Origin of the sequence: Pseudomonas sp. NPDC089752 (assembly GCF_044748725.1) — a bacterium.
Taxonomy (GTDB): Bacteria; Pseudomonadota; Gammaproteobacteria; order Pseudomonadales; family Pseudomonadaceae; genus Aquipseudomonas.
Window position 1 is genome coordinate 1 of sequence record NZ_JBIVGP010000020.1, and the last position, 52,929, is coordinate 52,929.

Here is a 52,929-nt window from a genome sequence, read left to right on the forward strand (position 1 = left end):
TCTGAATCACTCCCACGAGATGAACGAGACCAAAGAGGGTACAGACCGCTGAACTCACCGCAATGAACTGAATCGTTCGCCCCGTACCCGCTAGGAAAAACGGCCCTATTAATCCCCGCGCCAGGTAGACGAGCGTTACCCCGACGAGCGTCGGACGCAGCAGCGGCAGCGGCCTGATTATCCCAGCACCGGAGACTGCATAGGCAGCCCAAGAGACGAGAACCAGTGCGATGCCCCCGTGATGAGAGGCGGATGAATTTTGCCTTTTTCGGCAGCGCGGACGAAACGCTCGCCGGCGCCAAACAGCCGATAACCCGAGGGTCCCATAATGATAGCGACCACATGCAGCGTTGCCGCCATGAGGCTCAGGACAGCCCCGAGGACCAGTACCCAGTTATATTCAGCAGCCATTGCTCTTCCCTTCTTCCATGATTATCTCCCAGGACCGCTATGAGCCCGTATGACCGTGGTGAGATTACAGGGGCAGTAAAGCTCAGTGGAACCTCAGAAAACCGTAGGTCTGCTAAGGGTAGATAGCGGACGTGAAACACGAACGGACTGACGGGGGTGAGCTGATTTGGAGGCCGTGCGCCGTACAGGTAGCGGAAGATCGTTTCCGCTTCCACTCTAATGTACGGCGATCACCGCTAAAGATCCGGCTGGGCCGGTGCCTGAGGCATCTGCGGACTGAAGCTTGGTATGACCATGCTCCCGTGCTTGTATTGCTGATAACTGGTGTAGGGCAGCACAACGGTATCAGCAATGCCAGACGCGGCCATGTCGATCAGGATTTCGTATGGATCTGGATGTACTCCCGTCCGTTCCGGTCCAGTCAGGTTGCAAAACTGATACGCAACACCGCTATACACCCGAGGTATTTCTGGACAGTACGAATTCCATTGCGCCAGGTCGCCCACAGCCTTTGATTCATCAGAGACGGTGCGTACCGTCCCGCACCCGCTCAGCGCTACTGCGAGCGCGCACCCTATCCATAACCTCATATCGACCTCCTGTCCCGCTGACCTATAAGCCCGTCACTATGCGGGCTGGAAAGTAGGCGTCAACGTCCTTCGCGAATGGAATCAATCAGTTTGTTGAGAATACCTTATTGGTACCGACGGTTGTAACAGCCTGGTTGATTTGCTGCAGTGTCATCGACGGCGATCTGATGAGAGCTGGTTGAACTCCCGTAAGTGCTGTTGGCGAAGTGGGAGCATCGGGTAAGCATGCAGGATGAGGGCTCATCAAAACTCGAGCTCACCCTGCTGGCTTGCGTTGTCAATCGGCGAGACAAGCGTCTCTCCCTCATTTTTGACATTGCCCACCGCCTTCGACACTGGATACCAGCGGAACTCGGATGCCGGCCTGCAACCGTATTCCATGATCGCGGTAGCCCGATCTGGTGAGGTAGCTGGATCGATCCATTCCCGTGCCAGCTCAGGGCGCAGCACCAAGGGCTTCCTGTCGTGGATATCGACCAGTCCCTGGTCGGCCGCCGCGGTGATGATCACGAATCCATCGCGCTCATCCCTCTCAACGCTTTGGTGGACCTCAGCCAGAGCTGCAAAGAAAAGCGGGCAGCCGTCTGCGCTGGTGATGTAGTAGGGCTGCTTTCGCTTCGGGTCCGCTGGATCGGGTAGCCACTCATACCATCCATTGGCGGGCGCCAAGGCTCTGCCGTTCGGCCATAGGCCCTTGAAGAACTTCCCACTCATTACTGTCTCGGCCCGTGCATTGATCGGGTCCGGACGCTTCCCCTTGGCCCAGAAAGGCGACCATCCCCACTTGACCCGATCCACGCTCAAGCCATCTCCAACCTGGTGAACGATTTCCACGCGAGTGGACGGTGCTACGTTGTAACGGTTGATCGGCTCACGGTCGTAGCCATTGATCACTACCAGGTCCAGCGATAGCTGTCGCAGGTAGTGATCCATCGACTCGTAGATCGAGTACCGTCCGCACATATCCCACCTCTCACCTGTCAGAAATATCACCGCCCAGGATTGACCGGACACCTGATGCCAGATCTACTGTATAAACATACAGTTTGCATTGGACCTTCCGTCATGACCATTACATTCTTGGGTTCGCCCTCCGGCGGCACCGAACCGCCACCGCTTTACTCGTTCCATGTCCCTGCCGGTTTTCCTTCGCCTGCGGCAGACCCTCTGGAAGGCCATATTTCCCTGGATGAGTTATTCGACCTTCGCGCGTCGAATGTGTATCCAGGGAAAGTTGAGGGCGACGAGCTCGTCATCTGGGGCGTTGTGCGTTACAGCGTTCGCGACCATGCGCAGTGACCAGGTGTTCGCGCTGATCGACTGCAACTCGTTCTACGCGAGTTGCGAGCGCGTGTTCCGGCCAGACCTGGCCAAGACCCCAATCGTTGTGCTGAGCAACAATGATGGCTGCGTGATTGCCAGGTCGTACGACGCCAAGCCCTACGTGAAGATGGGAGAGCCGTACTTCCAGGCAAAGGACAAGCTACGCCGGCATGGCATCATGGCCTTCAGCAGCAATTACGCGCTGTACGGCGACATGAGCGAGCGCGTGATGACGGTCATCGAGTCGATGGTGCCTGCGACCGAGGTCTATAGCATCGACGAATGTTTCGCGGATCTGACCGGTATCCAGGAAAATCTGACCCAGTTCGGCAGAAAGGTCCGATCGCGAATTTTCCAATGCACCGGCATCCCGGTGGGTGTCGGCATTGCCGGCACGAAGACCCTTGCCAAGCTTGCCAATCACACCGCTAAGCGCCTGCTCGCGCAAACGGGGGGAGTGGTCGATATCACTGATCCGTTCAAGCGTGACTGGGTTCTGCGCAATACCGAGGTGAAGGAGGTTTGGGGGGTTGGCCGCAGGATGACTGCACACCTTGAGGCGATGGGCATCCACACAGCAATGGACCTGGCCAAGGCCGATGCTTGGACGCTACGCCAGAAATTCAGTGTGGTGGTGGAGAAGACCGCCCGGGAGTTGGCTGGCACGCCGTGCCTGGAACTGGACGAAGCCGAGCCGCCGAAGCAGGAGATCTGCTGCAGCCGGATGTTCGGCAAACGACTGACCGAGTTGGCACCCATCAAACAGGCGGTTGCCACTTACGTGGGGCGTGCGGCGGAAAAGCTCCGGATCCAGGGCTCAGTCTGCAAGCGCATTCGGGTGAGCATTCGTACCGGGATGTTCAATCCTGATGAGGCGCACCACGCTCAGGGCGCTCTTGTTGAACTCCCATATCCCACGTGTGACACGCTGCTGATGGCTCGGCTTGCAACTGATGCTGTTGAGCGCATTTTCCGGCCCGGTTTCAGGTACAGCAAAGCTGAGGTCTTGCTGATGGATCTGCGACAACCTGGTGAGTTTTCAGAGGATTTGTTTGCGCTGAAGCAGTCAGCGACCTGTGATCGGCTGATGCAGGTAATGGACGTCATCAACGAGCGTTGGGGGAGGGGGACGATGCGGGCTGCCAGTGTGCCGGCGGCACCCGACTGGGGAATGAGGAGGGAGATGATGAGCCAATCCTATACGACACGGATCGATCAATTGTGGACGGTCAAATGTTGAGCGTGCCATCGGCGAGCGCCTATGAGATCGAGCGCCGCCCGCGCGGCGCATCGCGGATAAAATCCGCTCCTACGTTTGTTTTTGGCCAATTATAATTGCGTTGCTTGCTGTTGGACTGGCTACATCGAATCCTGGCCTCTGGATGCCAGGCTCCGTCCTGATGGCTGCCGACGTTGTGAAACGAGCACGCAGCTGAGCCCTTGCCAGTCGCGACGAGCATTGGGATAACCTCATTGCTTTCAGGTTCCGTCCCTGCATGACGCGTCACAAGCCATGCAGGCACAGATAACCTCAACCTTTCTGGCTCTGCACGTACTGTTCAGCCATGACCTTACCTTCGAGAATGGCTTCAGTCGAAGAAGAAAATGGTCTACTTACCCGCAGCGTGCGCGCCGTTGCGCCTGGCTTCCCTATCTCAACCAACATCCCGCTGGGAAACTCGACGCTCGACTCCCAGAATACGTAAATCGATGCCTGATAACCCAGGTAAGAATGCTCGTAAAGGTCATGACTGGTGGACTGAAGGCTCATCACTCTCTCCAACTGGGCGTCTCAATTGCGCCTCTGATGGAGATACGACTGGTACGTGCGCACGAGCGTTCCGTTTTCCCGGCATTGCTGTCTGTGAAGGCGCGAATCCAACAGCTGCGCTCGTTGGTCATCGGTCTGCAGGCCAGGTAGTCTCGCCGGGAGACTACCTGCCTGACACGCTAGAGCTTGTACTCAATGGTATAGGACGCATCAGTTCTCGGTTCTATCGTAATAGGAATGCCGAATAGTTTGCCCCGGCACTCACTGACGGTACAGCGGTGTATCGTCCCCTGCCGTAGTTGAGTCCACAAGCCTTCATCATGTATCGAGATACGCAACACGCGGTTGTTCGGATCCTCCATGACTTGAGCAACATGGTGGTCAAGGTCGCATCCAAAATCCGCAGGGGTAAGCTCTGGATCGTAGCCGATCTGCACCCCGTGCCGTTTCAGATCGTCCCTGATACGCTCAATTACGTCATCGGCTTCTTGTTTTAGCATGATCGTTATCTCGCGGTGTTTTAACTCATTGAAACTCTAGTTGACCCTGATGATTTTTGGTACGGCGTGCCGCTGGGGTGATGGGCGGCTCCGATAGCTGGCGCTTGGCTCTACCTCCCGGCGCGTTGCGATGGAGTGGCGGGATGGTTTGCCTTGGGCTATTGCTGAATCTGCAGCCAATGAAACACGAGGTGTCGAATGAAGCGCTTTCTGTTGGGGGCGGTGCTGTTGCCACTAGCCGCTACGGCTTACGCCGAGATGCCATTGGTTAACGCGACCTGCCCAGGTGAGATCGAGGTGCACGCAGACGAGGGTGGGCCGGTGTACATCGATGGCAAGGAAGCAAAACTGAAGAAATTCAGTGATACGTACTTTGAAGCCAAGGGCAGTGGTGTGACCGTATCGATTACCATCAACCCTGATGAGACGCTGGGTGTGTCGTACACCGGCAAGGGTGGTGCGAATGGCGTGTGTGAGCTCACGGAGCAAGACTGATTTAGTTGTGAGTTCTCATCCGTGCAGTTCGGGCGCGCGCTCTATCGCCAGTGCCAGTGCATCCGATTGGCCCCAGGCTATCTGCATCGCCCGCAGGCCGTGCAACAGCAACTGTCGGGTTTCTTCGTCCTCGATGCGTTCAAGCGCGCGTCGGCTGTCGCTATAGGCGAACATCAGGTAATGGGAGACATTCATCAGCACGTGTTCGATAGGTACGACACGCTCGCCGATGGCGCGGGAGAGCGTCTTCCCGGCTGGCAGTTCGAAAGTGTGGGGTGGATCAGGGACTATTTTTTTCATATCGAATACTCGTAGGTTGAACTGAACCTCTCCGATTCCACGCGGAAGGGTGGCAGTTGTACGCGGGGTGGAATCCAGGCTACGAGTAAACCCGGTAGGCTTTGCGGCCTCCCGCGCACAACTGCCATAGCGACAGCTACTCAGTAAATTGTCGGGATTCCACACCCGATCGCTGAACCATCAGCGACCTGGAGAGCCTAGAGGGCAGGGGTTCCCGGGACAATCAGATGAGCGTCGACAGACCGCGTAGGGTATTTCTTCAGACTTGAACTCACCAGTGCAAATTTGTGGGAAACATCTGAATTCTTCGTAGGGCAGTTTTCTTCTGCATGTTTTTTATAGCAAACAAGAATATTGGACCGAAACTCATGCAGCGTACTATGAGCACGTCATAAAACTAAAACATGGGCTCTTCTCAGTCTTGCAATGTTCTTGTAGGGGCAGCAGGAGCGTGTCGCGTGAAAAGTTCTATCTTCTTCCCAGGCTCTGTATTGGCAACAACTTTGGCTACAGCTTTGTTGTCAGGATGTGCACAAAATCCAGATGTGCGGGAGGGTCACGACTATACATCCGGCATCACCGAGAAAAGCCCGCCGGAGTATCTAAGTTGCGTTAAAGACGAGTTGCATGGCCGTGCAACGACTTACGAGGAGGGCACAGGTGACTCCGTCAAGCTCTACGTCGACAGTACCGACCCCAACAAAGCCAATGGCCTGGTGGAGATGCGCAATACTGGCAGCCATCACCAGTTCACGGCCTACCAACGCGATGCCTGGTATGACCATGGCCGGCTGCTCGATGCAGCACTCATGTGCTCAAAAGCTTGAGAACCCCCTGGAACAAAAAGCCCGCACCCAAGAGCGCGGGCTTTTTGTGATGGGTGCTGATCCTTCAGCGCGAAGTATTTTAAGTGAATTATTCTCATTTGAAATTCGACGGAAGTCTTGCGTCCTACCATTGGTGGATTAGTGCTTTGGCAAAACCATCGCTAGAATGCACGCTGTTCACTTGGGTCAATTGCAAATGCCTACCTTTCGTATTCTTTCCTGTGCCGCAGTGGCCGTCAGCCTGGTCGGTTGCGCCAACCCTGGCAAACCCACGGCCAGTAAGCTGACCAAGAAGTCCCCCGAGGCCTATGCCGCTTGCGTATTGCCCAAGTGGCAAGCCGTGGCGCCGCTTACCACGCAAAAGTCCATCAGCCACGGCTATCGGCTGACTGCACCCAGCGCCGTCACTTCCGATGAAGTACTTGAAGTCGTGGAGAACCGTGACGGTAGCCGGGCGACTTTCTACAAAGGCAGCTTCCTCGCAGGTGACAAACTACGTCAGGCGGCCAGAGAGTGCCTGGATTGAGCACTCGCTTACTGCTCATTGAGGTCGGCTGTTCATCATCCGCTTGTACTGTTTAACCCGGCGCAGCGTGCACCATTGCTCCAGCAACAAGGCGCGCAAGGGCGAGGCATGGGGGGCAGGCCTGTTGCCCGCTGCCAGCCGGCGCATCTGCAGTTTTACCAACGCCATGTAGGCCAGGGCCGCGAACGCCTTGCGCTTCCAGCGAATGGGTTGCAGCGCCGCGGTCGCTGTGGCCTCGCCGTTTTTCCAGCGCGCGGGCAGGGCGGGTTCGACTGCCAGGGCGGTGGCGATCCCGGCCATGGCCACGCCTTTGTCCAGTACCTGCTCGACCACTTGCAGGCGGCGAATCCCGCCAGTGACCATCACCGGCATTTTGGCGATGGCGGCGATGTCTTCGGCAAACTCCAGGAAATAAGCCTCGCGCGCCAAGGTGCGACCGTCACGGGCGTCGCCTTGCATGGCCGGCGCCTCGTAGCTGCCGCCTGACAACTCCACCAGGTCTACCGGCAGTTCGTTGAGCCACAACACGACCTGGCGGGCATCCGCCGGCTCGAAGCCACCACGCTGGAAGTCCGCCGAATTGAGTTTCACCGCCACGCTGAAACCAGGCGAGACTGCTGCCCGCACGGCCTTGACCACCTCCAGCAACAGCCGCGCACGGTTTTCCAGGTTGCCACCCCAGCGATCCTGGCGGTGGTTGCTCAGCGGCGACAGGAACTGGCTCAGCAGGTAGCCATGCGCGGCATGGATCTGCACGCCGCTGAAACCCGCCTCTTCGGCAAGCGCAGCGGTGCGGGCGAAGCGTTGGATCAGCGCAGCTATCTGCGCCTCATCCAGTGCCTTGGGCAGTGGGAACAGCTTCGACAAACCGCCCATATCCAGGGCAATCGCCGAAGGTGCCACGGTGGCTTGGCCGAGATTGGCCTGCATCTGCCGGCCGGGGTGGTTGATTTGCATCCAGAATTGCGCGCCTTGTGAGCGGCCGATATCGGCCCATTGGCGAAAACGCTCGAGCTGCTGGCTTTCATCCAGCATGACGCCACCAGGCCCGGTCATGGCGCTGGCATCGATCATTACGTTTCCGGTGAGCAGCAGCCCGGCACCTCCCTCTGCCCAGGCCTGGTACAAGCGCAGCAACTGGTCTGATGGCGTCTGGTCTGGATTGGCCAGATTTTCCTCCATGGCCGCTTTGGCGATGCGGTTGGGAATGATGCTGCCATTGGGCAGGAGCAGGGGCTTAAAGGGTTTCATGCTGACCTCAAGGTATCCGCACCTCTGCATCTTCAGATGCCAGGCGGTAGTGGGTTTCCTCGAAGGCTAAGGTTAAAGTGAACCTTAAGGTCAAGAGAGAAATCATCCATCATGAAAATTGGCGAGCTGGCACGACGCACCGGCCTCAGCGCATCGCGCATCCGTTTCTACGAAGCCAGCGGGTTGATCGAGGCCCGCCGCTTGGGTAATGGCTATCGCGACTATCCCGAGCAGGCGGTGAGGGCGTTGGAGATCATTACCTGCGGTCAGCAAACGGGGTTCAGCCTGGAGGAAATGCGCAAACTCACCCGCGCATCGATCGATGGGGAGGGCCGTCATGAACGTTTGCTGACCAGTCTCAAGGCTAAAGTCGCCGAGATCGAGGCACTACAGCAGCGCCTCGCACACAACCGCGCGCAATTGTTGGCGGTGATTGCGGGTATTGAAGCCAAGCCCCAGGGTATGGACTGCGACGAAAATGCACAGCGCTTGATCGCCGACTGGCAGCACGGCGAGGGGGCATCCAAGGCGTGACTAGCGCAAGCCCAGGTTCATCTGGCGGCATTGTACTTCTGCGACCAGCCTGTTCGGATAGCTGGGCTTGAGCCGTTCCTTCGCCTGATTGTCATAGATGTCATAGCCGCCGCACTCGGAGGCGGCAGGGTACCTGCCACCGAGGCGGAAGGACTCCTTTTCGATGGGCACAGCAGGGACGATAACGAATCGTGGTTGCATGGTGCATGCCTCCCCAGGCAGAGACTTAAGTATTAGTACTCCAGGGGATAACCAGCAAGGAAACGCATCACTTTATGGGTGACACGGTGTGGACGAAAAGAGACCCGCTGGTCGGATTGTGTAAGGGTTTTGTAAAAGTGACTGCAGCCTGGGCAGGCATGGGTATGCTTTGTACATAGTCCGAACCGAAGAAAGTCAAGATGAACACACTTCCGTCGCAGCAAAATGCTGAACGCGGGGCGTTCTCCAGTTTTGAGGCGTGTCGCAATACCCAGAAAGGCCCGGTGGTGATTCTTGCCTCAGGTGCCTCTGCCAAGCAGTTCCCCTTGCGTGACTTCGCACATCTTCCCGTTATCGCCATGAACGGCTCCGTGGCGCTCACCGCCGCCTGCGCTGTAAAGCCGTTTTTCTACGTGTGCACCGACAAGAGCTTTCGCGACCAGCAGCCCGAGCTGTTTGCCACCGCGTTGCGCGACAGCCAGCGCCTGGCGTTATGGCCCGAGCAGTTCGTCGGCGCCGATATTCCCGACGACACGGAATGCTATCCGTTGCACAAGGCCGACACTCCAGGCCTGATCGATGGCCTGCGCGGGCATGGCTCGAGCCATGTCTGCAGTCGTGCGTTGTGGAGCAAACGGGCACGCTCGATCGCCTTCAGCAAAGATCTGTCAACCGGCTACTACGACGCTCGCACGGTGGCGTACGTTGCCTTGCAGTTGGCTTACCACCTAGGTTTCGAACAGGTATTGATGGTCGGCGTGGACCTTGACCAGACCGTTGGCCGATTTTACGAGCGCGACGGAGGCGAGCATTCACCCTGCGGGCTCGATCAGCACTGGGACACACGGATCCTGCCTTCGCTGACCTTGATGGCCGAGCAGGTGGTCAACGAGCATTTTCAGGTTTACAACCTGTCTGCCGTTTCCCGTATTCCTCCAGAGATAATCCCCAAAATCGGTTTGCCAGAAGCACGGCGCATGGCCGTTTGAGGTTTACTTGCGCAAGAAAGCGGATGCACTGTGTTGGGTGCAGGGTTAGAGTGCGCGGACCTTGTCCCGCAGTGAGTACCCATCATGGCCAGTACATTCACCCTCATGCAATCCCCGGTCGGCACTTTGACGTTGGTGGCACGTGGTGAGTGCCTGGCGGCCGTGTTGTGGGAGGAGGAGCGGGAAAACCGAGTACGGCTGGGTGATCTGCAGCGGGACGATCGGCAACCCATCCTGCGCGAGGCTGCGCGCCAGTTAGGGGAGTACTTTGCCGGCCAGCGTCAGCGCTTCGAGCTGGCATTGGACTTTGCCGGTACCGAATTTCAGCGGCAAGTGTGGACGGCACTGCTGACCATCCCCTTTGGCGAGACCCGCAGCTACAGCGACATCGCCCGGCAGATCGGCAACCCCAGTGCGGTGCGCGCAGTGGGCGCGGCCAACGGTCGCAATCCGATCTCGATCATCGCCCCATGCCACCGAGTGATTGGAGCGTCCGGGAGCCTGACCGGTTTTGCCGGTGGGTTGCCGGCCAAGCAGTACCTGTTGGCACTGGAAGGGCGCCAGAGCCTGGTGCTGGATTTCTAGATTCAGCTAAACCAGAACGCGATCAGGCAGGCCACCACCGCCAACCCAGTCCCCGCGATCAGTGTGTATTGCCGGTGTGCCCGCCGTGCATGCGGCCGCACCTCCCGCAGATACTGCCCAGGCGCAGGCGCGTCAGGACGATGACGCAGCCCCTCGGCGATGTCGGCCAGTTGGCCCTGGATCAACAGCCCCACCAGGTAATAGGTGCTGGCAAAACTGGCCAATGTCAGCAATAGATATTTCATCCGACAGCTGAATCCAACGCCACGCCCATGGCGCTGGAGGTTTCGGTATCCAACATGATCATGCCTTCGTGTCGGTCGTCCAGTGCCGCCAGCAACGTACCCTGTCCATCCCAAGCCGCTGAGCCGCCAGCACCGACAAAGGTATCGGCCGGGCCTACGCAGTTGGCCATCAACACTGGAATGCCGAGTGTGCGCGCCACTTCAGGGTAATGTTCATTGCCTTCGCGGATACCCTTTGCAGTCTTGGCGACGCTCACCAGGTACAGTTGCGCGCCCAATGCGTGCGCCTGTTGGGCATGTTCGATGAACATCGACTCATAACAGATGGCAGGCGCCACCTGCAGGTGCCCGGACGCGAACACCAGCGGTTGCTCGCCCGCAACGAAGTACGCCAACTCGTCGCCATGCAAGCGTTGTTTGGCGTACGCCAGCGGCGGCTGGCCAGGGCGTAGAATTGGCATGCCGATCTGAACACCATCAGCGCAGCGCATCGGAAGGCCTAGGGCGACGCAGATGTTCAACCTGTCGCAGAGCGCCTGTAGCGGCTCTAGGCGTGGAGAGTTAGCGGGTAGAGCCAATTGCCGGGCCAGGGCGGGCTCATAACCGGTCAGTGACAGCTCGGGGAACACCACCAGCTCCGCGCCTAGCGCCGCAGCCTGCTCGATACACTGCAGGTGGCGGACCAGGTTGCCCTGCAGATCTGCTTTGCGGGATGCGAGCTGTACGGCGCAGAGTTTCATGGGTGGAGGTCCTTCCCTGGTGCGAGTCGATGGCCGAGCATACTACCGGCGCGCGCGGCTGTACCAGTGCAGGGTAGGTCAGGTAGCAGGATGCGCAGCGAAACGTTGGCGGAACCAATCATCGAGCATGGCCTTTTCCGCGTACAGCCGGTCACTGCTACTGGCGGCGCGGCCAGGTCGGCTGAGGTACATCTTGTCACTGACCCGTTCCTCGGCCTGTTGGGTGGGTTGCCCAGGCTGGCTCAAGGTATAGGTGAGGTCGATGCTTGGCCAGGTGATATCGCGCATGAAGCGTACGTCGTAGGCGCGACTGTGCCACGGCTCGAACCGTCCGGCGAGGTCGATGTCACGGATGTCGATGACCAGTTGCTGGCCTGGCTGCAAGTAGCGTTGACCCAGCTTCTGCAGGTACTGAGTAAGGGTTTTCATGACATAGTCGTCGGCACCGCGGTCATAGCCGGCGCTGTCGAGGCTGGCGTCGCGGAATTTTTCAGGATTGTCGTAATGCACCTCGACCTGCGCAGGTGTGGTGCCTTGTGCCATGCTGTGGGTTGAGAGCGCCATAAGCGCGGCACAGATGAGAGCGGTACGCATGATGCACCTCCGGGCGTGCTACGTGTTTGTCCATTTTACGCCTGCCAGGGGTGCGGCAGCAGAGGAAGATTGCAATGAGCCGGTTTCGGCGGGTAGCCGCCAACAGCCACGGGCGTGACCTGGCCGTTGGCGATATTCACGGGCATTTTCGGCGTCTTGTGCAGTGTCTGGACGCGGTGGGTTTCGACCCGAAGGTCGATCGGCTGTTCAGCGTCGGCGACCTGGTGGACCGCGGCCCGCACAGCGTCGAGGTGCTGGCGTGGCTGCAAAAGCCCTGGTTTCACGCCGTGCAGGGTAACCATGAATCGCTGGCCATTACCCACTTCAATGGCGGGCAGCTCGATCTGGAAATGTACCGCGCAGCCGGAGGAGGTTGGTTCATCGACCTGCCGAGGGACGAGCAGGCCCACTTTGTCGAGCAGTTCCTGCAGTTGCCGATTGCCTTGGAGTTGCAGACGGACGAAGGCTTGATTGGCCTGCTGCACGCCGATAGCCCGTTTCAGGACTGGGCCGTTTTGCGCGACAGCTTGTTGTTCGATGACGACGCGAGAGTACGCGAAATCTGTCAATGGTCGCGCCAGCGCTTGAAAGAGGGTGATACCCAAGTCGTCGAGGGGCTACGCGCATTGCTGGTCGGCCACACGCCGGTACTGCAGGCTAAACGCTTGGGCAACGTCTGGCACCTGGATACTGGCGGTTGGGCCGGCGGCTATTTCAGCTTGATGGACGTTGCCACCCTGCAGTTGCTTACCCCTGAACCAGGTGAACCAGCAACCCTGCGGCCAGCACCATCAGCATGACCCCCGAGGCCCGTTCCAGCCAGGGCAGGGCGTGGGAGAAGCGCCGCAGCAGGCGTCGATTGCCAATGGCCACGGCCACCAGCAGGTCCCAGAGCAAGACGATGATGAACATCCACGTACCATAAGCGTACTTCCAGCCTGCGCTGCTGCTGGCGACCATGCTGGCGAGACTGGCATAGAACAGCGCGTTCTTCGGATTGAGGATGCCGGACACAAAGCCCATCCCCAGCCCTCGCCACCAACCGCGAGTGGGGCCACGCGTGCCCACCGCCGCAAGACTGGTTTTTCCGGCATGGCGCAGAAACAGCACGCCGACATACATCAGATAACCCGCCCCGGCCAGTTGCAGGGCGATGAACAGCGCGCTGCCTTCGCGCAGTACCGCCAGGCCGGCGAACGCCACCCCGATGAATACACCATTGGCCAAGGCAATCCCCAGGCAGGCACCGCTGGCCACTCGCCAACCGGCACTGATCGATGTTCTGGCAACCAGAAAGAAGTCGGGCCCAGGCGAGAGCAAGGCAAGGAAGTGGGCGAGGACGATGATCAGGAACTGCTCCATGGGGCGGGCTTTCTCGGAAGGAAAGCCGCAGTGTGGCGGCAGCTTTGCGAGCGGTATTGAAGAATATTGCAACTTGGCTGTGGCTTACCGGTACTGCCCAGGCGTCACCCCGACATGCGCCTTGAACACGCGCTGGAAATGGCTCTGGTCGGCAAAGCCCAAGCGATAGGCCACCTCGGCCAGCGCCAGGCCGTCACGCAGAAGCTGCCGCCCACGGTTGATCCGGGCGTTGAGCAGGTAGGCATGGGGCGTTAACCCAGTGGCAGCACGGAAGGCGCGTATCAGCTGGTACCGGCCTAGGCCGGCTTGCCGGGCCAATGTCTCCAGGCTCAACGTTGCCGGGTCATCGGCTTCGATGCGCTCTAACAAGCCGCGCAGCGCTGGCATCGCCAATGTGGGCGCAGGCGCTGCCGTCAGCGGCGGGTGTTCGGAAAAATCATGGTCGCCCATGAAGGCGATCAGCGCGGCCTCCTTGTCGACCGTATTCGCGGCAGAGAACAACAATTCATTCAATGAGCAGAACTGGCGGTATAGCGCGGGCAGCCGGCTGATACGTGCTGGCGCCCCTGTCTTGGCCGCTGCCAGCCCCGACTCCAGACGCAGTTGTGCCAGCCATTCGGCTTGCACGTGCAGCATCTGGTAGCTCCACGCCTGGCCTGGCTCTGGGTTGCAGGCATGCACCCGCTGCGCTGGCACCATCACCAGCGTGCCCGGTGTCAGGCGCTGCTGCCCTTCGCCTGCGCCAGTGAAGTAGCTGCAACCTGCGTCCACGGCACCAATGGAGAACGTGGGATGGCTGTGAGCCTTGTAGCAAGCACGGCTGTGGCAGGCTCGGCGGCTTTCCACCCAGGGCAAGGACGGGTCACGCCAGAGCGAGGAGCGGGTACGGGGCATGCGAGAATCCTCGGTCAGCCCGGCAGCTTAGCAGTGCGCTGCACACGGCCGTACAGTTTTTGCCAATGGCTGTACCTTGACCTGGTGGCGTCTGGGCATCGACAGTAGCGACAGACTTCGTGGAGAACACAATGGACCTGTCGAGCCTGCTGCTATTCATCCCTGCCTGCTTCGCCCTTAACATGGCACCTGGGCCGAATAACCTGCTGTCGTTGCACAATGCCAGCCGCTATGGCCTGCGCACTGCTTGCGTGGCGGGTGGCGGGCGTATCCTGGCATTCAGCGGCATGATTGCGCTGGCAGCCATGGGCCTGGCGGTGGTGCTGCACACCAGCGAATACTTGTTTCTGGTGATCAAGGTGGTGGGCGCCGCGTATCTGTTCTACATCGCCTGGCAGCTGTGGCGTGCGCCGGTGAGCGAGGCCCAGATGGCAAGCGATCAGCCAAGCGGCAGCTGGCGCCTGGCACGCCAGGAGTTCTGGGTGGCGGCGGGTAATCCAAAGGCGATTCTGATCTTCACCGCCTTCCTGCCGCAGTTCGTGTCGGTGGGCAGCGCCACCCCGGTGAGCGAACAGTTCCTCTGGCTGGGCGTGCTGTTCCTGCTGCTGGAATGGGCGGCGATTGCCATCTATGCGGGCCTGGGCGCCTACCTGCAGCGCTGGTTCAGCCAGCCGAGGCCGCGTCGGATGTTCAACCGGATCAGCGCATCCTTGCTGGGTTGCGCAGGCCTTGGGTTGCTGGCGGCGCGGCGTTAGAACGCCAGCGCAGATTTCAGTCGCGATAGAACGTCTGCACCAGGTGATAACCGAACTTGCTCTTGATAGGCCCATGCACCACTCGCAGCGGTTTCTTGAAGATCACCTGGTCGATCGCGCCCACCAGTTGCCCCGGGCGTACTTCGCCCAGATCGCCACCACGCTTGCCCGAAGGGCAGGTGGAAAACTTCTTGGCCAGCACGTCGAAGGCCTCGCCGTTGGCGATGCGCTGCTTGAGCTTTTCGGCTTCGTCAGCGGTCTTGACCAGGATATGGCGGGCTTGAGCTTTCATTGGGACACCTGTGCTTCGGGGTAAAAGGGCGCCATTATGCCTGAACATGCAGCGCCCCGGCGTTGGTCAGGATTACTCTACGTTAGCCTTCTTCACATCGTTCGACGCCGACCACACGCGATAGCGCACCTCGACCCCTTCCGGCACGTACACCACGACCGGCAGCTTGCTGTTGTAGCGCAGCATGAAGCCTTCACCCACCACCGGCACGAAGGCTTCGCTCTTCTTGCCATCCGGGCAGGCCATCAGGGTACTGGCCGGACCACCGACCTTTTCCAGGCGGTAATAGCTGTAGCCCCAGCCTTCGAGGGTGCGTTCTTCCAGGCTGCCGGCCAGGCGCTGACGGTTGCAGTCAACCTGCAGGGTCTTGCCCGCCAGGATTTCCAGCTTGAAGGCATGTTCATCGGCTTGTGCCGGCAGATGGATAACCTGGCGGGTGAAGCCTTTTTCAGCGTCGGGGTAGGGGGCGATGTCCTTGAGGCTGGCGGCCATTGCCGGGGCGGCGGCCGCCAGGGTCAGGGCCAGGATCGAGGGCAGTAGGGTTGGGCGCATAAGGCCTCCTTGCTAGAGAACGGATGCAAGACCAGCGCCAGGCCCAGGCTTCCCATCACTGGGCCAGCCAGCCACCGTCGACGTTCCAGGCGGCGCCGCGGACCTGGCTTGCGGCCTCGCTGCAGAGGAATAGTACCAGCTCACCCAAGTGCTCTGGCGTGACGAAGGCCAATGAAGGCTGCTTCTCGGCCAGCAAGTCCGCCTGCGCTTGCTGCGGGTCGACACCCTTGGCGGCACGTTCATCGATTTGTTTCTGCACCAGCGGCGTCAACACCCAGCCCGGGCAGATGGCGTTGCAGGTGACGTTGCTGGTGGCGGTTTCCAGCCCCACCACCTTGGTCAGGCCGATCACGCCGTGCTTGGCTGCAACGTACGCGGCTTTGCCGGTCGAGCCGACCAGCCCGTGCACCGAGGCGATGTTGATGATCCGCCCCCAGTTGCGCTCACACATGCCGGGCAGCGCCAGGCGGGTGCCGTGGAATACCGCCGACAGGTTCAGGGCAATGATCTTGTCCCAGCTTTCTACGGGGAACTGTTCGACCGGCGCCACGTGCTGAATGCCGGCGTTGTTGACCAGGATGTCGACGCCACCGAACTCGCGCGCGGCGAAGGTGAACAGCGCTTCGATCTGCGTCATATCGCTGAGGTCGGCCGGATGGTGCGCGGCCTTGACGCCATGCTGCGCAATCTCGGCCAGCGCCGGCGCAGGGTCGCCGAACCCGTTGAGCAGGATGTTGGCTCCGGCGCGGGCCAGCACCTGGGCAATGCCCAGGCCGATGCCGCTGGTGGAACTGGTGACGAGTGCAGTCTTGCCTTTGAGGGTCATGCAAATGCTCCTTGTTGGGCTGCGCTGTTGCGCAGAGATCAAAGCCTGCGAGTGCGCCGCATGCCCTGTGGGAGCGGCTTTAGCCGCGAAGCAAGCGACGCGGTGTATGGCACCGGCTTCGCCGGTGTTCGCGGCTGAAGCCGCTCCCACGGGGACTGCCAAATCAATCGGTTAGTGTTTTTCTACCGCCTCGGATCAAACGCCTCGCGCAGGGCATCGCCGATAAACACCAGCAACGACAGAATCACTGCCAGCGCGAAGAATGCAGTAAAGCCCAGCCAAGGGGCTTCCAGGTGCTGCTTGCCCTGGGTCACCAGCTCACCCAGTGAAGCACTCCCGGCCGACATGCCAAAGCCCAGGAAGTCCAGCGCCGTCAGCGTGGTAATCGCCCCGGTCAGCATGAACGGCACATAGGTCAGCGTGGCGTTCATCGCATTGGGCAGTATGTGCCGGAACATCACCTGGCTGTCCGGCAGGCCCAGAGCGCGGGCGGCTTTCACGTATTCCAGATTGCGGCCACGGAGGAATTCGGCGCGCACCACATCGACCAGGGTCAACCACGAAAACAGCGCCATGATTCCCAGCAGCCACCAGAAATCCGGCTCGACGAAGCCGCTGAGGATGATCAGCAGGTACAGCACCGGCAACCCCGACCATACCTCCAGCACGCGTTGCCCGAGCAGGTCGACCCAACCGCCGTGGTAGCCCTGCAAGGCCCCGGCAACCACGCCGACCAACACGCTGACCACGGTCAGCGCGAAGGCGAACAGCAGCGATATCCGCGTGCCATACAGCACCCGCGCGAGCACATCGCGGCCCTGGTCGTCGGTGCCCAGCCAGTTGCTGCTGCTCGGCGGGCTGGGTGTTGGCACCTGCAGGTCATAGTTGGGTGTGTCGGCGCTGAACGGAATCGGCGCGAACAGCATCCAGCCACCCTGGCCCTCGATCAACTGGCGCACATAGGCGCTGCGATAGTCCGGCTGAAACGGCAGCTGGCCGCCGAACTGCTGTTCGCTGTAGCGCTTGAGCGCGGGCGCGTACAACTCGCCCTTGTAGCTCAGCAGCAGAGGCTTGTCATTCGCCACCAGCTCCGCGCCGAGGCTGAGCAGCAACAGGCCGGCGAACAGCCACAGCGACACCCAGCCACGGCGGTTGCGGCGAAAACGTTGCAGGCGGCGACGCGAGACGGGCGAGAGCATCAGTGCGCCCTCGCGTCGAAGTCGATGCGCGGGTCGAGCAGGGTATACGACAGGTCGCCGATCAGGCGGATCAGCAAACCTGCGAGGGTGAAGATGAACAATGTGCCGAACACCACCGGGTAGTCACGCGACACCGCCGCCTCGTAGCTCAAGCGCCCCAGGCCATCGAGGGAGAAGATCACCTCGATCAGCAGCGAGCCTGCGAAAAACACCGTGATCAGCGCTTGGGGCAACCCTGCCAGCACCAACAGCATGGCGTTGCGCAGCACATGCCCGTACAGCACGCGCCGTTCGCTCAGCCCCTTGGCCCGTGCGGTGACCACGTACTGGCGGGAGATTTCATCGAGGAAGGCATTCTTGGTCAGCAGCGTCAGCGTGGCAAAGCCGCCGATCACCAGCGCGCCGACCGGCAGTACCAAGTGCCAGAAGTAATCGGCGACCTTGCCCAGCAGGCTGAGCTGGTCGAAGTTCTCCGACACCAGGCCGCGCACCGGGAACCAGTTCAGCGAGGTTCCCCCGGCGAACAGCATGATCAGCAGCAGGGCGAACAGGAACGAGGGCAGGGCGTAGCCGACCACGATCAGCGCGCTGCTCCAAGCGTCGAAGCGGCTGCCATGACGCACCGCCTTGCGGATGCCCAGCGGGATTGACACCAGGTAGGTAATCAGCGTGGCCCAGAACCCCAGTGACAAGGTTACCGGCAGCTTGTCGAGGATCAGGTCGGTGACCTTGGCGCCCCGGAAGAAGCTCTGGCCGAAGTCCAGCCGCGCGTACTGGCCGAGCATCAGCCACAGGCGTTCAGGGGCGGATTTGTCGAAGCCGTACTGGCGCTTGATCTCTTCGATCAACTTGGGGTCCAGGCCACGGGTGGCACGGGACTCACCGTGCACCACCTCGGCCCGCGCGCCCGGTGCGCCGCCGCCAATGCCCTGCAGCCGAGCCACCGCCTGTTCCACCGGGCCACCGGGGGCGGCCTGGACGATGGCGAAGTTGACCAGCAGGATGGCCAGCAGGGTGGGGATGATCAGCAGCAGGCGCCGCAGGATATAGGCTGTCATGGCTCGGCCTTCTGGCGCTCGGCCATTTGTGCGTTGGTCAGCGCTTCCGGGCTGATTTCCCACCAGCCGTCCAGGCCTTCGTCATAGGCAGGCTGCACCTTGGGCAGGCCGAAGCGGTTCCACCACACGGTCGAGCTGCCCGGGGGGTAATAGTTGGGGATCCAGTAGTAGTTCCACTGCAGCACCCGGTCCAGCGCATGGGCGTGGCGCAGCATGTCGGCCTGGGTGTCGGCGCGGACCAGTCCGTCGATCAGGCTGTCCACTGCCGGGTCCTTGAGCACCATGAGGTTGTTCGAGCCCGGGTCGTTGGCCGCTGCGGAGCCGAAGTAATTGTAAAGCTCGGCGCCAGGCGAGAGGGTGGTGGTGTAGCCGGTGACGATCATGTCGTAATCGCGGGCCATCACGCGGTTGATGTACTGGGCCGAATCGACGTTGCGGATATTCAAGGTGATGCCGATCTGCGCCAGGTTGCGCTTCCACGGCAGCAGCAGGCGCTCGACGCCGGACTGGCCGTTGAGGAAGGTGAAGGTCAACGGTTCGCCCGCAGCGTTCACCAGCCGATCGTTTTCGGGATGCCAGCCAGCTTGTTCGAGCAAGGCCAGGGCCTGCAGCTGCTGCTGGCGGATAATTCCCGAGCCGTCGGTTACCGGCGCCGTGAACACCTGACTGAACACTTCGTCCGGCACCTTGCCGCGCAAGGGTTCGAGCAGTTGCAGCTCGCTGGCATCCGGCAACTCACGCGCGGCCAGCGGGGTGTTGGAGAACACGCTCTGCTGGCGGATGTACATGTTGCGCATCATCTGCCGGTTGCTCCATTCGAAGTCCCAGAGCATCGCCAGCGCCTGGCGCACCCTGCGGTCCTTGAATTGCGCCCGGTCGAGATTGAACACGAAGCCCTGCGCGGTCTGAGGCTTGGCCGGGCCCAGGTGGGCGCGCTGGAGGCGGCCATCGTCCAGCTGCGCGCCGTTGTAGCCGAGGGTGAAGGCCGTGGCGGAGAATTCGCGGTTGTAGTCGTAGCCACCGCCCTTGAGCACCTGGCGCGCCACTTCGGTATCGCCGAAATACTCGATGCGGATACGTTCGAAGTTGAAGCGGCCGCGGCTGACCGGCAGCTCCTTGGCCCACCAGTTGGGGTTGCGCTCGAAGGTGATGCTGCGCCCATTGTCGATCCGCCCGATGCGGTACGGGCCGCTGCCGACGGGGGTTTCGAAACCGGCGCCGTTGGCGAAGTCGCGGTTCTGCCAATCGTGCTCGGGCAATACCGGCAGGCTGGCGAGGTCCAGGGCAAGGGTGCGGCCGTGGGGTTGCTTGAAGTCGAAACGCACGCGGTGCGGGCCTTCCACTGTGACGCCGGCGACGTCGACGAAAAGCGTTCGATACTTGAGGCTGCCTTGGCTCATCAGCTTGTTGTAACTGAAGCGCACATCCTCGGCGCGTACGGGTTTGCCGTCCGCAAATGTGGCCCTGGGGTCGATCTCGAAGCGCAGCCAGGCATCTTGCGGGCCGCGCTCCATACGCCGGGCGATCAGCCCGTAGACGGTGTAGGGTTCATCGAACGAGCGCACTGCCAGGGGCGCGTACAGCCAGCCATCGACCTCGCTGACGCCAGTGCCCTTGTCGATGTACGGCAGAATATGGTCGAACTGGCCAATCTCGATGGCCGAGCGGCGCAATGTGCCGCCTTTCGGGGCGTCGGGGTTGACGTAGTCGAAGTGGCGGAAGCTTTCAGCGTAGCGGGGCGCTTCGCCGTAGACGGTGAGGGCGTGGCTGGGCGCGGCTTGTATCGCAAAGCTCAAGCACGCCAGTACTACTCCCAGAAAAACCTGTGGGAGCGGGCTTGCCCGCGAATGCGGCGGCGAATTCACCATCGCATTCGCGGGCAAGCCCGCTCCCACAGGGAACACTACCGGGGACCTTGGCTTAGTCCTGACGGCTGGTCACTTCCAGCAGGTGGTAGCCGAACTGGGTCTTGACCGGGCCTTGCACGGTGTTGAGCGGGGCGCTGAACACCACGGTGTCGAATTCCTTGACCATCTGGCCTGGGCCGAACGAGCCCAGATCACCGCCCTGGCGGCTGGACGGGCAGGTGGAGTTGGCTTTGGCGATTTCAGCGAAGTCGGCACCGGCTTCGATCTGAGCTTTCAGTTCGTTGCATTTGTCTTCGCTGCTGACGAGGATGTGACGGGCGGTGGCGCGTGCCATGGGTACTACTCCTTGGGTGAAAAGGGCAAGCCTAGCGCGTTGCATGGCAAATGTCTCGCAAGGCTTGCCGCAGTTCATTACAGGCGTTCTGCGGCCTCGCGCAACAGCCGTTCTGTCGCCCCCCATCCCAGGCAGCCGTCGGTGATCGACACGCCGTACTTCAGCGCGCCTTTACCCAATGCCTGGCAGCCATCGAACAGGTGACCTTCGAGCATCACCCCGACAATCGAGGTATCGCCGGCCAGGCGCTGGGCCAACACGTCCTCGAACACGGCCGGCTGGCGCGCCGGGTCCTTGCCGCTGTTGGCATGGCTGCAATCGACCATGATCCGTGCCTGCAGGCCGGCCTTGGCCAGGCCTTGGCGGGCCTGGGCAATGCTGCTGGCGTCGTAGTTCGGGCCCTTGTGGCCGCCGCGCAATACCAGGTGAGTGTCCGGATTGCCCAGGGTCTCGATGATCGCCGGGTAGCCCTGCGCATCCATGCCGAAGTGGCGGTGCGGGGCGGCAGCGCTGCGCATGGCGTCGCAGGCGATGGCGACACCGCCGTCGGTGCCGTTCTTGAAACCGACCGGTAGCTCCAGGCCGCTGACCATCTCGCGGTGCACCTGCGATTCGGTGGTGCGCGCGCCAATCGCCGCCCAACCCAGCAGGTCATCGAAGTAACCGGCGGCCATCGGCTGCAGCAGCTCGGTGGCGATCGTCAGACCGCGTTCGATCATGTTCAGCATCAGGCCACGGGACAGGGCGATGCCGGCATGCATGTCGTCGCTGCCATCGAGATGTGGGTCGTAGGCCAGGCCTTTCCAGCCCACCGTGGTGCGGGGTTTTTCCACGTAGGCGCGCATCACCAGCAGCAGCTTGTCATCCACTTCGCGGCTGAGCGCGGCCAGGCGGTCGGCGTACTCCAGGGCCGAGCGGGGGTCGTGGATCGAGCATGGGCCGACGACCACCAGCAGGCGCGGGTCGCGGCCTTCGAGGATGGCGCGGATGGCCTGGCGCTGGGCTTGGACTTGCTGAGCGTGTTCAATGGAGAGCGGCATCTGCTGTTTGAGCAGGTGCGGGCTGGGCAGGCGGCGGCTGACGGTGGTGTTGGCCGCGTGCGGCTGGGTCAGGGGCAGAGCGAGGTTGGAGGCTTGCATGGCGTAGGTTCCCTGGGCGGACGGCGGGTTCTGGCCCGCGCGGTCGGCCGCTATCGAGGTGTTCGACTGATCGTTGAATTCAAATTGGCTGCAGCGTTGCCACCGTGGACGGTCCGATCGGAGGCGGCAGGCTGGCCCGAACGGGAATGGCTAAATCGCCAGGCGTAGGTGCTTGCGTAGTAGTAAGTGGCGTAGTTCATGAAAGTGTCCTCAGTGTGATTCGGTAATGTTCGAAAGCCTGAAAAAGCAAAACCCCCGGTCGGGGAGCCGACCGGGGGTTTGAGTATTCTCATGTTCGGCGGCCCCTCGAAGGTGGGCGCCGTGTGGGTATCGGCGCCTAGTGGCTAAACCAATACCCAAAATACGAGCAGGCGAGTGCCTTGCAGCCGGCAACGGCCAGCACAGGGCGCAGGCTGCGACCGGTGTGGTTGGCGTGGTTGCGGGTGTGTTTCGGCATGTTGCTCTCCAGTGAATGAGCCCGAGCTTACTTCAGGTGATACACCGCGTTCAATGGATAAATGCTATCGCCCCGATATTTGCAGTAATTGGATAGCGCTGTGCAGCAGGCGGATATTGCCCCCTGGATGCGCCCCTTAACCTGAGCCGGTCTGAACAATAACAATGGAGACCCCGGCCATGTCCCTGGGATTCGACTACCTCAATGCCATGCTCGAGGACGACCGTGAACAGGGCATCTACCGCTGCAAGCGCGAGATGTTCACCGACCCACGGCTGTTCGACCTGGAGATGAAACACATCTTCGAGGGCAACTGGATCTACCTGGCCCACGACAGCCAGATCCCCGAGAAAAACGATTTCCTCACCCTCACCATGGGGCGCCAGCCGATCTTCATCGCGCGCAACAAGGACGGTGACCTCAATGCCTTCCTCAATGCCTGCAGCCACCGCGGCGCCATGCTCTGCCGGCACAAGCGCGGCAATCGGTCCAGCTATACCTGCCCGTTCCACGGCTGGACCTTCAACAACAGCGGCAAGCTGCTCAAGGTCAAGGACCCGAGCAACGCCGGTTACCCCGACAGCTTCAACTGCGACGGCTCCCACGACCTGACCAAGGTCGCCCGGTTCGAGTCGTACCGGGGCTTCCTGTTCGGCAGCCTCAACGCCGACGTCAAGCCGCTGGTCGAGCACCTGGGCGAGTCGGCGAAGATCATCGACATGATCGTCGACCAGTCCCCCGAGGGCCTGGAAGTGCTGCGCGGCGCCAGCTCGTACATCTACGAAGGCAACTGGAAGCTAACTGCTGAAAACGGCGCCGACGGCTACCACGTAAGCTCCGTGCACTGGAATTACGCCGCCACCCAGAACCAGCGCAAGCAGCGCGAAGCGGGTGACGAGATCAAGACCATGAGCGCCGGGGCCTGGGCCAAGCAGGGCGGCGGCTTCTACTCCTTCGACCACGGCCATTTGCTGCTGTGGACGCGCTGGGCCAACCCCGAGGACCGCCCGGCATTTGAGCGAAGAGCTGAACTTGTCGCCGACCATGGCCAGGCCCGCGCCGACTGGATGATCGAGAACTCGCGCAACCTGTGCCTGTACCCCAACGTGTACCTGATGGACCAGTTCAGCTCGCAGATCCGCATCGCCCGGCCGATTTCGGTGAACAAGACCGAAATCACCATCTATTGCATCGCGCCCAAAGGCGAGAGCGCCGAGGCCCGCGCCAGCCGCATCCGCCAGTACGAAGACTTCTTCAACGTCAGCGGCATGGCTACCCCGGATGATCTGGAAGAGTTCCGCTCGTGCCAGACCGGCTACGGCGGCGGCACCGGCTGGAACGACATGTCACGCGGCGCGACGCACTGGGTCGAAGGCGCCGACGAGGCTGCCCGCGAAATCGAGCTCAAGCCGCTGCTGTCGGGTGTGCGCACCGAGGACGAAGGCCTGTTCGTGCTGCAGCACAAGTATTGGCAGGACACCATGCTCAAGGCGCTCGAAGGCGAACAGCGACTGATCCCAGTGGAGGCCGTGCAATGAGTCTCTATGAAACCGTGCGCGACTTCCTCTACCGCGAGGCGCGCTACCTGGACGATGCCCAGTGGGACCAATGGCTTGAACTCTATGCCAGCGATGCCACCTTCTGGATGCCGAGCTGGGACGATGACGACACCCTGACCGAAGATCCGCAAAGCGAAATCTCGCTGATCTGGTATGGCAACCGTGGCGGCCTTGAGGACCGGGTGTTCCGCATCAAGACCGAGCGTTCCAGCGCGACCGTGCCGGACACCCGCACCTCGCACAACCTCAGCAACATCGAGATCGTCGAGCACGGCGAGGGCAGCTGCCAGGTGCGCTTCAACTGGCACACCCTGAGCTTTCGCTACAAGACCACCGACAGTTACTTCGGCACGAGCTTCTACACCCTCGACCTGCGCGGCGAACAGCCGTTGATCAAGGCCAAGAAGGTCGTGCTGAAGAACGACTACGTGCGTCAGGTCATCGACGTCTACCACATCTGATTCGAGGCAAAGCGAACTGCCCGGCGTGCCCCAAGAGCGCGCCGCGGCCAGCTTCGCCCGCGAGGTGCAACATGAGCTTCCAGATCGCGCTTAATTTCGAAGACGGGGTGACCCGCTTCATCGAGGCCAGCGGCCATGAAACCGTGGCCGACGCCGCCTACCGCCAAGGCATCAACATCCCACTGGACTGCCGCGACGGCGCCTGCGGCACCTGCAAGTGCAAGGCCGAGTCCGGACGTTACGAGCTGGGCGACAACTTCATCGAAGACGCGCTCAGCGAGGACGAAATCGCCGAAGGCTACGTGCTGACCTGCCAGATGCGCGCCGTAAGCGACTGCGTGGTGCGTATCCCGGCGTCTTCGCAGGTATGCAAGACCGAGCAGGCCAGCTTCCAGGCCGAAATCAGCGACGTGCGTCAGCTGTCGGCCAGCACCATTGCCTTGTCGATCAAGGGCGAAGCGCTGAGCCGCCTGGCCTTCCTGCCGGGGCAGTACGTTAACCTCAGCGTGCCGGGCAGCGACCAGAGCCGTGCCTATTCCTTCAGTTCGCTGCAGAGGGACGGCGAGGTCAGCTTTCTGATCCGCAACGTGCCGGGCGGGCTGATGAGCAGCTTCCTCACAAGCCTGGCCAAGGCCGGCGACAGCATGAGCCTGGCCGGGCCGCTGGGCAGCTTCTACCTGCGGCCGATCCAGCGGCCGTTGCTGCTGCTGGCGGGCGGCACTGGGCTGGCACCGTTCACCGCCATGCTGGAGAAAATCGCCGAACAGGGCTGCGAGCACCCGCTGCACCTGATCTACGGGGTGTCCAACGACTTCGACCTGGTCGAACTGGACCGCCTGCAGGCCCTGGCTGCACGCATCGCCAACTTCACCTTCAGCGCCTGCGTGGCCAACCCCGACAGCCAGCACCCGCAGAAGGGCTACGTGACTCAGCACATCGAGCCGCGCCACCTCAATGGCGGCGACGTCGACGTGTACCTGTGCGGGCCACCACCGATGGTCGAGGCGGTCAGCCAGTACATCCGCGAGCAGGGCATCACCCCGGCGAATTTCTATTTCGAGAAGTTTGCGGCAGCGGCCGCCTAAGTGCTGCCCGGGCATGGAGAAATAACGATGAATACAAGATTTCAAGGCAAAGTCGCCCTGGTCACCGGTGCCGCCCAAGGGATTGGCCGGGGCGTGTGCTGGCGGCTCAAGGCCGAAGGCGCGCAGGTGGTGGCGGTGGACCGCTCCGAGCTGGTCCATGAGCTGGCCGGGGAGGGAATGCTGACCCTCATCGCCGACCTCGAACAGCACAGCGACTGCGCCCGGGTCATGGCCACGGCGGTCGAAACGTTCGGCCGCATCGACATCCTGGTCAACAACGTCGGCGGCACCATCTGGGCCAAGCCGTTCGAGCACTACGAAGTCGAGCAGATCGAGGCCGAAGTGCGCCGCTCACTGTTCCCCACCCTGTGGTGCTGCCATGCCGCGCTGCCGTACATGCTCGAACGCGGTAGCGGCGCCATCGTCAACGTCTCGTCCATCGCCACCCGCGGCGTCAACCGCGTGCCCTACGGCGCGGCCAAGGGCGGCGTCAATGCGCTGACCGCGTGCCTGGCCTTCGAAACCGCCGGCCGTGGCATCCGCGTCAACGCCACCGCGCCCGGGGGCACCGAAGCACCGCCTCGGCGGGTGCCACGCAACGACGCCGCGCAGGGCGAGCAGGACAAGGTCTGGTACCAGCAGATCGTCGACCAGACCCTCGACAGCAGCCTGATGCACCGCTACGGCAGCATCGACGAACAGGTCGGCGCGATCCTTTTTCTGGCCTCCGACGAGGCCTCCTACATCACCGGCGTGACCCTGCCGGTAGGGGGCGGTGACCTTGGCTGAGGTTCACCCTCCAGGCTCGCTTCTCCTCCACAAAAACAACTGGAGCTCTTGCATGACAAGCCCGACCATTGAACGGCTGGAGGCGCTGATCGTCGACCTGCCGACCATCCGCCCGCACAAGCTGGCCATGCACACCATGCAGCAGCAGACCCTGGTGGTGCTGCGCCTGCATTGCAGCGATGGCGTCGAAGGCATCGGTGAAGCCACCACCATCGGCGGCCTGGCCTATGGCTATGAGAGCCCTGAAAGCATCAAGGCCAATCTCGACGCGCACCTGGCGCCGGCACTGCTCGGCATGGCTGCCGACAACATCAACGCCGCCATGCTCAAGCTCGACAAGCTGGTGAAGGGCAACACCTTTGCCAAGTCCGGCATCGAAAGCGCCTTGCTCGACGCCCAGGGCAAGCGCCTGGGCCTGCCGGTCAGCGAGCTGCTCGGCGGGCGCGTGCGGGACAGCCTGGAGGTGGCCTGGACCCTGGCCAGCGGCGATACCGCGCGCGATATCGCTGAAGCACAGCACATGCTGGAGATCCGCCGCCACCGAGTGTTCAAGCTGAAGATCGGCGCCAACCCGCTCGAGCAGGACCTCAAGCACGTTGTAGCGATCAAGCGCGAGCTGGGCGAGCGCGCCAGCGTGCGCGTCGACGTCAACCAGTACTGGGACGAATCCCAGGCCATCCGCGCCTGCCATGTGCTGGGTGACAACGGCATCGACCTCATCGAGCAGCCTATTTCGCGCATCAACCGAGGTGGGCAAATCCGCCTGAACCAGCGCAGCCCGGCACCGATCATGGCCGACGAATCCATCGAAAGCGTCGAGGACGCCTTCAGCCTGGCCGCCGAGGGTGCTGCCAGCATCTTCGCCCTGAAGATCGCCAAGAACGGCGGCCCACGTGCCGTGCTGCGCACCGCGCAGATCGCCGAGGCGGCCGGCATCGCCCTGTACGGCGGGACCATGCTCGAAGGCTCGATCGGCACCTTGGCCTCGGCACACGCGTTTCTCACCCTGCGCCAGCTGACCTGGGGCACCGAACTGTTCGGCCCGCTGCTGCTGACAGAAGAAATCGTCAACGAAGCGCCGCAGTACCACGACTTCCAGCTGCACGTGCCGCGCACCCCGGGCCTGGGCCTGACCCTGAACGAAACCCAGCTCGCCCGCTTCGCCCGCCGCTGAAGGAAGCACACATACCCCTGTGGGAGCGGGCTTGTCCCGCGAAGCAGGCACCGCGGTGCATGGCACGGGCTTCGCCCGTGTTCGCGGGACAAGCCCGCTCCCACAGGGATCGCGCCAGCTTTCATACACAGATACAAGGAGAACCCCATGCTGTTCCACGTGAAGATGACCGTAAAACTGCCGGTCGACATGGACCCGGCCAAGGCCACGCAACTGAAGGCCGACGAAAAGGAACTGGCCCAGCGCCTGCAGCGCGAGGGCACTTGGCGCCACCTGTGGCGCATCGCCGGGCACTACGCCAACTACAGCGTATTCGACGTGCCCAGCGTCGAGGCGCTGCACGACACGCTGATGCAACTGCCGCTGTTCCCCTACATGGACATCGAGGTCGATGGCCTGTGCCGTCACCCGTCGTCGATGCACAGCGACGACCGCTGAACCGAGCCTTTTGCACAAGAACAAGATGAGGTAACCCCATGACCGTGAAAATTTCCCACACTGCCCAAGCCCGGAAGTTCTTCGAAGAAGCCGCAGGCTTCGGTAATGACGAAGGCAGCCCGCGCCTCAAGCGCATCATCCAGCGCCTGCTGCAGGACACCGCGCGCCTGATCGAAGACCTGCAGATCAGCGAGGACGAGTTCTGGCATGCGGTCGATTACCTCAACCGCCTGGGCGGGCGCGGCGAGGCCGGGCTGCTGGTCGCCGGCCTGGGCATCGAGCATTTCCTCGACTTGCTGCAGGATGCCAAGGATGCCGAAGCCGGTCTCACCGGCGGTACCCCGCGCACCATCGAAGGCCCGCTTTACGTCGCTGGGGCACCCATCGCCCAAGGCGAAGTGCGGATGGACGATGGCAGCGAAGAGGGCGTGGCCACGCTCATGTTCCTCGAAGGCCAGGTATTCGACCCACAGGGCCAGCCGCTGGCCGGTGCCACGGTCGACCTCTGGCACGCCAACACCCGTGGTACCTATTCGTTCTTCGACCACAGCCAGTCCGAGTACAACCTGCGCCGACGCATCATCACCGATGCCGAAGGTCGTTATCGCGCGCGCACCATCGTGCCGTCCGGTTACGGTTGCGATCCCCAGGGGCCGACCCAGGAATGCCTCGACCTGCTCGGCCGCCACGGTCAGCGTCCGGCGCATGTGCACTTCTTCATCTCGGCGCCAGGGCATCGGCACCTGACCACGCAGATCAACCTGTCCGGCGACAAGTACCTCTGGGACGACTTCGCCTATGCCACGCGGGACGGGCTGGTGGGGGAAGTGGTGTACCGGGAGGGCCGCGAGGGGCGGTATGCGGAGTTGAAGTTCGATTTCCAGCTGCAGAAAGCTCAGGAATGTGTGGATGAGCAGCGCAGCGGGCGGCCTCGGGCGTTGCAAGAGGCCTGATTCTTCGCGGTGGCCTTTCGCGGGCTTGCCCCGCGAAGAGGCCGATGCAGATTTTTGCCAATCGTTGTCACACACCAGCATTTGCACCCTGAAGCGTTCGAGGGTTAGGTTTCCGCTATTGCCCATTCAGGAAGCTTTCCCTTGGACTCCATCACCCAAGCCGTACTCGGCGCCGCCCTGCAGGGCACGGTGCTCGGTCGCATTCAGGGCCGTAGATCGCTCGTTTACGGTGCGCTGCTGGGCACCGTGCCGGACCTCGATGTGGTCATCCGTTACGCCGACCCGGTTTCGCAGATGACCTACCACCGGGGTTTTTCCCACTCCATCTTCGTGTTGACCGGCCTGGCGCTGTTGCTCGCCTGGCTGGTCAACGGGCTTGGCCGCAAGTATTGGCCCGATAAGGGCTATGCCTTGCCGAGGCTGTTCCTGGCGTTCTGGCTGGTGCTGGTCACCCACCCGATTCTCGATTCATTCACGGTGTACGGCACGCAACTGTTCTGGCCGTTGCAGTTCACGCCGCAAAGCTGGGCCTCGGTGTTCATCATCGACCCGGTGTACACCGTGCCACTGTTAGCCGCAGTGCTCTACGCAGCCTTCAAGGGCATCAGCGGCAGGGCGCTGCGCCTGTTGAGCCTGGCGCTGGTGTTCAGCACGGCCTACCTGGGCTTTGGCCTGGCCGGGCGCATGGCTGCGGAGCAGCGTTTCCAGACGGCACTGGACCAGCAGGGCATTGTCGTCAGCCACGTGCGCGCCGTCCCAATCGCATTCAACAGCCTGGTCTGGCGGGTACTGGCCAAGACCCCGGACGGCGACTACTACGAAGGCGTCAGTAGCGCTTTCGACCACGACCCACCCGAAATGCAGCGCTTGGCGCTGAACCTTCCGCTCGCCGACGCAATTGCTGAGGCGCCGCTGTTGCAGCGCCTGCGCTGGTTTACCGATGACTGGCTGCGCTACGACGAGGTGGACGGCGCGCTGGTGGTCACCGACCTGCGCATGGGCATTCCCGGCAACTACACCTTCCGCTTCAACATGGCCCACCGCGACGCGCAGGGGCAGTGGGTTGCCCACACCCCAACCGCGTGGCGGGGCGCCGGAGTCGGTTCGATGTTCAACAGCCACGACCTGGCGTTGATCTGGCGGCGCATTCTTGATCAGCAACCGCCGCTGCCGTTGGCTGCGTGGACCAGCAAATACCTGGGCCAAACCGCCGTACCTGGGCGCTGAGCGATGCGTTCGGCGGGGCTCGACCTGGTCAAATGGACCGCGATCGTGACCATGGTCGCCGACCATCTGCGTTATCTCTGGCCGGCCGCCGATGGCTTGTTCATTGTCGGTCGGCTGGCGTTCCCGCTGTTCTGCCTGGCCATTGCGGTGAATGTCGGGCGCAGCCCGGCGGGCAGCTTGTTCACCCGTGGCAACGTGCGCTACCTGAGCTGGATGCTGGCCTTCGCGGTGCTGTCCGAAGGGCCTTATCGCTGGCTGGACCCCGCCACGCAGACCCTCAGCGTTATCCCCACGCTGACCTTGGGGTTGCTGGTGGCCTGGGGCGTGCGGCACCCGCAACTGCCGGCACGGTTGATCGGGCTCGGTGCTTTACTGATCGCGACCCTGTTCAGTGCGCAATTGATGTATGGCTTGCCGGGTGTGCTGCTGCCAGCGGCCTGGCTCATGGCACACAGCCGCGGCGGTGCCGCCTGGTTGCTACCCTGCCTGTTGGCCGTGGCCGGCAACCTGACCAACAGCTGGTTGTTCGGGCACCTGATGGCGCCGTTCACATTGCTGACCCTGGCTGCCGCCACATTGGCCATCCCTATCGGCTGCCGGCTGCTGCGCTGCGATCATCGCCCAGTGCCGGCGGTGGGCCGTTGGGGCTATCTGTTCTACCCGCTGCACCTGCTGGTCATCAAAGGGCTGCAAGGGCTGTTGTAGCCATGCCCTTGCAATGCGCCAAAATGCACCCATCTAAGCGGGTCTCACTCTGCGCAGGAGCCTGCCATGGAACCCAACCGCTTCGGCGACATCGCGGCCTTTGTCTGTGCCGCCAAGGCCGGCAGCTTCACCGCAGCGGCGGCAAGCCTTGGGCTGACGCGCTCGGCCGTTGGCAAGAGCATCGCCCGGCTGGAAGCGCGCATGGCGGTGCGCCTGCTCAACCGCACCACGCGCAAGCTGAGCCTGACCGACGAAGGCCTGGTGGCCTTCGAGCGCTGGCGGCAGATCCTCGACGACCTGGACGAGGTGGAAAGCACCATGGCCCTGCGACGCGGCAAACCTACCGGCACCCTGCGCCTGACTGCGCCGCTGTCGCTGGGCCAGCGCCATGTGCGGCCGATTCTCGATGCCTACCTCAAGCAATGGCCAGAGCTGCGCGCCGACATCCGCTTTACCGACCGGTTCGTCGACCTGGTCGAGGAAGGCGTGGATATCGCCGTGCGCATCGGCGCACCCAAGGAGGACTCGCAGTTGCTCACCCGCACGGTGGGCTGGCAGCAGTTCGTCACCTGCGCCTCGCCGGATTACTTGAGCCAGCATGGGGTGCCGCAGGTGCCAGCGGACCTCTACGGGCATGACAAGATTGCCTTTCTCGCTGGCGAAAAGACCATGGCTTGGCGCTTTCATACGGCCGAGGGCCTGCACCTGTGCGAGGAACCGGGCCGCCTGAACATCGACAGTTCCGAAGCCATGCTCGACGGCGCGCGGGCGGGTTTCGGGCTGATTCACCTGCCCACTTACATCACCGCTGACGACCTGCGCGCCGGCACCTTGGTGGAGGTGCTGCAGGCTTACCGGCCACCGGCGGACCCGATCCGCGTGGTCTACCCGAGCAAGCGCCACCTGTCCCCACGGGTGCGCGGTTTCATCGACCTGTTGGTGGCAAGTTGGGAGCAGGGTGTGCCTTGGGAGCGATGATTGGGAAAAGACGCAGTTGAAAGGTGCCGGTGGGCGCTTGAATCAAGGCTGGGTAAATTGCCAGTGGCGCCTTCGCATTGGATGGTCGACACTGGTACGAACCGGGGCTTGTCAAACGACCAGATACCCGCCACGTTCACCCAATGCAATACGCAGATAGCGATCGAGGATTCAGCGCATGGCCGAAAGACAGAAAGGAACTGTTAAATGGTTCAACGATGAAAAAGGCTTTGGTTTCATTACCCCGGCTGGGGGTGGTGATGACCTGTTCGTTCATTTCAAGGCAATCGAGTCGGATGGTTTCAAGTCTTTGAAAGAAGGCCAGACTGTCAGCTTCGTTGCCGAAAAAGGGCAGAAGGGTATGCAGGCTGCGCAAGTACGTCCTGAGTAACTCGGACGTAAATGAAACGGGGCCCCTAGGGGCCCCGTTTCATTTCTGCCGTATCGCCACTTCAGGCCCGCTGCAGGAACGGGTAGTCCGTGTAGCCTTCAGGCCCATTGGCATAGTCGAACTGCGCCCGGTGCTCGTTCAGTGGGGCATTGGTCTGGAACCGTTTCACAAGGTCTGGATTGGCAATGAAGGTCCGTCCGAACGCGGCGGCATCGATCAAACCGCGCTGGATCAGGTCTTCAGCTTTCTCCGCTGTGTACGCGCCGGCCGCCACGATTACACCAGGATAAGCTGCGCGAATCGCCTCACGGAACGTGTCACGCAGCGGCTTGCCCCCAGCCCAGTCAGGCTCGGACAGATGAAGGTAAGCGAGATTACGCTTGGCCAGCTGTTCAATCAGGTACAACCCTGCAGCCTCCTGATCTTCGCCATTGTCCACACCATTGAAGCCACCCAGCGGGAAAATGCGAATCCCCACACGGTCAGCACTCCAGCTGGCAATCGCTGCATCCACGGCCTCCAGCACGATACGCGCACGGTTCTCGACACTTCCGCCATACCGGTCTTCACGCTGGTTGGCACTCGGGGTGAGAAACTGGTGCAGCAGGTAGCCGTGGGCGGCGTGCAGCTCGATGAAATCGAAATCGGCCTCGCGGGCATTGACGGCTGCCTGACCGAAGTCGGCAACGATGCCGGCGATTTCCGCTTCGCTCAATGCGCGCGGTGCGGAGGTCTCGGCACGTACCAGGTTGCCGTGCTCATCCCGCAACGTGGTACGGGCATCGGCAGGCAGGGCGGACGGCGCGACTGGCGCTTCGCCTCCCGGTTGCAGTGAAGTGTGGGATATCCGGCCGGTGTGCCAGACCTGCACGGCGCTGTGGCCGCCAGCCGCGTGGACGCCTTCGTTGACCAGGCGCCAGGCAGCGATCTGTTCGGCACTGTGGATGCCGGGCGAGCCCGAGTATCCCTTGGCCTGGAAGGAAATCTGCGTGGCTTCGGTGATGATCAGCCCAGCGCTGGCGCGTTGCGCATAGTACTCAGCCATCATCGGCGTTGGTACATCGCCCGGCTCCTGGCTGCGCAGGCGGGTGAGGGGGGCCATGAACACCCGGTTGGGCAGGGTCAGTGGGCCGATTTGCAGGGGTTGGAAGAGTTTCATTGCCGCTCCAAAGATGAAAAATCGATGGCGGGCACGATACCGCGATGATTGGGGAAAGGGGGGACCGGCACCCTGGCGGTTCGGTCCCCATTGAGCACTTGATAATTAGGCGAGGCTATCAATGAGTTGGCGTGCCTCATTCAGGTTCAACGTCCGCTTCATCCGCTGCGACAACTGCGCCATGGCATCCGAGTAGCCTTTGGCAATCACCGCCTCCACCTGCTCGCCGACACACTGCAAGGCGATGAAATCGCCTTTCTCCGGCTCCCCGACGAATTCGATGCGATCCCAGGCGTGCGCATGCCCCAAAACTTCATAGGTGCGTCCATGCTGGTAGGTCCAGAAAAACGGCACATCCGCGTAGCGGCGTTGCTCGCCGAGCATGTTGGCCGCAGCGATCACGCCGTGCTGCTGGGCCAGGCGCCAGTGTTCAATGCGCACCGGGCGGCCGGCGAGCGGGAAAGTAGCGATATCGCCAGCGGCCCACAGTTGCTCGCCGGCATGCAGTTCGGCGTCGACCCGTAACGAACGGTCCTCGGCCAACGCCACACCCTGCACGAACCCGGTGGCGGGCGAGACCCCGGTGCCGAGCAGCACCAATGGCGTTGCCAGCTCTTCGCCATTGGCCAGCAACACGGCTTCGACCCGCTCTTCACCGATAAACCGTTCGACCTCGGTGGGGCCATGGAACACCACGCCCTTGCGCTCATGCAGCTCGCGGATGCTGCGCCCGATGCGCTCACCCAGTTGTTTGCTCAAAGGGACCTCATGGCGGTTCACCACGTGTACTTGCGCGCCAAATTTGCGCAAGGCCGAGGCAGCCTCCAGGCCGATGAAACCGTCACCGACGATCACCACCGGCTGCCCGGGTTCGGCGGCATCGAGCAACCGCGCGGCGTCATCGCGTGAACGCAGCGTGACGATGCCGGCCAGGTCGACACCGGGCAGCTCGGGGCGCTGGGGCTTACCACCCGTGGCCAGCAACGCCGCGTCATAGTCGATACGCTTGCCGTCGGCCAGGGTGATCTGGCGCTTCTTGACGTCCAGCGCGCGGACTTTGCCAAAACAACGCTCCAGCTGGCCCCTGCGCAACTGGTCAGGCTCCAGCAACGCCGGTACCTCGTCTGGCGGCATCTCCCCGGAGATGACGAATTTGCTCAGTGCGGTGCGGTCGTAGGCGGGTTGGCGCTCCTGGTCGATCCACACCAGGCGACCGCCAAAACCATGCGCCAGCAATGTGGCGACTGCCGCCGAGCCTGCGGCGCCGGCACCGATGACGACGAAGCAGCGGGCATCGCTATGGCGCGGCGGTTCGGCATGGGGAAGGGGCTGGTCGTCAACCCAGATTTCGCCGTCCTTGACCGTAGCGGCATAGCGGCGCAGGTCGGTCAATGCTGGCGGCTCGCACACCGCGCCTTCGTCGACGGCAAAGGCGGCCTTGTGCCATGGGCAGACCAGCAGGCCGTTGCAGATCACCCCTTCGTCCAGTGGCGCGCCCGCATGCGGGCAATTGGCCTGATAAGCGTGGACCCGGTCACCGTGGCGAATCAGGATCACTTCTTCATTGCCGGCCTGTACGCGCAGGGGGCGGTTGGGGTCGAGCTGCTCTAGCCGGGCCACGGCGTGCTGGGTCATTGGGCTTCTCCAAAGGGGGGCCTTTGGAATCATTTGACGCCTGTGCCCCAGAGGTGATGCGTCGAACTGACGATCGGAGCAGCGTTACGCGCTGGCATCCAGCAACGGCTGGAATTCCTGCAGCAGCCAGTCGCGCAGGCGTCGACAGCTGGAGTCGTGTTCCTTGTCTTCATTGAAGGCCAGGAAATGGAAGGTGTCCTTCAGCACCAACTGCTGTTCGACTGGCCGCACCAGCAAACCCTGGGCAACCAGCGGCGCCACCAAGTGGTGCCAGCCCAGCGCCACGCCCTGGTTGCTCAAGGCCAGTTGCACCAACAGGTTGTAGTCGTTGGCATTGAAAAAATGCGGTGCGGTATTGGCCCGGGTTTTCAGGTCGACATCGTGAAAAGCCAACCAGACATTCCAGTCCACGTGTTCGGCGACTTGCGAGCGGCCATAGGGGCTGAGGTTGAGCAACGAGCCATCACGGATGCCCTCCAGGGTGGCCAACTCGGGGTGCTGGGCCAGGTACTGCGGGGCGCATACCGGGTAGATCACGTCATGGTTCAACGGGTGACAGCTGTAGCCCGCCTGAATCTTGCCCAGTTTGGTGATGTAGATGTCCGGCCGCACCCCCGGCTCCATCGCCAGGAAGTTCTGCGTGGTCACCAGGTTGATGTCGATATCCGGGTTTTCTTCGAAGAACTTCGGCATTCGTGGGCCCATCCACAGCGCCGCGAAGGCCGGCGAGCAGCACAAGGTGACCACGTGCTTGGTGTTGGTGTTGCTGCGAATGCGTTCGGCGGCCTGGCTGATGTTGACGAACGATAACTGCACCGCATCGAAGAAGATCGAGCCGGCCACCGTCAGCTCCACGGCGCGGCCCACCCGGTCGAACAGCTCAGCGCCCAGGTAGGTTTCCAGCTCGCGGATCTGCCGGCTGACCGCTGCCTGGGTCACGCAAAGGGCCTCGGCGGCGCGGGTGAAGTTCTGGTACTTGGCGGCTGCGACGAAGACTTTCACCGCGCGCAGCGAAGGCATCTTGATCAGCGTCTGATCGGGTTCGGAGTGTCTGACCATGGTCGTGGGGTGAGGTCCTTCATCTCGCCAGGTCATCCACTCTAGCCTGTTACCCGGCTGGCGGTAAATGCGCAGGCGCTCTGGCGCAACAGCTCCAACGCCATTGATAACTTCAGGTAATGGTTAGCGCCATGCAAATGTCGTTGGACCCCGTCTGGATCAACGCCTAACGTTAATTCTACGGCGCGGCATCTGGACATCGATGTCGATAATTTTGAAGCAGGACATTCTGCGTGCCGGTTTCGACTCACGTTCGAATTTGAACGGACTGCCAAGCGTACTCGCACTGATCTCTACCCGCCTTATTGAAAGTGCGTTGTTGATTGATTGGTTAATAAGCATAAGAAAAGAGGGTCGTATGAGCCATGCCGATGAGATTCTTTCGGTAAAAAACATCTTCAAAGTGTTCGGTCCCAACCCGGACATGGCCATGGAGATGCTCCGCAAGGGGGCCGACAAGAACGAAATTTTCAGCAAGACCGGCCACGTCGTCGGCGTGTTCGATGCAAGTTTTTCCGTCAAGCGTGGCGAGATCTTCGTCATCATGGGCCTGTCCGGTTCGGGCAAATCGACCATGGTGCGGCTGTTCAACCGCCTGATCGAACCCACCTCCGGCAGCATCCACCTCAACGGCCGCGAAATCACCGGCCTCTCCGATAAAGACCTGCTCGACGTGCGCCGCAAGGACATGGGCATGGTGTTCCAGTCCTTCGCGTTGATGCCGCACATGAGCGTGCTGCAGAACACCGCCTTTGGCCTTGAGATTGCCGGCGTATCGGAAGCCGAGCGCCACAGCCGTGCCCGCGAGGCGCTGGCCCAGGTCGGCCTGGCCGGCCACGAGCACAGTTACCCGCACCAGCTGTCCGGTGGCATGCAGCAGCGCGTGGGCCTGGCCCGTGCGCTGGCCAACGACCCGACCATCTTGCTGATGGACGAAGCGTTCTCGGCCCTTGACCCGCTGATCCGCAGCGAAATGCAGGGCGAGCTGATGCGCCTGCAGGCCGAGCAGCAGCGCACCATCATTTTCATCTCCCACGACATCGAGGAAGCCATCCGCATCGGCCACCGCATCGCGATCATGGAAGGCGGGCGGGTAGTGCAGATCGGCACGCCGCAGGAGCTGATCAACCAGCCGGCCAACGATTATGTGCGCACCTTCTTCAAGAGCTTCGACAGCTCTCGCGTGCTCAAGGCCGGCGATGTAGCGAAGTTCGACCCGGCGGTGGTGTGCAAGGTCAACGGCAAGGCGCCGAGTTTCCAGGCTGGCGTACCGTTCGGCTATCTGGTCGACGACCGTGGCCAGCTGCTGGGAGTTGTCGACACCGACGCCAGCGGTGCCACCGCCAGTGACCGCTACAGTCTGCACGAGCGCCAGCCGGTGTACACCGACACGCCCTTGCACGAAGTGCTGGGGATCGCGGCCGACTTGCCGTACCCGGTGCCAGTGCTCGACCGCGAGGGCGCCTTCAAGGGCACCCTGTCGAAGAACGAGCTGCTGCAGACCCTGAGCCGTAACTAATTACAACAAGAGGTAAGCCCTCATGTCCGAATTCAGCCTTCTCGACCCGTTCCAGGCGGCCACCATCCCCCTGGGCGACTGGGTCACCGCAACCCTCAACTTCCTGGTGCACAACTTCCGCGAAGTGTTCCGCGCCATCCGCTGGCCGATCGACCAGGTGCTCAACGGCATCGAATTCACCCTGCAGAGCATTCCACCGACCATCGGCATTCTGTTGTCGTCCTTGCTCGGCTGGCAGCTGGCGGGCAAGCGCATGGCGCTGTTGTGCTTCGTCACGCTGACCTTGCTGGGGCTGATCGGGGTGTGGTCGGAGTCGATGACCACCTTGGCGCTGGTACTCACCTCGGTGTTCTTCTGCGCCGTCATCGGCATCCCGCTGGGCATTCTCTGTGCTCGCAGCAACCGCCTGGAAAGCATCATCCGGCCGATCCTCGATGCCATGCAGACCCTGCCGGCATTCGTTTACCTGGTGCCGGTGGTGATGCTGTTCGGCATCGGCAACGTGCCCGGCGTACTGGTGACCATCGTGTTCGCCTTGCCGCCGCTGGTGCGCCTGACCAACCTGGGCATCCGCCAGGTGCCGGAAGACAAGATCGAAGCCGCCCGCGCCTTTGGCTGCACGCCCCGGCAGATGCTGACCCGGGTGCAACTGCCACTGGCCACTTCGACCATCATGGCCGGCCTCAACCAGACGCTGATGCTGTCGCTGTCGATGGTGGTGATCGCTTCGATGATCTCGGTGGGTGGCCTGGGCCAGATGGTACTGCGCGGCATCGGCCGGCTGGACATGGGCCTGGCCACTGTCGGTGGCGTGGGGTTGGTGCTGCTGGCGATCTTCCTCGACCGCCTGACCCAGGCCATGGGTGCACGCAGCAGCGCCGACCCGAGCGTGCGCTGGTACCACACCGGTCCGGTGGGCGTGGTGATGCGCCTGTGTGGTGCGGGCCAGGCTGCAGAGCGGCGCAAGACCGCCTGAAACAAACGCATTCGAACTGCCGCACACGTTATAAAAACCAGAAGAAGGTACGCGACGATGTTGGAATCCAAGTTCTTCCGCAGCATTCTGCAAGGTGCCGGCGCCCTGGCCCTGGTGATCGCCTCGCTCACCGCCAACGCTTCGGCCGACAAGCCGGGCGAGGGCGTCAAGGTGACGCCGATCTTCCCCTCCATCGCCGAAGAGCGCTTCCGTGGCGAGGTCGCCATGGAAGGCCTGCGCGAGTTGGGCTACAAGGTGCAGGAGCCGAAGGAAACCGAATACGGCGTGATGATGGTGGCCCTGGCCAACGGCGATGCCGACTTCACCGTGCACCTGTGGGACAAGCTGCACGACAAATTCTACCAGCAGGCCGGTGGCGACGACGTGATGGTCAAGGCCGGCGATATCATGCCCGGCGTGCTGCAGGGCTACCTGATCGACAAGAAGACCGCCGAGCAGTACAAGATCAAGTACATCACCGACCTGAAGAAACCGGAGATCGCCAAGCTGTTCGACACCGATGGCGATGGCAAGGCCAACCTCACAGGCTGCAACCCAGGCTGGGGCTGCGAACTGGTCATCTCGCACCACATGAAGGCTTATGGCCTGGATGACAGCGTGCACGTCGACCAGGGTTCGTACTTCGCGTTGATGGCCGACACCATCACCCGTTACAAGGAAGGCAAGCCGATCCTGTACTTCACCTGGGTGCCGCAGTGGATCTCCACCGTGCTGGTCGAGGACAAGGATGTGGTCTGGCTGGAAGTGCCGAAGACCGACCTGCCTGACGGCAACAACAATGTCGACACCATGTACAAGGGCAAGAACCTGGGCTTTGCGGTCGACAAAGTCGAGGCTGTGCTGAACAAGGAATTCGCCGAAGAGAACCCGGCGGCCACCAAGTTCCTCTCGCTGATGCAGATCACCACGGCTGACGAGAGTGCGCAGAACCTGAAGATGCAGCAGGGCGAGAAGAAGCCTGCCGACATCACCCGTCATGCCAAGGAATGGGTCGCTGCGCATCGCCAGCAGTTCGACCAGTGGCTGCAGGCATCGCGTGCCGCCGCTACCCAAGCCAGCAAGTAAAAAAGAGGTGAGCCCTTCGCGGGGCAAGCCCGCTCCCACAGGTCTGAGATCCACCATCGATCGCTGTGGGAGCGGGCTTGCCCCGCGAAGCATTCACCGCGATTCCCGCTGTTGAGTCATTGCCATGAGCCATTTCGAAAGCATCCTCAAAAATACTAATCTGGCCCACCTCGACCCGGCCGGCCGCACTCTGTCGACGCTGCCCTGCCAGCGAGTAGCCTTCGTCCTGCGCGAGCACTTCTCGATGATGGCCTTCACCGCCGCCATGGACACCCTGGTCACCGCCAACCTGATGAGCGCCACGCCGCTGTTCCACATCCAGGTGGTGGGCGAGGGCGAGCAGGTAATGAGCGACCTGGGCATCGCGCTGCCGGTCAACACAGCATTGGCCGACCTGGACGTGCAGGGCCTGGACAGCCTGCTGGTGTGCGGCGGTTTTCGCGTACGCCTGGAGTCCGCCCCGTTGCTGCGCACCAAGTTGCGCCAGGCAGACCATCTCGGTTGCCTGCTGGGTGGTTTGTGGAATGGCGCCTATTTCCTGGCCGAGGCAGGTTTGCTCAACGATCACGACTGCGCGTTCCACCCCGATGGACGGGCCATGATGAATGAGCTGTTCCCCAAGGTACGCATCAGCCGTCAGCCTCATGTGCTGGACCGCCGGCGCATGAGCTGCGCCGGCGCCAGCAGTGCGCTTGACATGATGCTGACACTGCTTGAACACCTGGGCGGCAATGGCTTGCGCCGTGCGGTGGAGCAGATGCTGGCCTGCGACCGTTCGCGGATTCTCAGCGATGCCCCCGCCAGCGCCCCGGAGATAGACCCCAGCTTGCCGCGCGGCGTGCGCCTGGCGCTGGAGCTGATGCACGCGAATATCGAAGACCCGATCGGCATCGACGAAATCGCCGAGCATGCCGGGTTGTCCCGTCGCCACCTGGAGCGCCTGTTCCGCCGCCATGTGCAGGCCACGCCGCCGCGTTATTACCTGGAGCTGCGCCTGACCCACGCCCGGCAGTTGCTGCAGCACACCAGCAAGTCGCTGACCGAAGTGGCGGTAGCCAGCGGGTTCGTCAGCTTCCCGCATTTCTACCGGCGCTTTCGCGAGCTGTTCGCCATCGCCCCACGGCAGTTCCGGGCGCGCAGCCAGGGGTGGGCAGGGCGGCAGGAGGCCAGCGTTCGATAATCGGCCGATAGCGGGTGCCCGGCTGTCCGCTATCCGCCCACCCAATACCAACATCTCATTGCCCAGCCCCCGCCTTTTGCTTAGTGTGTAAGCGTCAACGACCGTGAACGACCGCAACCACCCGTAGGAAGCGGCGACCAGAACAATAACGATATCGAGTGCTTTGCCTATGGAAAGCCGCCTGCTGAGCGAGCGCAGTAGCGTGTTCCATCACGCCGACCCCTACGCCGTGTCCGACTACGTCAACCGGCACGTGGGCCAGCATTGCATCGGCCTGTCGCGCACCACCCATCCACAGGCCAGCCTCAGCCACCGCAAGTTCGCCGAATTCGACCTGTGCCGCATCAGCTACGGCGGCAGCGTGCGGGTCACCTCACCGGCCCTGGAAACCATCTACCACCTGCAGGTGCTGCTCAACGGCAATTGCCTGTGGCGCGGGCACTACCTGGTGCCGGGCGAGCTGCTGCTGATCAACCCCGATGACCCGGTCGACCTCACTTACTCGGAAGACTGCGAGAAATTCATTCTCAAGGTGCCAACGCACATGCTCGACTCGATTTGCGAGGAGCAGCGCTGGCAGCGGCCGGACGGTGGTGTGCGGTTCTTGCGCAATCACTACCGGCTGGATGAGCTGGACGGCTTCGTCAACCTGCTGGCCATGGTCTGCCACGAGGCCGAGGTCAGTGACTCATTGCCGCGCGTGCAGGGGCACTACAGTCAGATCGTCGCCAGCAAACTGCTCACGCTGATGAGCACCAACATCCGCCGCGAAAGCCTGGGCACGCCGGGTGGGAGCCTGGAGCGGATCCTTGACTACATCGACCGCAACCTGAAGCTGGAGCTGGCCGCCGAGACGCTGGCGGAGCAGGCGTGCATGAGTGTGCGTTCGCTGTATGGGCTGTTCGACCGCCACCTGGGCACTACGCCCAAACAGTACGTGCGCCAACGCAAACTGGAGCGGGTGCATGCGTGCCTCAGTGATGGCAGCTGCGCGGTACGCAGCGTCACCGAGCTGGCGATGGATTACGGGTTTTTGCACCTGGGGCGGTTTTCGGAAATCTACCGGCAGCGCTTTGGGTTGCTGCCTTCGGAAACCTTCAAACAGCGGCGCTGATCACATGGTCACCGGTTGTTGGCCTGTGGGAGCGGGCTTGCCCCGCGAACCAGGGCAAAGCCCTGGCCATTCACTGCTGGTGTCGGGGCGGGCCTCTTCGCAGAGCAAGCCGGATCGCCGGACCGCCGCTCCCACAAGTAACGCTACAGCGAGTAGTGCTTCAACTCCCGCGCAATCAGCATCCGCTGGATCTCGCTCGACCCCTCATAAATCTGCGTAATCCGCGCATCGCGGTAATACCGCTCCACCGGGTAATCCTCCAGGTAGCCATACCCGCCATGCACCTGGATCGCCATCGAACACACCCGCTCAGCCATCTCGGACGCGAACAGCTTGGCCTGCGAGGCCTCCGACAGGCACGGCTTGCCGGCACTGCGCAGGCGGGCGGCGTGGAGGATCAGCAGGCGGGCGGCATTCACCTGCACCTGCATGTCGGCCAGCAGGTTCGCGATGCTCTGGTGCTCATTGATCGGCTTGCCGAACTGGATGCGTTCGCGGGAATACACCAGCGCCGCTTCGAACGCCGCTCGGGCGATGCCCAGCGCCTGGGCGGCAATACCGATGCGCCCACCTTCGAGGTTGGACAAGGCAATGGCCAGGCCCTTGCCGCGCTCGCCAAGGAGATTGGCCGCCGGGATGCGGCAGTTGTCGAACGTGACGGCGCAGGTATCGGACGCGCGAATACCCATCTTGTGCTCGCTGCGGTCGACCTTGAACCCTGGGTTGTCGGTCGGCACCAGAAACGCCGACAGGCCTTTCTTGCCCCGCTCCGGGTCGGTCACCGCGAAGACGATCGCCAGGCCCGCGCGACGGGCATTGCTGACGAACTGCTTGGCGCCATTGATCACCCACTCGCCGTTGATCAACTCGGCACGGGTGCGCAGGTTGTGCGCTTCGGAGCCGGCCTGCGGCTCGGTCAGGCAGAAGCAGCCGATCACCTCGCCGCTGGCCAGGCGTGGCAGCCAGGCCTGTTGTTGCTCGGGCGTGCCGTAAGCCAGCAGCGGGCCGCAGCCCACCGAGTTGTGGATGCTCATCATCGCGCCAGTGGCGCCGCAGCCGGCGGCGATTTCCTCGACTGCCAGGGCATAGGCGACGTAGTCGGTGTAGCTGCCACCGAAGTCCTCGGGCACCACCATGCCCAGCAGGCCCAGTTCGCCCATCTTGCGCACCACGCCGTCATCGATCCAGCCGGCCTTCTCCCAGGCCTGGGCATGCGGGGCGATCTCGCCGCGGGCGAAGTCCCGGGCCATGTCGCGGATCATGATCTGCTCTTCGTTCAGTTCGAGGTCTTGCATCTGCGTACTCCCCGGCTCACAGGCCTTCGAAGAATTGGTCGACGCGCTGGCGTTGCAGGCCGGCCAGGGTCGGCGGGTTCCAGCGTGGCTGCTTGTCCTTGTCGATGATCAGGGCGCGCACGCCCTCGATGATGTCGCCGTGCTGGAACCACTGGCGGTCCAGGTGCAGCTCCATGGCAAAACAGTCCTCCAGCGCCAGGTGGCGGCCGCGGCGCAGCATCTCCAGGGTAACGGCCATGGCCAGCGGTGAGCGGCTCTCCAGCTGATCGGCGGTGGCCAGTGCCCATTGGTGGCTGTTGCCGATGCTGACGGCGCGCAGCTGCTCGATGATCGCGGCCAGGTCGGGCAGGGCGAAGAAGTGGTCGATGATTGGGCGCAGCTGCTCCAGAGGGGCGTCGTCCAGGACCTGGCTGCCCAGCTTGGCCAGCAGGTTCTGCAGGTCTTTGAGCGGATTGTCGCCGAAACTCAGGCGGTCGAGGCCTTCGTCCAGCGCGGCGAGCTTCTCGCTTGGCACAAACCAATCGGCCAAGCCGCAGTACAGCGCATCGGCGGCGTGGATCTGCGCGCCGCTGACGCCCAGGTAGGTGCCCAATTCGCCTGGGATGCGCGACAGGAAATAGCTGCCGCCGACATCCGGGAAATAACCGATGCCGACCTCGGGCATGCCCAGGCGGCTGCGTTCAGTGACCACCCGCAGGTCGCAGCCCTGGGCCAGTCCCATGCCGCCGCCGAGGGTGAAGCCGTCCATCAGCACCAGCACCGGTTTGCGGTAACGGTGGATGAGCAGGTCGAGGGCGTATTCTTCGACGAAGAAGTCTTCGTGCAGGGTGTCGCCGGCCTTGAAACTGTCGTACAGCGAGCGGATATCACCGCCGGCGCAGAAACCCTTGGGGCCTTCGCCGCGCAGGACCACGGCCTGCACCTGTGGGTCTTCGGCCCAGCGGTCGAAATGCTGGCGCAGGCTGCGCACCATCTCCAGCGTCAGGGCGTTGAGGCCGGCGGGGCGGTTGAGGGTGAGGTGGCCAATCTGGTTGCGGACCTCGGCCAAGACATGATCCGTTGCCGAGATGTGAGCATGCGCGGTCATCGCGTTCTCCCTGCTTTGTTATTGATTTTCCGAGTGAAGTCTGGAGTGCGTTGGGGCATTGCAGGATCCTGTCATGCACATTTGCTCGGCACAATCGGCAAATCTGCAGGGGGGGCATGCATTTATGCGGTTATGCGGTTTATACGTCTTGAGCTTTGTAGCGTACTTTAAATCGAGCGCCGCCCGCGCGGCGCATCGCGGATGAATCCGCTCCTACATTTGTTGCATCGTGCCATTCATTACCCTTAGCGTAACGATCACGCTTCCTGCTTGATTGATCGCCCATCGCACAGCGCTCTAATGTGCCTCCACGACAGCGAACCCGTGGAGTCACCCAATGACCATAACGAAGAATCCACCGCCGCAATGGTCGAGACGGCGCGCTGAAAAACAGCGTCGCCTGGACCGCGTCAAACACCTGGCCGACGGTGTGGTGCTGCCCACCGAGCGCATCGTCGAAGCCCTGGAGCTGTTGATCGCGCCCGGCGACCGGGTAGTGCTCGAAGGCAACAACCAGAAACAGGCTGATTTCCTCTCTCGTTCCCTGGCCAAAGCCGACCCCGAGCGCCTGCACGACCTGCACATGATCATGCCCAGCGTCAGCCGCGCCGAGCACCTGGACCTGTTCGAACGCGGCATCGCCCGCAAGCTCGACTTTTCCTTCGCCGGCCCGCAAAGCCTGCGCATCGGCCAATTGCTGGAAGACGGCCTGCTCGAAGTCGGCGCCATCCACACCTACATCGAACTCTATTCGCGCCTGCTGGTGGACCTGATCCCCAACGTTACCCTGGTCGCCGGTTTCATGGCCGACCGCGACGGCAACCTGTACACCGGCCCCAGTACCGAGGACACCCCGGCACTGGTCGAGCCGGCTGCCTTCAGCGATGGCTTGGTCATCGCCCAGGTCAACCAGTTGGTCGACCGGGTCGACGACCTGCCGCGCGTGGACATCCCCGCCTCCTGGGTGGACTTCGTGGTGGTCGCCGACCAGCCGTTCTACATTGAGCCGCTGTTCACCCGCGACCCGCGGCATATCAAGCCGGTGCACGTGCTGATGGCGATGATGGCGATCCGCGGCATCTATGAAAAACACCAGGTGCAGTCGCTCAACCACGGCATTGGCTTCAACACGGCCGCTATCGAACTGATCCTGCCGACTTATGGTGAGTCGCTGGGTCTCAAAGGCAAGATCTGCCGCAACTGGACGCTCAACCCGCACCCGACGCTGATCCCCGCCATCGAAACCGGCTGGGTCCAGAGCGTGCACTGCTTCGGCACCGAACTGGGCATGGAGGATTACATCGCGCAACGCCCGGACGTGTTCTTCACCGGCCGCGACGGCTCGCTGCGCTCGAACCGCATGATGTGCCAGCTGGCCGGGCAGTACGCGGTCGATCTGTTCATCGGCGCCACTTTGCAGGTCGATGGCGATGGCCATTCCTCGACGGTCACGCGCGGTCGCCTGGCCGGTTTCGGCGGCGCGCCGAACATGGGCCACGACCCCCGCGGCCGGCGCCATGCCACCCCAGCGTGGCTCGACATGACCGTGCCCGGCACCATGCTGGAGCGTGGCCGCAAGCTGGTGGTGCAGATGGTCGAGACCTACCAGGAAGGCGGCAAACCCACCTTCGTCGAAACCCTCGATGCGGTGGAGGTGGCGAAAAAGGCCGGCATGCCGCTGGCACCGGTGATGATCTACGGCGACGACGTCACCCACCTGCTGACCGAAGAAGGCATCGCCTACCTCTACAAGGCCCGCAACCTGGAGGAGCGCCAGCAGATGATCGCTGCCGTGGCCGGGGTCACTGCTATCGGTTTGCGCCATGACCCCAAGGACACCCTGCGCCTGCGCCAGCAAGGCCTGGTGGCCCTGCCCGAAGACCTCGGCATCCGCCGCACCGAGGCCAGCCGCGAACTGCTGGCCGCACGCAGCATCGCCGACCTGGTCGAGTGGTCCGGTGGCCTTTACAACCCACCCGCACGGTTCAGGAGCTGGTAAATGACTGCACAAGCGATCCCCGTAGGAGCGGCTTCAGCCGCGATGAGGCCAGTACAGCCAGCCGAGCTCTCCCTGCCCGACCACCTGGCCGACCTGGCCGTCGAAGCCCTGATCGACGAAGCCGACCTGTCCCCCAAACCCGGCCTGGTCGACCGCCGCAGCAGCGGCGCGCACAGCGACATGACCCTGGCCCTGATGCATGCCTCGGCGCTGGCCCTGTGGCCCTGCCTGCGGCAAATGGCCGAAGCCGCGCAGATCCACGGCGAAATCGGCCTGCCGCTGCGTGCTGCACTCGGTCGCATCGGTCGCGAAGGCGAGGCCGCCATGCTGGCTGCTACAGGCGGTGTGAATACCCATCGCGGTGCGATCTGGGCGCTGGGTCTGCTGGTTGCGGCGCGCGCACTCGATGCCCAGGCCGACACAATCACCATCGCCGCCCGTGCCGGTCGCATCGCCCTGATCAATGACCCGGCTGCCACCACCCAAGACAGTCACGGCACCCAGGTCCGTCGCCGTTACGGCGCCAGCGGTGCCCGCGAGCAAGCCCAGCAAGGCTTTCCCGCCGTGATCGAACACGGACTGCCGCAACTGCGCCGCAGCCGTGCTGCCGGCGCCAGCGAAAACCACGCACGGCTCGATGCCTTGCTGGCGATCATGGCGTCACTCAGCGACACCTGCGTGCTTTGGCGCGCTGGCCCAGAAGGCTTGCAAACCCTGCAACAGGGCGCCCGCAACGTGCTGACCGCTGGCGGCAGCACCACACTCGCTGGCCGCCGTCAACTGCGCCTGCTCGACGCCCAGCTGCTGCACCTCAGCGCCTCACCGGGCGGCGCCGCCGATCTGCTGGCCGCCTGCCTGTTCCTCGATAAAGCCGGGAGCCTGTGACATGGAAACCCTGACCTTTCAATTCCCCGCGGCCGAGCCTGGCCGTGGCCGCACCCTGGTGGGCTGCGTCAGCTCCGGTGACCTGGAAGTGCTGATAGAGCCCGGCACTGCTGGCCGCCTGGAGATCCAGGTGGTGACCTCGGTCAACGGCAGCGGCGCGCGCTGGGACCAGCTGTTCCAGCGCCTGTTCGAAGGCCGCGCCTGGCCGGCCGTGAAGCTCGATATTCATGATTTCGGCGCCACCCCTGGCGTGGTCCGCCTGCGCCTGGAGCAAGCGTTCGAGGAGATCGCCCATGACTGACACTGAACGCCTGCTGCGCAGCCGCAGCTTCGTCGAATTGGGTGCGCGCCAACGCGCCCGCGCCGTGCTCGACCCGGGCAGTTTCCGCGAACTGCTCGGCCCGTTCGACCGGTTGATGTCACCGTGGCTGCCGCGCCAGGGCATCGTGCCGCAAGCCGACGACGGCGTGGTCATCGGCAAAGGCCTGATCGACGGCCGCCACACCGTGGTTGCGGCCATCGAAGGCGGATTCCAGGGCGGCAGCATGGGCGAAGTCGGCGGCGCCAAGATTGCCGGCGCGCTGGAACTGGCCATCGAAGACAACCGCAACGGCATCCCGACCTGCGCCGTGCTGCTGCTGGAAACCGGTGGCGTGCGCCTGCAGGAGGCCAACTTGGGCTTGGCGGCGATTGCCGAGATTCAAGCGGCAATCGTCGAACTGCGCACCCATCAGCCGGTGATCGGCCTGATCGCCGGCTCGGTCGGCTGTTTCGGTGGCATGTCCATCGCCGCCGGCCTGTGCAGCCACTTGTTGGTCACCCGCGAAGCACGCCTGGGCCTCAACGGCCCGCAGGTGATCGAGCAGGAAGCGGGGATCAGCGAATACGACGCCAAGGACCGCCCATTCATCTGGAGCCTGACCGGTGGCGAACAGCGCCACGCCAGCGGCCTGGTGGACGGCTACGTTGCCGATGGCGTCGACAGCATCCGCCAGCAGTTGCTGCAACTGCTCGACACGCCAGCCACCAAGCGCGCGGGCCGACACGCCTGGTATCTCGAACGCCTGGCAAGACTCGGCGACGACTGCCCGCAACTGGATGCCGCCGCCGTGCGCGCCCTTTACCAAGGAGATGCCTCATGAACCGTGCCCTGAACTGGCTACCCGGGCTGGCCGGTGGTGAAGCACTGCCAGGCTTTCCCGCCTCCTTGCGGGTGATCGACGGCGAGCTGGACAATCGCCTGGCGCGCTTCATCGCCGTGGTACCGGATCCACACAACCCGTTCCCGAGGGCGCGCACGGGCGAGGTCGGCCTGCTCGAAGGCTGGGGCCTGGCCAAGGCGGTAAGCGAAGCGGTCGAGCTGGACCGCGACGCCGAGAAGCGCGCCATAGTCGCGGTCATCGATGTCCCCAGCCAGGCCTATGGTCGCCGCGAAGAGGCATTGGGCATCCACCAGGCCCTGGCCGCAGCGGTGCAGGCCTATGCCCAGGCACGCCTGGCCGGGCACCCGGTAATCGGCCTGCTGGTGGGCAAGGCGATGTCCGGCGCCTTCCTCGCCCACGGTTATCAGGCCCAGCGCTTGATAGCCCTGGATGACAGCGGGGTGATGGTGCACGCGATGGGCAAGGCAGCCGCGGCGCGCATCACCTTGCGCAGTGTCGAACAACTCGAAGCCCTGGCCGCCGAGGTACCACCGATGGCTTATGACCTGGCCAGCTATGCGTCGCTGGGCCTGCTGTGGCGGCGCCTGAGCGTGGATAACGCCGACACGCCAAGCAGCGCCGACCTGGCTCAGGTGCGTGCCTGCCTGGCCGAGGCCGTGCGCGATATCGGCAGCTCCACCGACCTGTCCTCACGCTTGGCCGGCGAACACCGCAGCGCCTCGCGCGACGTGCGTTCGCGCCTGCGTAGCCAGTGGCGGGAGGCCTGAGATGAATGCCCCGCAACCCCATGATCTGCTCTGGGGAATGACCCCGGCGGCGTTGCCTGCCGATGCGCCTGACTGGGCCTCCCAGGTGCTGTCCGCCGGGCAACCCGTGGTGGTACGGCGTGCGGCCTGCGCCGCAGGCTGGGTGGCGGTGGGCCTGCGTGGGGAAGGGCGGGCGCAGCGTGTGGCGGCGCAGATGCGGCTGGCCGATATTCGTCGACAATTGAGGCCCGAAGCTTTGCGTTGCCGGGGTGAAAGTCCCTGGCCAGCGCTGCAGGCATTGGCCTCGGTGGCCCCGGTTCTCGACGCCAGCGGGCTGGCCTGGGGGCCGACGGGCGGGGTGGGTTACCAACTGGCCAGCGGCGTCGATGTGTTGCACGCCGCCAGCGATCTTGACCTGGTGTTGCGCACCCCCCAGCCCCTGACACGTGCCAAGGCGCGCGAGCTGCTGGATATCCTCGACTGCGGCCCATGCCGCATCGATTTGCAACTGGACACCCCCGCTGGCGCCGTCGCTCTGCGCGAATGGGCCGGGATGGCGCGCCGTGTACTGCTCAAGTCGGCGCATGGAGCACAGTTGGTGGCCGACCCTTGGAACCCGCTGGAGCGTGCAGCGTGAGCAGCCTGTTCGCCTTCCCAGGCCAGGGCGCACAGCAACCGGGCATGCTGCATCAATTGCCCGAGGGCTCGTCCATGCTGCTGGAGGAGGCCAGCGACACCCTCGGCGAACAGGTGCTGGCACTGGACAGCCCCCAGGCGCTGCAATCTACCCGCGCCGTGCAGTTGTGCCTGCTGCTGGCGGGTGTCGCCTGGGCGCGCTGGTTGCTGCAGCGCAGCCCAGCGCCCGACTACGTGGCGGGCCTGTCGATCGGCGCCTATCCCGCGGCCGTCACAGCCCAGGCCTTGGCTCTGCCGGACGCCGTGCGCCTGGTGGCCTTGCGCGGCGAGCTGATGCAGCGCGCCTACCCGCAAGGCTACGGCATGACCGCCCTCAGCGGCCTCGACCTGGCCAGCGTCGAGCGTTTGCTGGCGGAGGTCGGTGGCGAGGCCTACCTGGCCAACCTCAACAGCGACAACCAGATCGTCATCGCCGGCAGCGATACCGCCATGGCCGAGGTCGCTGCCCGTGCACGCAGTCGGGGTCAGGGTGTGGCCCGGCGCCTGGCGGTCAGCGTCCCATCCCATTGCTGCTTGCTGGACGGCCCGGCCGCAGAGCTGGCACGCGCTTTTGCAGACGTTACCTTGAATCGCCCGCGCATCACCTACCTGAGTGGCAGCAGCGCCCGGCCGATCCATGATCCACAACGCCTGCGAGATGACCTGGCCGGCAACATGGCCAGGCTCGTCGACTGGCGTGCTACGTTGCGCACTGCCTATGAACGCGGCGTGCGCCTGCACCTGGAGATACCGCCCGGCAGCGTGCTCAGCGGCCTGGCCCGGCCGGTGTTCGAACAGGGCAGGGTGGTTGCGCTGGAGCAAACCCGATTCGATACAGTCGACGCATTGCTGCGTCAGGAGGTCAACCAGCGCCCATAACAGCCGTGTTTTTCGAAGGACAACAACAAGCAACTTCGACCCAACGCGAGGACAATAACAATGATTATCTACGGTGTGGCCTTCCTGGCCCTGTGTACCCTTGTCGGCCTGTTCATCGGCGAACTCCTGGGCAAGCTCCTGGGCGTGCCAGCCAATGTCGGCGGTGTCGGCATTGCCATGCTCCTGCTGATTTTCATCGGCAGCTACCTCAACAAGCGCGGCCTGATCAAAGCCAAGTCCGAACAGGGCGTGGAGTTCTGGAGCGCCATCTATATCCCCATCGTGGTCGCCATGGCCGCCCAGCAGAACGTGCTCGGCGCGCTGTCGGGCGGGCCTATGGCCATTCTGGCTGGCGTGGTGGCCGTGGTCGCAAGCTTTGCCATGGTTCCGCTCCTGGACCGCATCGGGCAAAAGAAGCCTGAGGCGGTTACCGACAAACCCCTGACTGCGCCGCAACGGTGACCGCCATGTACGAATCCATGATGAAAGTGATCAGCGGCTATGGCCTGATCAGTGGCTTTGCGGTCATTGGCGTGACCATGTGGCTGTCCTACTGGCTCTCCGACAAGTTGACCCGGGGGCGGCTGCACGGCTCCGCGATCGCCATCTTTCTTGGCCTAGTCCTGTCCTATGTGGGCGGGGTGTACACCGGCGGGCAAAAAGGCTTGGTGGATATTCCCCTGCTGTCGGGTATCGGCCTGCTGGGCGGGGCAATGCTGCGGGACTTCGCCATCGTTGCCACGGCCTTCGGCGTCAACATCGAAGAGCTCAAGCGCGCAGGGGTGTCGGGGGTGATTTCACTGTTCTTTGGCATCGCTACCTCGTTCGTCGCAGGTGTAGGCGTGGCGATGGCGTTCGGTTACACCGATGCCGTCAGCCTGACCACCATTGGCGCCGGGGCCGTGACGTACATCGTCGGGCCCGTGACAGGGGCGGCCATTGGCGCAAGCTCCGAGGTGATGGCGCTGTCGATTGCCGCCGGCCTGGTCAAGGCCATTCTGGTGATGGTGGTGACGCCGTTCGTGGCGCCGATGATAGGGCTTAACAACCCACGCACCGCCGTGATCTTTGGTGGCTTGATGGGCACGTCGAGTGGCGTGGCGGGTGGCTTGGCGGCCACCGACCCCAAGCTGGTGCCCTATGGTTGCCTGACGGCAGCGTTTTACACGGCACTGGGCTGCCTGCTCGGGCCTTCATTGCTGTATTTCTGCATGCGCGGCCTTGTGGCGTGAGCGCGGGCCTCTTCGCGGCTGAAGCCGCTCCTACAGGTACAGTGGCCTGTCCTGTGGGAGCGGCTTCAGCCGCGAAGAGGGCAACTCAATTCTCCCTGCTATACATCCGGCATTCCGCCAGCAATGCCAGCAAATTCGGCTCCCGCTCCCGGGCCTTCAGAAAAACCACCCCGATATGCTGCTGCAAGCGATACCGCGCCTGCAGCGCAATCAGCTTCACGCGGTTTTCGTATACCGCCGCAATCCGCCCCGGCAACAGGGCAAACCCCACGCCGGAGCTGACCATGCTCAGCAAGGTGAAGATATCGTTCACCTGCATCGCCACCTTCGGCTCGAACCCCGCCTGCTGGAACACCCGCGCGCCATCACGGTGGGTGGCGAAGCCTTGGGTCAGAGTGATGAAGGTCGAGTCGGCCAAGTCGGCCAGGTCGACTTCCTGTTGTTCGGCGAACGGCGAATCAGTGGGCACGGCCAGGAAGATATCGTCGGAGAACAGCGGCAAGTGCTCGCAGGCAGGGTCTGCCACGCTTTCGTCCAGCGACACCAGCACCGCTTCAAGTTCGTGGTTCTTCAGGCGCTGCAGCAAGTCGACGTTCGAGCCCAGGGTAAGGTCGATGTTCAGCTCGCTGCGCCGCAGCTTCAGGCCCATCACCAGCTTCGGCACAGTCTTCACGGTCAGCGAGTAGAGCGCCCCCAGGCGGAAGCGCTCGGCATAGAAACCGGCGGCTTCGCGAGTCTGGCGCACCATCTGCTCGGCATCCTGGATCAGCTGGCGGGCTTTCTTTTCCAGCACATAGGCACTTTCCAGCGGAATCAGCTGGCGGCCCTCGTGCTTGAACAGCGGGCAGCGCAGGGCGCTTTC

At 62.8% G+C, this 52,929-nt stretch carries 61 protein-coding genes and 1 pseudogene (1 of these 62 only partly in view); 35 read left to right on the plus strand and 27 right to left on the minus strand.

Annotated elements, in window-relative coordinates; all coding sequences use genetic code 11:
- The 3 genes and pseudogenes from ACIPZF_RS23975 to ACIPZF_RS23985 form a co-directional block, all read right to left on the minus strand.
- Nucleotides 1–411 (minus strand): annotated as a pseudogene (locus tag ACIPZF_RS23975) (hypothetical protein); the annotation flags it as partial.
- Nucleotides 412–647: 236 nt separating this feature from the next.
- A complete protein-coding gene (locus ACIPZF_RS23980) occupies nucleotides 648–1,001 on the minus strand; it encodes a YceK/YidQ family lipoprotein (RefSeq protein ID WP_400804018.1) in 354 nt (117 codons plus the stop codon).
- Nucleotides 1,002–1,244: 243 nt separating this feature from the next.
- Nucleotides 1,245–1,964: an SOS response-associated peptidase family protein gene (locus tag ACIPZF_RS23985; RefSeq protein ID WP_400804184.1), complete on the minus strand. Its 720-nt coding sequence runs from the start codon at nucleotides 1,962–1,964 to the stop codon at nucleotides 1,245–1,247.
- Nucleotides 1,965–2,066: 102 nt separating this feature from the next.
- On the opposite strand from ACIPZF_RS23985, the gene ACIPZF_RS23990 reads away from it, so the two are divergent.
- On the plus strand, nucleotides 2,067–2,300 hold the full coding sequence (locus ACIPZF_RS23990; protein ID WP_400804021.1) for a hypothetical protein: 234 nt from the start codon (nucleotides 2,067–2,069) through the stop codon (nucleotides 2,298–2,300).
- Nucleotides 2,290–3,564, plus strand: a complete 1,275-nt coding sequence (locus tag ACIPZF_RS23995) for a Y-family DNA polymerase (RefSeq protein WP_400804022.1) — start codon at nucleotides 2,290–2,292, stop codon at nucleotides 3,562–3,564. Before ACIPZF_RS23990 ends, ACIPZF_RS23995 begins: the two co-directional genes overlap by 11 nt.
- A 291-nt stretch (nucleotides 3,565–3,855) precedes the next feature.
- Here the strand turns inward: ACIPZF_RS23995 and ACIPZF_RS24000 are convergent, their stop codons facing one another.
- Together ACIPZF_RS24000 and ACIPZF_RS24005 are read right to left on the minus strand one after the other, a co-directional pair.
- Entirely contained in the window at nucleotides 3,856–4,095 is a 240-nt protein-coding gene (locus tag ACIPZF_RS24000; RefSeq protein WP_400804024.1) for a hypothetical protein, read from the minus strand.
- 179 nt (nucleotides 4,096–4,274) lie between these two features.
- On the minus strand, nucleotides 4,275–4,595 hold the full coding sequence (locus ACIPZF_RS24005; protein ID WP_400804027.1) for a hypothetical protein: 321 nt from the start codon (nucleotides 4,593–4,595) through the stop codon (nucleotides 4,275–4,277).
- 198 nt (nucleotides 4,596–4,793) lie between these two features.
- Here ACIPZF_RS24005 and ACIPZF_RS24010 point away from each other — a divergent pair, with 198 nt between their 5' ends.
- Nucleotides 4,794–5,090: a hypothetical protein gene (locus tag ACIPZF_RS24010; RefSeq protein WP_400804029.1), complete on the plus strand. Its 297-nt coding sequence runs from the start codon at nucleotides 4,794–4,796 to the stop codon at nucleotides 5,088–5,090.
- Between the two features lie 15 nt (nucleotides 5,091–5,105).
- Here ACIPZF_RS24010 and ACIPZF_RS24015 read toward each other — a convergent pair whose 3' ends face one another.
- Nucleotides 5,106–5,390 carry a hypothetical protein gene (locus tag ACIPZF_RS24015; protein WP_400804030.1) on the minus strand — a complete coding sequence of 95 codons (285 nt, stop codon included), beginning with the start codon at nucleotides 5,388–5,390 and terminating at the stop codon, nucleotides 5,106–5,108.
- Between the two features lie 458 nt (nucleotides 5,391–5,848).
- Between ACIPZF_RS24015 and ACIPZF_RS24020 the strand changes: the two genes are divergently transcribed.
- Entirely contained in the window at nucleotides 5,849–6,217 is a 369-nt protein-coding gene (locus tag ACIPZF_RS24020; RefSeq protein ID WP_400804032.1) for a hypothetical protein, read from the plus strand.
- A 166-nt stretch (nucleotides 6,218–6,383) separates the two neighbouring features.
- A complete protein-coding gene (locus tag ACIPZF_RS24025) occupies nucleotides 6,384–6,743 on the plus strand; it encodes a hypothetical protein (protein ID WP_400804034.1) in 360 nt (119 codons plus the stop codon).
- A 15-nt stretch (nucleotides 6,744–6,758) separates the two neighbouring features.
- Here ACIPZF_RS24025 and ACIPZF_RS24030 read toward each other — a convergent pair whose 3' ends face one another.
- Entirely contained in the window at nucleotides 6,759–7,994 is a 1,236-nt protein-coding gene (locus tag ACIPZF_RS24030; RefSeq protein ID WP_400804036.1) for an NADH:flavin oxidoreductase/NADH oxidase family protein, read from the minus strand.
- A gap of 111 nt (nucleotides 7,995–8,105) precedes the next feature.
- Here ACIPZF_RS24030 and ACIPZF_RS24035 point away from each other — a divergent pair, with 111 nt between their 5' ends.
- The gene (locus ACIPZF_RS24035; RefSeq protein ID WP_400804038.1) at nucleotides 8,106–8,528 is read left to right on the plus strand and encodes a MerR family transcriptional regulator; all 423 of its coding nucleotides are present in this window, start codon (nucleotides 8,106–8,108) and stop codon (nucleotides 8,526–8,528) included.
- Here the strand turns inward: ACIPZF_RS24035 and ACIPZF_RS24040 are convergent, their stop codons facing one another.
- Nucleotides 8,529–8,729 (minus strand): hypothetical protein, encoded by a 201-nt coding sequence (locus ACIPZF_RS24040; RefSeq protein ID WP_400804041.1) that lies wholly within the window; start codon nucleotides 8,727–8,729, stop codon nucleotides 8,529–8,531. It abuts the gene before it with no gap.
- A gap of 200 nt (nucleotides 8,730–8,929) precedes the next feature.
- Between ACIPZF_RS24040 and ACIPZF_RS24045 the strand changes: the two genes are divergently transcribed.
- Nucleotides 8,930–9,718: a lipopolysaccharide biosynthesis protein gene (locus ACIPZF_RS24045; protein WP_400804043.1), complete on the plus strand. Its 789-nt coding sequence runs from the start codon at nucleotides 8,930–8,932 to the stop codon at nucleotides 9,716–9,718.
- Between the two features lie 84 nt (nucleotides 9,719–9,802).
- Nucleotides 9,803–10,303: a methylated-DNA--[protein]-cysteine S-methyltransferase gene (locus ACIPZF_RS24050; RefSeq protein WP_400804046.1), complete on the plus strand. Its 501-nt coding sequence runs from the start codon at nucleotides 9,803–9,805 to the stop codon at nucleotides 10,301–10,303.
- A 2-nt stretch (nucleotides 10,304–10,305) separates the two neighbouring features.
- On the opposite strand, the gene ACIPZF_RS24055 is transcribed toward ACIPZF_RS24050, so the two are convergent.
- The 3 genes from ACIPZF_RS24055 to ACIPZF_RS24065 form a co-directional block, all read right to left on the minus strand.
- The gene (locus ACIPZF_RS24055; RefSeq protein ID WP_400804048.1) at nucleotides 10,306–10,548 is read right to left on the minus strand and encodes a hypothetical protein; all 243 of its coding nucleotides are present in this window, start codon (nucleotides 10,546–10,548) and stop codon (nucleotides 10,306–10,308) included.
- Nucleotides 10,545–11,288, minus strand: coding sequence for a carbon-nitrogen hydrolase family protein (locus ACIPZF_RS24060; RefSeq protein ID WP_400804051.1), 744 nt, complete (start codon nucleotides 11,286–11,288; stop codon nucleotides 10,545–10,547). Before ACIPZF_RS24060 ends, ACIPZF_RS24055 begins: the two co-directional genes overlap by 4 nt.
- 78 nt (nucleotides 11,289–11,366) lie before the next feature.
- Nucleotides 11,367–11,882 (minus strand): DUF3016 domain-containing protein, encoded by a 516-nt coding sequence (locus ACIPZF_RS24065; protein ID WP_400804053.1) that lies wholly within the window; start codon nucleotides 11,880–11,882, stop codon nucleotides 11,367–11,369.
- Between the two features lie 74 nt (nucleotides 11,883–11,956).
- Here ACIPZF_RS24065 and ACIPZF_RS24070 point away from each other — a divergent pair, with 74 nt between their 5' ends.
- Nucleotides 11,957–12,682 (plus strand): metallophosphoesterase, encoded by a 726-nt coding sequence (locus tag ACIPZF_RS24070; RefSeq protein ID WP_400804056.1) that lies wholly within the window; start codon nucleotides 11,957–11,959, stop codon nucleotides 12,680–12,682.
- On the opposite strand, the gene ACIPZF_RS24075 is transcribed toward ACIPZF_RS24070, so the two are convergent.
- Together ACIPZF_RS24075 and ACIPZF_RS24080 are read right to left on the minus strand one after the other, a co-directional pair.
- Nucleotides 12,630–13,244: a LysE family translocator gene (locus ACIPZF_RS24075; RefSeq protein WP_400804058.1), complete on the minus strand. Its 615-nt coding sequence runs from the start codon at nucleotides 13,242–13,244 to the stop codon at nucleotides 12,630–12,632. The genes ACIPZF_RS24070 and ACIPZF_RS24075 overlap by 53 nt on opposite strands.
- 84 nt (nucleotides 13,245–13,328) lie before the next feature.
- Nucleotides 13,329–14,138 carry an AraC family transcriptional regulator gene (locus ACIPZF_RS24080; RefSeq protein WP_400804059.1) on the minus strand — a complete coding sequence of 270 codons (810 nt, stop codon included), beginning with the start codon at nucleotides 14,136–14,138 and terminating at the stop codon, nucleotides 13,329–13,331.
- A 131-nt stretch (nucleotides 14,139–14,269) separates the two neighbouring features.
- Here ACIPZF_RS24080 and ACIPZF_RS24085 point away from each other — a divergent pair, with 131 nt between their 5' ends.
- Nucleotides 14,270–14,893 carry a LysE family translocator gene (locus ACIPZF_RS24085; RefSeq protein ID WP_400804060.1) on the plus strand — a complete coding sequence of 208 codons (624 nt, stop codon included), beginning with the start codon at nucleotides 14,270–14,272 and terminating at the stop codon, nucleotides 14,891–14,893.
- 16 nt (nucleotides 14,894–14,909) lie between these two features.
- Here ACIPZF_RS24085 and ACIPZF_RS24090 read toward each other — a convergent pair whose 3' ends face one another.
- The 8 genes from ACIPZF_RS24090 to ACIPZF_RS24125 all read right to left on the minus strand — a co-directional run bounded on the left by ACIPZF_RS24090 (nucleotide 14,910) and on the right by ACIPZF_RS24125 (nucleotide 22,161).
- Complete coding sequence (locus ACIPZF_RS24090; protein ID WP_008095636.1) at nucleotides 14,910–15,185, minus strand: peptidylprolyl isomerase; 276 nt, start codon at nucleotides 15,183–15,185, stop codon at nucleotides 14,910–14,912.
- 72 nt (nucleotides 15,186–15,257) lie between these two features.
- Nucleotides 15,258–15,737 (minus strand): serine protease inhibitor ecotin, encoded by a 480-nt coding sequence (eco, locus tag ACIPZF_RS24095; protein WP_400804062.1) that lies wholly within the window; start codon nucleotides 15,735–15,737, stop codon nucleotides 15,258–15,260.
- Nucleotides 15,738–15,792: 55 nt separating this feature from the next.
- Nucleotides 15,793–16,563 (minus strand): 3-hydroxybutyrate dehydrogenase, encoded by a 771-nt coding sequence (hbdH, locus tag ACIPZF_RS24100; protein ID WP_400804064.1) that lies wholly within the window; start codon nucleotides 16,561–16,563, stop codon nucleotides 15,793–15,795.
- Between the two features lie 182 nt (nucleotides 16,564–16,745).
- A complete protein-coding gene (locus ACIPZF_RS24105; RefSeq protein WP_400804067.1) occupies nucleotides 16,746–17,762 on the minus strand; it encodes an ABC transporter permease in 1,017 nt (338 codons plus the stop codon).
- Nucleotides 17,762–18,820, minus strand: coding sequence for a microcin C ABC transporter permease YejB (locus tag ACIPZF_RS24110; RefSeq protein ID WP_400804069.1), 1,059 nt, complete (start codon nucleotides 18,818–18,820; stop codon nucleotides 17,762–17,764). The genes ACIPZF_RS24105 and ACIPZF_RS24110 overlap by 1 nt, the downstream gene beginning before the upstream one ends.
- Nucleotides 18,817–20,688, minus strand: coding sequence for an extracellular solute-binding protein (locus ACIPZF_RS24115; protein ID WP_400804186.1), 1,872 nt, complete (start codon nucleotides 20,686–20,688; stop codon nucleotides 18,817–18,819). The genes ACIPZF_RS24110 and ACIPZF_RS24115 overlap by 4 nt, the downstream gene beginning before the upstream one ends.
- A 52-nt stretch (nucleotides 20,689–20,740) precedes the next feature.
- On the minus strand, nucleotides 20,741–21,022 hold the full coding sequence (locus ACIPZF_RS24120) for a peptidylprolyl isomerase (RefSeq protein ID WP_400804070.1): 282 nt from the start codon (nucleotides 21,020–21,022) through the stop codon (nucleotides 20,741–20,743).
- A 77-nt stretch (nucleotides 21,023–21,099) separates the two neighbouring features.
- Entirely contained in the window at nucleotides 21,100–22,161 is a 1,062-nt protein-coding gene (locus ACIPZF_RS24125) for a 3-deoxy-7-phosphoheptulonate synthase (protein WP_400804072.1), read from the minus strand.
- Between the two features lie 636 nt (nucleotides 22,162–22,797).
- Between ACIPZF_RS24125 and benA the strand changes: the two genes are divergently transcribed.
- The 11 genes from benA (at nucleotide 22,798) to ACIPZF_RS24180 (ending at nucleotide 32,378) form a co-directional block, all read left to right on the plus strand.
- Nucleotides 22,798–24,156 carry a benzoate 1,2-dioxygenase large subunit gene (benA, locus tag ACIPZF_RS24130; protein WP_400804075.1) on the plus strand — a complete coding sequence of 453 codons (1,359 nt, stop codon included), beginning with the start codon at nucleotides 22,798–22,800 and terminating at the stop codon, nucleotides 24,154–24,156.
- A complete protein-coding gene (benB, locus tag ACIPZF_RS24135) occupies nucleotides 24,153–24,638 on the plus strand; it encodes a benzoate 1,2-dioxygenase small subunit (protein ID WP_400804077.1) in 486 nt (161 codons plus the stop codon). Before benA ends, benB begins: the two co-directional genes overlap by 4 nt.
- A gap of 71 nt (nucleotides 24,639–24,709) precedes the next feature.
- Entirely contained in the window at nucleotides 24,710–25,723 is a 1,014-nt protein-coding gene (gene benC / locus ACIPZF_RS24140; protein ID WP_400804079.1) for a benzoate 1,2-dioxygenase electron transfer component BenC, read from the plus strand.
- A gap of 27 nt (nucleotides 25,724–25,750) precedes the next feature.
- On the plus strand, nucleotides 25,751–26,512 hold the full coding sequence (locus ACIPZF_RS24145; RefSeq protein ID WP_400804081.1) for a 1,6-dihydroxycyclohexa-2,4-diene-1-carboxylate dehydrogenase: 762 nt from the start codon (nucleotides 25,751–25,753) through the stop codon (nucleotides 26,510–26,512).
- A 52-nt stretch (nucleotides 26,513–26,564) separates the two neighbouring features.
- Complete coding sequence (locus ACIPZF_RS24150) at nucleotides 26,565–27,686, plus strand: muconate cycloisomerase family protein (RefSeq protein WP_400804083.1); 1,122 nt, start codon at nucleotides 26,565–26,567, stop codon at nucleotides 27,684–27,686.
- Nucleotides 27,687–27,833: 147 nt separating this feature from the next.
- Entirely contained in the window at nucleotides 27,834–28,124 is a 291-nt protein-coding gene (gene catC, locus ACIPZF_RS24155; RefSeq protein WP_400804085.1) for a muconolactone Delta-isomerase, read from the plus strand.
- 38 nt (nucleotides 28,125–28,162) lie between these two features.
- Nucleotides 28,163–29,077 (plus strand): catechol 1,2-dioxygenase, encoded by a 915-nt coding sequence (gene catA, locus ACIPZF_RS24160; RefSeq protein WP_400804086.1) that lies wholly within the window; start codon nucleotides 28,163–28,165, stop codon nucleotides 29,075–29,077.
- Between the two features lie 141 nt (nucleotides 29,078–29,218).
- On the plus strand, nucleotides 29,219–30,304 hold the full coding sequence (locus ACIPZF_RS24165) for a metal-dependent hydrolase (protein WP_400804089.1): 1,086 nt from the start codon (nucleotides 29,219–29,221) through the stop codon (nucleotides 30,302–30,304).
- A gap of 3 nt (nucleotides 30,305–30,307) precedes the next feature.
- Nucleotides 30,308–31,009: a TraX family protein gene (locus tag ACIPZF_RS24170; RefSeq protein WP_400804092.1), complete on the plus strand. Its 702-nt coding sequence runs from the start codon at nucleotides 30,308–30,310 to the stop codon at nucleotides 31,007–31,009.
- Between the two features lie 66 nt (nucleotides 31,010–31,075).
- Nucleotides 31,076–31,987, plus strand: a complete 912-nt coding sequence (locus ACIPZF_RS24175) for a LysR substrate-binding domain-containing protein (RefSeq protein WP_400804095.1) — start codon at nucleotides 31,076–31,078, stop codon at nucleotides 31,985–31,987.
- Between the two features lie 178 nt (nucleotides 31,988–32,165).
- The gene (locus tag ACIPZF_RS24180) at nucleotides 32,166–32,378 is read left to right on the plus strand and encodes a cold-shock protein (protein WP_400804098.1); all 213 of its coding nucleotides are present in this window, start codon (nucleotides 32,166–32,168) and stop codon (nucleotides 32,376–32,378) included.
- Between the two features lie 61 nt (nucleotides 32,379–32,439).
- Here the strand turns inward: ACIPZF_RS24180 and ACIPZF_RS24185 are convergent, their stop codons facing one another.
- The 3 genes from ACIPZF_RS24185 to ACIPZF_RS24195 form a co-directional block, all read right to left on the minus strand.
- Nucleotides 32,440–33,537: an alkene reductase gene (locus tag ACIPZF_RS24185; RefSeq protein WP_400804100.1), complete on the minus strand. Its 1,098-nt coding sequence runs from the start codon at nucleotides 33,535–33,537 to the stop codon at nucleotides 32,440–32,442.
- Nucleotides 33,538–33,642: 105 nt separating this feature from the next.
- The gene (locus ACIPZF_RS24190; RefSeq protein ID WP_400804103.1) at nucleotides 33,643–35,172 is read right to left on the minus strand and encodes an FAD-dependent oxidoreductase; all 1,530 of its coding nucleotides are present in this window, start codon (nucleotides 35,170–35,172) and stop codon (nucleotides 33,643–33,645) included.
- A gap of 84 nt (nucleotides 35,173–35,256) precedes the next feature.
- Complete coding sequence (locus ACIPZF_RS24195) at nucleotides 35,257–36,231, minus strand: LysR family transcriptional regulator (RefSeq protein ID WP_400804106.1); 975 nt, start codon at nucleotides 36,229–36,231, stop codon at nucleotides 35,257–35,259.
- A gap of 358 nt (nucleotides 36,232–36,589) precedes the next feature.
- On the opposite strand from ACIPZF_RS24195, the gene ACIPZF_RS24200 reads away from it, so the two are divergent.
- The 5 genes from ACIPZF_RS24200 (at nucleotide 36,590) to ACIPZF_RS24220 (ending at nucleotide 42,106) form a co-directional block, all read left to right on the plus strand.
- The gene (locus ACIPZF_RS24200; RefSeq protein ID WP_400804108.1) at nucleotides 36,590–37,750 is read left to right on the plus strand and encodes a glycine betaine/L-proline ABC transporter ATP-binding protein; all 1,161 of its coding nucleotides are present in this window, start codon (nucleotides 36,590–36,592) and stop codon (nucleotides 37,748–37,750) included.
- Between the two features lie 22 nt (nucleotides 37,751–37,772).
- A complete protein-coding gene (gene proW / locus ACIPZF_RS24205; RefSeq protein ID WP_400804109.1) occupies nucleotides 37,773–38,726 on the plus strand; it encodes a glycine betaine/L-proline ABC transporter permease ProW in 954 nt (317 codons plus the stop codon).
- A 57-nt stretch (nucleotides 38,727–38,783) separates the two neighbouring features.
- On the plus strand, nucleotides 38,784–39,812 hold the full coding sequence (proX, locus tag ACIPZF_RS24210) for a glycine betaine/L-proline ABC transporter substrate-binding protein ProX (protein WP_400804112.1): 1,029 nt from the start codon (nucleotides 38,784–38,786) through the stop codon (nucleotides 39,810–39,812).
- Nucleotides 39,813–39,936: 124 nt separating this feature from the next.
- Nucleotides 39,937–40,992, plus strand: a complete 1,056-nt coding sequence (locus tag ACIPZF_RS24215; protein WP_400804114.1) for a GlxA family transcriptional regulator — start codon at nucleotides 39,937–39,939, stop codon at nucleotides 40,990–40,992.
- Nucleotides 40,993–41,161: 169 nt separating this feature from the next.
- A complete protein-coding gene (locus ACIPZF_RS24220) occupies nucleotides 41,162–42,106 on the plus strand; it encodes an AraC family transcriptional regulator (RefSeq protein ID WP_400804117.1) in 945 nt (314 codons plus the stop codon).
- Between the two features lie 143 nt (nucleotides 42,107–42,249).
- On the opposite strand, the gene ACIPZF_RS24225 is transcribed toward ACIPZF_RS24220, so the two are convergent.
- Both ACIPZF_RS24225 and ACIPZF_RS24230 read right to left on the minus strand, forming a co-directional pair.
- Nucleotides 42,250–43,401, minus strand: a complete 1,152-nt coding sequence (locus tag ACIPZF_RS24225) for an acyl-CoA dehydrogenase family protein (RefSeq protein ID WP_400804118.1) — start codon at nucleotides 43,399–43,401, stop codon at nucleotides 42,250–42,252.
- A 16-nt stretch (nucleotides 43,402–43,417) separates the two neighbouring features.
- A complete protein-coding gene (locus ACIPZF_RS24230; RefSeq protein ID WP_400804121.1) occupies nucleotides 43,418–44,488 on the minus strand; it encodes an enoyl-CoA hydratase/isomerase family protein in 1,071 nt (356 codons plus the stop codon).
- A gap of 337 nt (nucleotides 44,489–44,825) precedes the next feature.
- Here ACIPZF_RS24230 and mdcA point away from each other — a divergent pair, with 337 nt between their 5' ends.
- The 9 genes from mdcA to madM are packed head-to-tail and all read left to right on the plus strand — an operon-like array spanning nucleotide 44,826 to nucleotide 52,067.
- A complete protein-coding gene (gene mdcA / locus ACIPZF_RS24235) occupies nucleotides 44,826–46,487 on the plus strand; it encodes a malonate decarboxylase subunit alpha (RefSeq protein ID WP_400804122.1) in 1,662 nt (553 codons plus the stop codon).
- Entirely contained in the window at nucleotides 46,488–47,372 is an 885-nt protein-coding gene (locus ACIPZF_RS24240; RefSeq protein WP_400804125.1) for a triphosphoribosyl-dephospho-CoA synthase, read from the plus strand.
- A 1-nt stretch (nucleotide 47,373) separates the two neighbouring features.
- Nucleotides 47,374–47,673 (plus strand): malonate decarboxylase subunit delta, encoded by a 300-nt coding sequence (locus ACIPZF_RS24245; RefSeq protein WP_400804126.1) that lies wholly within the window; start codon nucleotides 47,374–47,376, stop codon nucleotides 47,671–47,673.
- Nucleotides 47,666–48,514, plus strand: coding sequence for a biotin-independent malonate decarboxylase subunit beta (locus ACIPZF_RS24250; RefSeq protein WP_400804129.1), 849 nt, complete (start codon nucleotides 47,666–47,668; stop codon nucleotides 48,512–48,514). The genes ACIPZF_RS24245 and ACIPZF_RS24250 overlap by 8 nt, the downstream gene beginning before the upstream one ends.
- Nucleotides 48,511–49,302, plus strand: a complete 792-nt coding sequence (gene mdcE, locus ACIPZF_RS24255; protein WP_400804131.1) for a biotin-independent malonate decarboxylase subunit gamma — start codon at nucleotides 48,511–48,513, stop codon at nucleotides 49,300–49,302. The genes ACIPZF_RS24250 and mdcE overlap by 4 nt, the downstream gene beginning before the upstream one ends.
- 1 nt (nucleotide 49,303) lies before the next feature.
- Nucleotides 49,304–49,918 carry a malonate decarboxylase holo-ACP synthase gene (locus tag ACIPZF_RS24260; protein WP_400804134.1) on the plus strand — a complete coding sequence of 205 codons (615 nt, stop codon included), beginning with the start codon at nucleotides 49,304–49,306 and terminating at the stop codon, nucleotides 49,916–49,918.
- Nucleotides 49,915–50,835: a malonate decarboxylase subunit epsilon gene (gene mdcH / locus ACIPZF_RS24265; RefSeq protein ID WP_400804136.1), complete on the plus strand. Its 921-nt coding sequence runs from the start codon at nucleotides 49,915–49,917 to the stop codon at nucleotides 50,833–50,835. The genes ACIPZF_RS24260 and mdcH overlap by 4 nt, the downstream gene beginning before the upstream one ends.
- A 60-nt stretch (nucleotides 50,836–50,895) precedes the next feature.
- Nucleotides 50,896–51,297: a malonate transporter subunit MadL gene (madL, locus tag ACIPZF_RS24270; protein WP_400804139.1), complete on the plus strand. Its 402-nt coding sequence runs from the start codon at nucleotides 50,896–50,898 to the stop codon at nucleotides 51,295–51,297.
- A gap of 5 nt (nucleotides 51,298–51,302) precedes the next feature.
- Complete coding sequence (gene madM, locus ACIPZF_RS24275) at nucleotides 51,303–52,067, plus strand: malonate transporter subunit MadM (protein WP_400804142.1); 765 nt, start codon at nucleotides 51,303–51,305, stop codon at nucleotides 52,065–52,067.
- A gap of 85 nt (nucleotides 52,068–52,152) precedes the next feature.
- Here the strand turns inward: madM and ACIPZF_RS24280 are convergent, their stop codons facing one another.
- On the minus strand, nucleotides 52,153–52,929 hold the 3' portion of the coding sequence (locus ACIPZF_RS24280; protein ID WP_400804145.1) for a LysR substrate-binding domain-containing protein. 135 nt of this gene lie beyond the right edge of the window; only the last 777 of its 912 coding nucleotides appear in the window; its start codon lies beyond the right edge, outside the window; the stop codon is at nucleotides 52,153–52,155.

Excerpts from the sequence above, each read along its gene's own strand:
- ACIPZF_RS23980 (WP_400804018.1), bottom strand. The coding sequence starts at position 1,001 with ATGAGGTTATGGATAGGGTGCGCGCTCGCAGTAGCGCTGAGCGGGTGC.
- ACIPZF_RS23985 (WP_400804184.1), bottom strand. The coding sequence starts at position 1,964 with ATGTGCGGACGGTACTCGATCTACGAGTCGATGGATCACTACCTGCGA.
- ACIPZF_RS23990 (WP_400804021.1), top strand. The coding sequence starts at position 2,067 with ATGACCATTACATTCTTGGGTTCGCCCTCCGGCGGCACCGAACCGCCA.
- ACIPZF_RS23995 (WP_400804022.1), top strand. The coding sequence starts at position 2,290 with ATGCGCAGTGACCAGGTGTTCGCGCTGATCGACTGCAACTCGTTCTAC.
- ACIPZF_RS24000 (WP_400804024.1), bottom strand. The coding sequence starts at position 4,095 with ATGAGCCTTCAGTCCACCAGTCATGACCTTTACGAGCATTCTTACCTG.
- ACIPZF_RS24005 (WP_400804027.1), bottom strand. The coding sequence starts at position 4,595 with ATGCTAAAACAAGAAGCCGATGACGTAATTGAGCGTATCAGGGACGAT.
- ACIPZF_RS24010 (WP_400804029.1), top strand. The coding sequence starts at position 4,794 with ATGAAGCGCTTTCTGTTGGGGGCGGTGCTGTTGCCACTAGCCGCTACG.
- ACIPZF_RS24015 (WP_400804030.1), bottom strand. The coding sequence starts at position 5,390 with ATGAAAAAAATAGTCCCTGATCCACCCCACACTTTCGAACTGCCAGCC.
- ACIPZF_RS24025 (WP_400804034.1), top strand. The coding sequence starts at position 6,384 with ATGCACGCTGTTCACTTGGGTCAATTGCAAATGCCTACCTTTCGTATT.
- ACIPZF_RS24030 (WP_400804036.1), bottom strand. The coding sequence starts at position 7,994 with ATGAAACCCTTTAAGCCCCTGCTCCTGCCCAATGGCAGCATCATTCCC.
- ACIPZF_RS24035 (WP_400804038.1), top strand. The coding sequence starts at position 8,106 with ATGAAAATTGGCGAGCTGGCACGACGCACCGGCCTCAGCGCATCGCGC.
- ACIPZF_RS24040 (WP_400804041.1), bottom strand. The coding sequence starts at position 8,729 with ATGCAACCACGATTCGTTATCGTCCCTGCTGTGCCCATCGAAAAGGAG.
- ACIPZF_RS24045 (WP_400804043.1), top strand. The coding sequence starts at position 8,930 with ATGAACACACTTCCGTCGCAGCAAAATGCTGAACGCGGGGCGTTCTCC.
- ACIPZF_RS24050 (WP_400804046.1), top strand. The coding sequence starts at position 9,803 with ATGGCCAGTACATTCACCCTCATGCAATCCCCGGTCGGCACTTTGACG.
- ACIPZF_RS24055 (WP_400804048.1), bottom strand. The coding sequence starts at position 10,548 with ATGAAATATCTATTGCTGACATTGGCCAGTTTTGCCAGCACCTATTAC.
- ACIPZF_RS24060 (WP_400804051.1), bottom strand. The coding sequence starts at position 11,288 with ATGAAACTCTGCGCCGTACAGCTCGCATCCCGCAAAGCAGATCTGCAG.
- ACIPZF_RS24065 (WP_400804053.1), bottom strand. The coding sequence starts at position 11,882 with ATGCGTACCGCTCTCATCTGTGCCGCGCTTATGGCGCTCTCAACCCAC.
- ACIPZF_RS24070 (WP_400804056.1), top strand. The coding sequence starts at position 11,957 with ATGAGCCGGTTTCGGCGGGTAGCCGCCAACAGCCACGGGCGTGACCTG.
- ACIPZF_RS24075 (WP_400804058.1), bottom strand. The coding sequence starts at position 13,244 with ATGGAGCAGTTCCTGATCATCGTCCTCGCCCACTTCCTTGCCTTGCTC.
- ACIPZF_RS24080 (WP_400804059.1), bottom strand. The coding sequence starts at position 14,138 with ATGCCCCGTACCCGCTCCTCGCTCTGGCGTGACCCGTCCTTGCCCTGG.
- ACIPZF_RS24085 (WP_400804060.1), top strand. The coding sequence starts at position 14,270 with ATGGACCTGTCGAGCCTGCTGCTATTCATCCCTGCCTGCTTCGCCCTT.
- ACIPZF_RS24090 (WP_008095636.1), bottom strand. The coding sequence starts at position 15,185 with ATGAAAGCTCAAGCCCGCCATATCCTGGTCAAGACCGCTGACGAAGCC.
- eco (WP_400804062.1), bottom strand. The coding sequence starts at position 15,737 with ATGCGCCCAACCCTACTGCCCTCGATCCTGGCCCTGACCCTGGCGGCC.
- hbdH (WP_400804064.1), bottom strand. The coding sequence starts at position 16,563 with ATGACCCTCAAAGGCAAGACTGCACTCGTCACCAGTTCCACCAGCGGC.
- ACIPZF_RS24105 (WP_400804067.1), bottom strand. The coding sequence starts at position 17,762 with ATGCTCTCGCCCGTCTCGCGTCGCCGCCTGCAACGTTTTCGCCGCAAC.
- ACIPZF_RS24110 (WP_400804069.1), bottom strand. The coding sequence starts at position 18,820 with ATGACAGCCTATATCCTGCGGCGCCTGCTGCTGATCATCCCCACCCTG.
- ACIPZF_RS24115 (WP_400804186.1), bottom strand. The coding sequence starts at position 20,688 with ATGGTGAATTCGCCGCCGCATTCGCGGGCAAGCCCGCTCCCACAGGTT.
- ACIPZF_RS24120 (WP_400804070.1), bottom strand. The coding sequence starts at position 21,022 with ATGGCACGCGCCACCGCCCGTCACATCCTCGTCAGCAGCGAAGACAAA.
- ACIPZF_RS24125 (WP_400804072.1), bottom strand. The coding sequence starts at position 22,161 with ATGCAAGCCTCCAACCTCGCTCTGCCCCTGACCCAGCCGCACGCGGCC.
- benA (WP_400804075.1), top strand. The coding sequence starts at position 22,798 with ATGTCCCTGGGATTCGACTACCTCAATGCCATGCTCGAGGACGACCGT.
- benB (WP_400804077.1), top strand. The coding sequence starts at position 24,153 with ATGAGTCTCTATGAAACCGTGCGCGACTTCCTCTACCGCGAGGCGCGC.
- benC (WP_400804079.1), top strand. The coding sequence starts at position 24,710 with ATGAGCTTCCAGATCGCGCTTAATTTCGAAGACGGGGTGACCCGCTTC.
- ACIPZF_RS24145 (WP_400804081.1), top strand. The coding sequence starts at position 25,751 with ATGAATACAAGATTTCAAGGCAAAGTCGCCCTGGTCACCGGTGCCGCC.
- ACIPZF_RS24150 (WP_400804083.1), top strand. The coding sequence starts at position 26,565 with ATGACAAGCCCGACCATTGAACGGCTGGAGGCGCTGATCGTCGACCTG.
- catC (WP_400804085.1), top strand. The coding sequence starts at position 27,834 with ATGCTGTTCCACGTGAAGATGACCGTAAAACTGCCGGTCGACATGGAC.
- catA (WP_400804086.1), top strand. The coding sequence starts at position 28,163 with ATGACCGTGAAAATTTCCCACACTGCCCAAGCCCGGAAGTTCTTCGAA.
- ACIPZF_RS24170 (WP_400804092.1), top strand. The coding sequence starts at position 30,308 with ATGCGTTCGGCGGGGCTCGACCTGGTCAAATGGACCGCGATCGTGACC.
- ACIPZF_RS24175 (WP_400804095.1), top strand. The coding sequence starts at position 31,076 with ATGGAACCCAACCGCTTCGGCGACATCGCGGCCTTTGTCTGTGCCGCC.
- ACIPZF_RS24180 (WP_400804098.1), top strand. The coding sequence starts at position 32,166 with ATGGCCGAAAGACAGAAAGGAACTGTTAAATGGTTCAACGATGAAAAA.
- ACIPZF_RS24185 (WP_400804100.1), bottom strand. The coding sequence starts at position 33,537 with ATGAAACTCTTCCAACCCCTGCAAATCGGCCCACTGACCCTGCCCAAC.
- ACIPZF_RS24190 (WP_400804103.1), bottom strand. The coding sequence starts at position 35,172 with ATGACCCAGCACGCCGTGGCCCGGCTAGAGCAGCTCGACCCCAACCGC.
- ACIPZF_RS24195 (WP_400804106.1), bottom strand. The coding sequence starts at position 36,231 with ATGGTCAGACACTCCGAACCCGATCAGACGCTGATCAAGATGCCTTCG.
- ACIPZF_RS24200 (WP_400804108.1), top strand. The coding sequence starts at position 36,590 with ATGAGCCATGCCGATGAGATTCTTTCGGTAAAAAACATCTTCAAAGTG.
- proW (WP_400804109.1), top strand. The coding sequence starts at position 37,773 with ATGTCCGAATTCAGCCTTCTCGACCCGTTCCAGGCGGCCACCATCCCC.
- proX (WP_400804112.1), top strand. The coding sequence starts at position 38,784 with ATGTTGGAATCCAAGTTCTTCCGCAGCATTCTGCAAGGTGCCGGCGCC.
- ACIPZF_RS24215 (WP_400804114.1), top strand. The coding sequence starts at position 39,937 with ATGAGCCATTTCGAAAGCATCCTCAAAAATACTAATCTGGCCCACCTC.
- ACIPZF_RS24220 (WP_400804117.1), top strand. The coding sequence starts at position 41,162 with ATGGAAAGCCGCCTGCTGAGCGAGCGCAGTAGCGTGTTCCATCACGCC.
- ACIPZF_RS24225 (WP_400804118.1), bottom strand. The coding sequence starts at position 43,401 with ATGCAAGACCTCGAACTGAACGAAGAGCAGATCATGATCCGCGACATG.
- ACIPZF_RS24230 (WP_400804121.1), bottom strand. The coding sequence starts at position 44,488 with ATGACCGCGCATGCTCACATCTCGGCAACGGATCATGTCTTGGCCGAG.
- mdcA (WP_400804122.1), top strand. The coding sequence starts at position 44,826 with ATGACCATAACGAAGAATCCACCGCCGCAATGGTCGAGACGGCGCGCT.
- ACIPZF_RS24240 (WP_400804125.1), top strand. The coding sequence starts at position 46,488 with ATGACTGCACAAGCGATCCCCGTAGGAGCGGCTTCAGCCGCGATGAGG.
- ACIPZF_RS24245 (WP_400804126.1), top strand. The coding sequence starts at position 47,374 with ATGGAAACCCTGACCTTTCAATTCCCCGCGGCCGAGCCTGGCCGTGGC.
- ACIPZF_RS24250 (WP_400804129.1), top strand. The coding sequence starts at position 47,666 with ATGACTGACACTGAACGCCTGCTGCGCAGCCGCAGCTTCGTCGAATTG.
- mdcE (WP_400804131.1), top strand. The coding sequence starts at position 48,511 with ATGAACCGTGCCCTGAACTGGCTACCCGGGCTGGCCGGTGGTGAAGCA.
- ACIPZF_RS24260 (WP_400804134.1), top strand. The coding sequence starts at position 49,304 with ATGAATGCCCCGCAACCCCATGATCTGCTCTGGGGAATGACCCCGGCG.
- madL (WP_400804139.1), top strand. The coding sequence starts at position 50,896 with ATGATTATCTACGGTGTGGCCTTCCTGGCCCTGTGTACCCTTGTCGGC.
- madM (WP_400804142.1), top strand. The coding sequence starts at position 51,303 with ATGTACGAATCCATGATGAAAGTGATCAGCGGCTATGGCCTGATCAGT.